This window comes from Cobetia sp. 14N.309.X.WAT.E.A4, assembly GCF_030397495.1.
In the GTDB taxonomy this organism is placed as follows: Bacteria; Pseudomonadota; Gammaproteobacteria; order Pseudomonadales; family Halomonadaceae; genus Cobetia; species Cobetia marina.
In genome coordinates, this window is sequence record NZ_JAPNXT010000017.1 from 1 (window position 1) to 57,167 (window position 57,167).

Annotated in this window: 49 protein-coding genes and 1 pseudogene (1 of these 50 running past the window's edge); 23 read left to right on the plus strand and 27 right to left on the minus strand. The window is 63.6% G+C overall.

Annotation, left to right across the window (positions count from 1 at the left end; all coding sequences use genetic code 11):
- Nucleotides 1–200: 200 nt before the first annotated feature.
- Nucleotides 201–1,274: a 23S rRNA (cytidine(2498)-2'-O)-methyltransferase RlmM gene (rlmM, locus tag OW493_RS16430; protein ID WP_103751373.1), complete on the plus strand. Its 1,074-nt coding sequence runs from the start codon at nt 201–203 to the stop codon at nt 1,272–1,274.
- A 139-nt stretch (nt 1,275–1,413) separates the two neighbouring features.
- On the opposite strand, the gene OW493_RS16435 is transcribed toward rlmM, so the two are convergent.
- Complete coding sequence (locus tag OW493_RS16435) at nt 1,414–1,698, minus strand: antibiotic biosynthesis monooxygenase (RefSeq protein ID WP_077371336.1); 285 nt, start codon at nt 1,696–1,698, stop codon at nt 1,414–1,416.
- A 59-nt stretch (nt 1,699–1,757) separates the two neighbouring features.
- Between OW493_RS16435 and tusA the strand changes: the two genes are divergently transcribed.
- The gene (tusA, locus tag OW493_RS16440) at nt 1,758–2,003 is read left to right on the plus strand and encodes a sulfurtransferase TusA (RefSeq protein WP_077371338.1); all 246 of its coding nucleotides are present in this window, start codon (nt 1,758–1,760) and stop codon (nt 2,001–2,003) included.
- Between the two features lie 11 nt (nt 2,004–2,014).
- Here tusA and OW493_RS16445 read toward each other — a convergent pair whose 3' ends face one another.
- Together OW493_RS16445 and OW493_RS16450 are read right to left on the minus strand one after the other, a co-directional pair.
- A complete protein-coding gene (locus OW493_RS16445) occupies nt 2,015–2,749 on the minus strand; it encodes a hypothetical protein (protein ID WP_077371340.1) in 735 nt (244 codons plus the stop codon).
- A 323-nt stretch (nt 2,750–3,072) separates the two neighbouring features.
- Nucleotides 3,073–4,476, minus strand: a complete 1,404-nt coding sequence (locus OW493_RS16450) for an MATE family efflux transporter (protein WP_240499759.1) — start codon at nt 4,474–4,476, stop codon at nt 3,073–3,075.
- A gap of 410 nt (nt 4,477–4,886) precedes the next feature.
- Here OW493_RS16450 and OW493_RS16455 point away from each other — a divergent pair, with 410 nt between their 5' ends.
- The 5 genes and pseudogenes from OW493_RS16455 to OW493_RS16475 all read left to right on the plus strand — a co-directional run.
- Nucleotides 4,887–5,555, plus strand: a complete 669-nt coding sequence (locus OW493_RS16455) for an elongation factor P hydroxylase (protein ID WP_308457315.1) — start codon at nt 4,887–4,889, stop codon at nt 5,553–5,555.
- Between the two features lie 240 nt (nt 5,556–5,795).
- Nucleotides 5,796–6,842 carry a Fe(3+) ABC transporter substrate-binding protein gene (locus OW493_RS16460; protein ID WP_077371346.1) on the plus strand — a complete coding sequence of 349 codons (1,047 nt, stop codon included), beginning with the start codon at nt 5,796–5,798 and terminating at the stop codon, nt 6,840–6,842.
- Nucleotides 6,843–6,981: 139 nt separating this feature from the next.
- Nucleotides 6,982–8,784 (plus strand): iron ABC transporter permease, encoded by a 1,803-nt coding sequence (locus OW493_RS16465; protein ID WP_240499590.1) that lies wholly within the window; start codon nt 6,982–6,984, stop codon nt 8,782–8,784.
- Between the two features lie 173 nt (nt 8,785–8,957).
- A complete protein-coding gene (locus tag OW493_RS16470) occupies nt 8,958–9,494 on the plus strand; it encodes an HPP family protein (protein WP_169477178.1) in 537 nt (178 codons plus the stop codon).
- A gap of 228 nt (nt 9,495–9,722) precedes the next feature.
- Nucleotides 9,723–10,880: pseudogene (locus OW493_RS16475) on the plus strand (DEAD/DEAH box helicase); the annotation flags it as partial.
- Between the two features lie 638 nt (nt 10,881–11,518).
- Here the strand turns inward: OW493_RS16475 and OW493_RS16480 are convergent.
- Both OW493_RS16480 and OW493_RS16485 read right to left on the minus strand, forming a co-directional pair.
- Nucleotides 11,519–12,085, minus strand: coding sequence for a hypothetical protein (locus OW493_RS16480; protein WP_240499589.1), 567 nt, complete (start codon nt 12,083–12,085; stop codon nt 11,519–11,521).
- 59 nt (nt 12,086–12,144) lie between these two features.
- The gene (locus OW493_RS16485; protein ID WP_289864941.1) at nt 12,145–13,104 is read right to left on the minus strand and encodes a TatD family hydrolase; all 960 of its coding nucleotides are present in this window, start codon (nt 13,102–13,104) and stop codon (nt 12,145–12,147) included.
- Between the two features lie 330 nt (nt 13,105–13,434).
- Between OW493_RS16485 and OW493_RS16490 the strand changes: the two genes are divergently transcribed.
- On the plus strand, nt 13,435–15,372 hold the full coding sequence (locus OW493_RS16490; protein ID WP_136938377.1) for an ATP-binding cassette domain-containing protein: 1,938 nt from the start codon (nt 13,435–13,437) through the stop codon (nt 15,370–15,372).
- 88 nt (nt 15,373–15,460) lie between these two features.
- On the opposite strand, the gene OW493_RS16495 is transcribed toward OW493_RS16490, so the two are convergent.
- A complete protein-coding gene (locus OW493_RS16495) occupies nt 15,461–15,913 on the minus strand; it encodes a universal stress protein (RefSeq protein ID WP_077371357.1) in 453 nt (150 codons plus the stop codon).
- A 247-nt stretch (nt 15,914–16,160) separates the two neighbouring features.
- On the opposite strand from OW493_RS16495, the gene OW493_RS16500 reads away from it, so the two are divergent.
- Nucleotides 16,161–16,709: a hypothetical protein gene (locus tag OW493_RS16500; RefSeq protein WP_084209269.1), complete on the plus strand. Its 549-nt coding sequence runs from the start codon at nt 16,161–16,163 to the stop codon at nt 16,707–16,709.
- A gap of 143 nt (nt 16,710–16,852) precedes the next feature.
- On the opposite strand, the gene slyA is transcribed toward OW493_RS16500, so the two are convergent.
- Together slyA and OW493_RS16510 are read right to left on the minus strand one after the other, a co-directional pair.
- The gene (slyA, locus tag OW493_RS16505) at nt 16,853–17,299 is read right to left on the minus strand and encodes a transcriptional regulator SlyA (RefSeq protein WP_077371363.1); all 447 of its coding nucleotides are present in this window, start codon (nt 17,297–17,299) and stop codon (nt 16,853–16,855) included.
- Nucleotides 17,300–17,477: 178 nt separating this feature from the next.
- Entirely contained in the window at nt 17,478–18,590 is a 1,113-nt protein-coding gene (locus OW493_RS16510; protein WP_077371366.1) for a DUF5924 family protein, read from the minus strand.
- 410 nt (nt 18,591–19,000) lie between these two features.
- On the opposite strand from OW493_RS16510, the gene fadB reads away from it, so the two are divergent.
- From fadB to OW493_RS16525, 3 genes are all read left to right on the plus strand, one after another.
- Nucleotides 19,001–21,151 carry a fatty acid oxidation complex subunit alpha FadB gene (gene fadB, locus OW493_RS16515; protein WP_077371369.1) on the plus strand — a complete coding sequence of 717 codons (2,151 nt, stop codon included), beginning with the start codon at nt 19,001–19,003 and terminating at the stop codon, nt 21,149–21,151.
- 94 nt (nt 21,152–21,245) lie between these two features.
- Nucleotides 21,246–22,424 carry an acetyl-CoA C-acyltransferase FadA gene (gene fadA, locus OW493_RS16520; protein ID WP_136938374.1) on the plus strand — a complete coding sequence of 393 codons (1,179 nt, stop codon included), beginning with the start codon at nt 21,246–21,248 and terminating at the stop codon, nt 22,422–22,424.
- A 193-nt stretch (nt 22,425–22,617) separates the two neighbouring features.
- Nucleotides 22,618–23,550, plus strand: a complete 933-nt coding sequence (locus OW493_RS16525) for an amidohydrolase family protein (RefSeq protein WP_077371374.1) — start codon at nt 22,618–22,620, stop codon at nt 23,548–23,550.
- A gap of 89 nt (nt 23,551–23,639) precedes the next feature.
- Here OW493_RS16525 and OW493_RS16530 read toward each other — a convergent pair whose 3' ends face one another.
- The 4 genes from OW493_RS16530 to leuS all read right to left on the minus strand — a co-directional run bounded on the left by OW493_RS16530 (nt 23,640) and on the right by leuS (nt 28,589).
- Nucleotides 23,640–23,990, minus strand: a complete 351-nt coding sequence (locus OW493_RS16530; protein WP_103751361.1) for a DUF6482 family protein — start codon at nt 23,988–23,990, stop codon at nt 23,640–23,642.
- Between the two features lie 42 nt (nt 23,991–24,032).
- On the minus strand, nt 24,033–25,091 hold the full coding sequence (gene holA, locus OW493_RS16535) for a DNA polymerase III subunit delta (protein ID WP_077371377.1): 1,059 nt from the start codon (nt 25,089–25,091) through the stop codon (nt 24,033–24,035).
- Between the two features lie 145 nt (nt 25,092–25,236).
- On the minus strand, nt 25,237–25,806 hold the full coding sequence (gene lptE / locus OW493_RS16540) for an LPS assembly lipoprotein LptE (protein ID WP_084209267.1): 570 nt from the start codon (nt 25,804–25,806) through the stop codon (nt 25,237–25,239).
- Nucleotides 25,807–25,988: 182 nt separating this feature from the next.
- Nucleotides 25,989–28,589 (minus strand): leucine--tRNA ligase, encoded by a 2,601-nt coding sequence (gene leuS / locus OW493_RS16545; RefSeq protein WP_077371384.1) that lies wholly within the window; start codon nt 28,587–28,589, stop codon nt 25,989–25,991.
- Nucleotides 28,590–28,918: 329 nt separating this feature from the next.
- Here leuS and OW493_RS16550 point away from each other — a divergent pair, with 329 nt between their 5' ends.
- Nucleotides 28,919–29,560, plus strand: a complete 642-nt coding sequence (locus OW493_RS16550; protein ID WP_308477992.1) for a zinc ribbon-containing protein — start codon at nt 28,919–28,921, stop codon at nt 29,558–29,560.
- Complete coding sequence (locus tag OW493_RS16555) at nt 29,560–30,774, plus strand: hypothetical protein (RefSeq protein ID WP_289864942.1); 1,215 nt, start codon at nt 29,560–29,562, stop codon at nt 30,772–30,774. Before OW493_RS16550 ends, OW493_RS16555 begins: the two co-directional genes overlap by 1 nt.
- A 95-nt stretch (nt 30,775–30,869) precedes the next feature.
- On the opposite strand, the gene OW493_RS16560 is transcribed toward OW493_RS16555, so the two are convergent.
- The 6 genes from OW493_RS16560 to miaB form a co-directional block, all read right to left on the minus strand.
- Complete coding sequence (locus tag OW493_RS16560) at nt 30,870–31,622, minus strand: YdcF family protein (protein WP_077371390.1); 753 nt, start codon at nt 31,620–31,622, stop codon at nt 30,870–30,872.
- Nucleotides 31,623–31,687: 65 nt separating this feature from the next.
- Complete coding sequence (lnt, locus tag OW493_RS16565) at nt 31,688–33,217, minus strand: apolipoprotein N-acyltransferase (RefSeq protein ID WP_077371393.1); 1,530 nt, start codon at nt 33,215–33,217, stop codon at nt 31,688–31,690.
- 87 nt (nt 33,218–33,304) lie between these two features.
- A complete protein-coding gene (locus OW493_RS16570) occupies nt 33,305–34,213 on the minus strand; it encodes a transporter associated domain-containing protein (RefSeq protein ID WP_077371396.1) in 909 nt (302 codons plus the stop codon).
- A gap of 128 nt (nt 34,214–34,341) precedes the next feature.
- The gene (gene ybeY, locus OW493_RS16575; RefSeq protein ID WP_176493268.1) at nt 34,342–34,956 is read right to left on the minus strand and encodes an rRNA maturation RNase YbeY; all 615 of its coding nucleotides are present in this window, start codon (nt 34,954–34,956) and stop codon (nt 34,342–34,344) included.
- A 122-nt stretch (nt 34,957–35,078) separates the two neighbouring features.
- A complete protein-coding gene (locus OW493_RS16580; RefSeq protein ID WP_077373065.1) occupies nt 35,079–36,173 on the minus strand; it encodes a PhoH family protein in 1,095 nt (364 codons plus the stop codon).
- Between the two features lie 240 nt (nt 36,174–36,413).
- On the minus strand, nt 36,414–37,763 hold the full coding sequence (gene miaB / locus OW493_RS16585; protein ID WP_077373068.1) for a tRNA (N6-isopentenyl adenosine(37)-C2)-methylthiotransferase MiaB: 1,350 nt from the start codon (nt 37,761–37,763) through the stop codon (nt 36,414–36,416).
- A gap of 810 nt (nt 37,764–38,573) precedes the next feature.
- On the opposite strand from miaB, the gene OW493_RS16590 reads away from it, so the two are divergent.
- Both OW493_RS16590 and tmpT read left to right on the plus strand, forming a co-directional pair.
- Nucleotides 38,574–39,260, plus strand: a complete 687-nt coding sequence (locus OW493_RS16590; RefSeq protein ID WP_307722825.1) for a TIGR04211 family SH3 domain-containing protein — start codon at nt 38,574–38,576, stop codon at nt 39,258–39,260.
- A gap of 70 nt (nt 39,261–39,330) precedes the next feature.
- Nucleotides 39,331–40,014, plus strand: coding sequence for a thiopurine S-methyltransferase (gene tmpT / locus OW493_RS16595; protein ID WP_240499588.1), 684 nt, complete (start codon nt 39,331–39,333; stop codon nt 40,012–40,014).
- Nucleotides 40,015–40,153: 139 nt separating this feature from the next.
- Here the strand turns inward: tmpT and OW493_RS16600 are convergent, their stop codons facing one another.
- The 3 genes from OW493_RS16600 to ggt form a co-directional block, all read right to left on the minus strand.
- Nucleotides 40,154–40,756 carry a YajG family lipoprotein gene (locus tag OW493_RS16600; RefSeq protein ID WP_077371405.1) on the minus strand — a complete coding sequence of 201 codons (603 nt, stop codon included), beginning with the start codon at nt 40,754–40,756 and terminating at the stop codon, nt 40,154–40,156.
- A gap of 157 nt (nt 40,757–40,913) precedes the next feature.
- On the minus strand, nt 40,914–42,179 hold the full coding sequence (locus tag OW493_RS16605; RefSeq protein WP_279855215.1) for an MFS transporter: 1,266 nt from the start codon (nt 42,177–42,179) through the stop codon (nt 40,914–40,916).
- A gap of 132 nt (nt 42,180–42,311) precedes the next feature.
- Nucleotides 42,312–43,982, minus strand: a complete 1,671-nt coding sequence (gene ggt / locus OW493_RS16610; RefSeq protein ID WP_289864951.1) for a gamma-glutamyltransferase — start codon at nt 43,980–43,982, stop codon at nt 42,312–42,314.
- A gap of 368 nt (nt 43,983–44,350) precedes the next feature.
- On the opposite strand from ggt, the gene rpe reads away from it, so the two are divergent.
- Nucleotides 44,351–45,058 carry a ribulose-phosphate 3-epimerase gene (gene rpe / locus OW493_RS16615; protein WP_077373074.1) on the plus strand — a complete coding sequence of 236 codons (708 nt, stop codon included), beginning with the start codon at nt 44,351–44,353 and terminating at the stop codon, nt 45,056–45,058.
- Nucleotides 45,059–45,065: 7 nt separating this feature from the next.
- Complete coding sequence (locus OW493_RS16620; RefSeq protein ID WP_136938365.1) at nt 45,066–45,407, plus strand: GIY-YIG nuclease family protein; 342 nt, start codon at nt 45,066–45,068, stop codon at nt 45,405–45,407.
- A gap of 79 nt (nt 45,408–45,486) precedes the next feature.
- Here the strand turns inward: OW493_RS16620 and OW493_RS16625 are convergent, their stop codons facing one another.
- Nucleotides 45,487–46,788 carry an NAD(P)/FAD-dependent oxidoreductase gene (locus OW493_RS16625; RefSeq protein WP_077371416.1) on the minus strand — a complete coding sequence of 434 codons (1,302 nt, stop codon included), beginning with the start codon at nt 46,786–46,788 and terminating at the stop codon, nt 45,487–45,489.
- Between the two features lie 466 nt (nt 46,789–47,254).
- Between OW493_RS16625 and OW493_RS16630 the strand changes: the two genes are divergently transcribed.
- The 5 genes from OW493_RS16630 (at nt 47,255) to trpC (ending at nt 52,404) form a co-directional block, all read left to right on the plus strand.
- The gene (locus tag OW493_RS16630; RefSeq protein ID WP_176502909.1) at nt 47,255–47,902 is read left to right on the plus strand and encodes a phosphoglycolate phosphatase; all 648 of its coding nucleotides are present in this window, start codon (nt 47,255–47,257) and stop codon (nt 47,900–47,902) included.
- 107 nt (nt 47,903–48,009) lie between these two features.
- Nucleotides 48,010–49,497 carry an anthranilate synthase component I gene (gene trpE, locus OW493_RS16635; RefSeq protein ID WP_077373081.1) on the plus strand — a complete coding sequence of 496 codons (1,488 nt, stop codon included), beginning with the start codon at nt 48,010–48,012 and terminating at the stop codon, nt 49,495–49,497.
- Nucleotides 49,498–49,819: 322 nt separating this feature from the next.
- Nucleotides 49,820–50,455 carry an aminodeoxychorismate/anthranilate synthase component II gene (locus OW493_RS16640; RefSeq protein ID WP_077371419.1) on the plus strand — a complete coding sequence of 212 codons (636 nt, stop codon included), beginning with the start codon at nt 49,820–49,822 and terminating at the stop codon, nt 50,453–50,455.
- 75 nt (nt 50,456–50,530) lie between these two features.
- Nucleotides 50,531–51,577, plus strand: coding sequence for an anthranilate phosphoribosyltransferase (gene trpD, locus OW493_RS16645; protein ID WP_289864943.1), 1,047 nt, complete (start codon nt 50,531–50,533; stop codon nt 51,575–51,577).
- Entirely contained in the window at nt 51,577–52,404 is an 828-nt protein-coding gene (trpC, locus tag OW493_RS16650) for an indole-3-glycerol phosphate synthase TrpC (RefSeq protein ID WP_191236610.1), read from the plus strand. The genes trpD and trpC overlap by 1 nt, the downstream gene beginning before the upstream one ends.
- A 175-nt stretch (nt 52,405–52,579) precedes the next feature.
- On the opposite strand, the gene OW493_RS16655 is transcribed toward trpC, so the two are convergent.
- The 5 genes from OW493_RS16655 to ugpE form a co-directional block, all read right to left on the minus strand.
- Complete coding sequence (locus tag OW493_RS16655) at nt 52,580–53,389, minus strand: HAD-IIB family hydrolase (RefSeq protein ID WP_084209799.1); 810 nt, start codon at nt 53,387–53,389, stop codon at nt 52,580–52,582.
- 55 nt (nt 53,390–53,444) lie between these two features.
- Nucleotides 53,445–54,230 carry a DeoR/GlpR family DNA-binding transcription regulator gene (locus tag OW493_RS16660; protein WP_167593051.1) on the minus strand — a complete coding sequence of 262 codons (786 nt, stop codon included), beginning with the start codon at nt 54,228–54,230 and terminating at the stop codon, nt 53,445–53,447.
- A 7-nt stretch (nt 54,231–54,237) separates the two neighbouring features.
- Complete coding sequence (locus tag OW493_RS16665; protein WP_289864944.1) at nt 54,238–55,029, minus strand: glycerophosphodiester phosphodiesterase family protein; 792 nt, start codon at nt 55,027–55,029, stop codon at nt 54,238–54,240.
- Nucleotides 55,030–55,221: 192 nt separating this feature from the next.
- Nucleotides 55,222–56,331: a sn-glycerol-3-phosphate import ATP-binding protein UgpC gene (locus OW493_RS16670; protein WP_289864945.1), complete on the minus strand. Its 1,110-nt coding sequence runs from the start codon at nt 56,329–56,331 to the stop codon at nt 55,222–55,224.
- 131 nt (nt 56,332–56,462) lie between these two features.
- Nucleotides 56,463–57,167, minus strand: the 3' portion of a protein-coding gene (ugpE, locus tag OW493_RS16675; protein WP_084209256.1) for a sn-glycerol-3-phosphate ABC transporter permease UgpE. The gene runs 141 nt beyond the window's last position; the window shows 705 of its 846 coding nt (coding positions 142–846); its start codon lies off the right edge, out of view; the stop codon is at nt 56,463–56,465.

Consider the following 57,167-nt stretch of genomic DNA (forward strand, 5'->3'; position numbering starts at 1 on the left):
CAGGCACTTATACTGAACCGCCCCTGCAGCCCAGCTGCAGGGGCGGTTCTCTTTGCGGGTCAAAAACCGGAAAGCCGGAACCCGTCAGCTGGCAGGCCCGGTGTGCCTGAGTAGCAGCTTCCTCGCTGAGTCAATCATTGTCGCCATGCTTGTCGTGGACAGGAGCGAGGCGGTAGACTCCCCAGCCTTCCGTTATGGAGATGATGATGCAACCTCAAGAACTGTTGCTGTATTGCCGCCCGGGCTTCGAGGCCGACCTGGCCGCAGAAGTCTGTGAAAAGGCCGCTTATCTGGGCGCCCCGGGTTATCCGATTGCGGCACGCGACAGTGGCTTCGTGCGTTATGTGGTGACAGGTGATGAGCCCGCCAATAGCCTGCATCGTGACATGCCGCTTCAGGCGTTGGTCTTCGCTCGCCAGACACTGGTGGCATTGGAGCCATTGGTCGGCATGTCGCGGGAAAATCGAGTCTCGCCGATTCTGCAGCAGGTGGTCGACGCTGGCTGGAGCTTCGAGGAGATCCGCCACGAGATGCCGGACACCAATGATGGCAAGGCACTGTCGGGCCTTGGCAAGGCCGTCGGCCGCCCGTTGGAGTCTGCGCTCAAGAAGCGTGGTGCACTGCGTCGCAAGGCCGGTGGGCGGGCGCTGCACGTATTCTGGACGGATGGTGACGAAGTGCAGCTGGGCATGAGCTTTCCTGGCAACCGCAGCGAATATGCCAACGGCATCCGTCATCTGCGTTCGCCGAGCCGTGCCCCCAGTCGCTCCACACTCAAGCTGGAAGAGGCCTGGCATGAGTTCGTGCCGCGCGACCAGTGGGAGCGTCGCATCGCGGTTGGCATGCAGGCAGCGGATCTTGGGGCAGCGCCGGGTGGCTGGACCTTCCAGCTGGTCGAGAAGGGCATGTTCGTGTTTGCCATCGACAATGGCCCCATGAATAAGGATCTGATGGCGACAGGACAGGTAGAGCATCTCAAGGAAGATGGTTTTACCTGGGAGCCACCGCTGCGACTGGACTGGCTGGTCTGTGACATCGTCGACAAGCCCATCCGCGTGACGGAGATGGTCGAGCGCTGGCTGAAGAAGCGTTGGTGCAATGAGGCGGTCTTCAATCTCAAGCTGCCGATGAAGCAGCGCTGGAAGGAAGTCTCCCGCTGTCTCGATTATCTGGCGGCCAGCCTTGAGCGTTCCAATGTCGGTGCCGAGATCCGGTGTCGTCACCTGTACCATGACCGCGAAGAAGTCACCGTGCATGTGCGTATCACGCACTGAGCCACCGGGTTCTCTGGTGCAACCACAAGCCCCCACGGACCGAGCGGTCCGTGGGGGCTTGTCTGTGCGGTGCTGTCAGGTCAATGGACAGAGCCTCGCTGAGGGGTGCTGCGCTCGCGAGGCTTGAATCTCTCGCAGGTCAGGTGTGTTCAAGCAACACGATGCGTTCCGGTTGAGAAAGCATCGGCCCCAGACGCGCCATCATGCGTTCGCGCGCGTGACTGCTCGACCACTCCTGCCAGGCTCTTGCGTCTCGCCATGAAGTGATCAATATTCGGTGGCCGGGACGTCCGCTTTCCACCAGATTCTCGCCCGAGATGAAGCCCTGTGCATGCATGGCTTCACGCACGACCTCGCGTGAGGCCTGCTCGTAATCCTGTTCGAGTCCCGGCATGATATGCCGCTCGATCATTACCTTGATCATGCCCGTCTCCCGTCTTCATACATTCTGCCTTGTCAGTGGCAGGACCTCAGGAGTCATTGATGACCGATACCCCCTTGCCCGTTGCCGATGCAGAGCTGGATACCAGCGGTCTGTATTGCCCCGAACCCATCATGATGCTGCACAACAAGGTGCGTGAGCTCGCGAGCGGAGACCTGCTGCGTGTCGTGGCGACCGATCCGGCGACGACACGTGATGTGCCCAAGTTCTGTGCATTTCTTGGGCACACACTGGAGCGCAGTGACGAAACGCCGGATCACTTCCTTTATGACATTCGCATCAGTTGACGTCAGTCGTCTCAGGCTTCGCGGTCGTGCACTTCCACACTGACCTGATCACTTTCGCCGGTCATCATCAGCGCGAGAGCTTCCAGGGTGGCCGGGTCCTGCTCACGAATCTGGTTGGCGACGGCGCGCTGGAAGAAATAGACCACGTCATGACGACTGCGACCGGGGTAGAGGCAGTCATCTCCAGCCAGCACCGGTGTCTGGGTGACGCGTGTCTCATCGACCAGCAGTGCCTCGATGTTGCCATCGCTGTATAGACGCCAGCCGAACACCTGCTTGAGCTGCCACGCAGACTCGCCATTGGTCATGCACAGGGCATGAGTCCCGAGCGTATCCGGTAGCTGCTGCAGCAAGGTGGTCTTCTCCGACACCTCATAGTCGTAATAGGCCGCGGCATGCTCGAGCTCATAGACCTTGTGGTCCGGAGCCAGCATGAAGACCTCGTCGGTTTCCGGGTCTCGGTAGCCGACGAAGTGGCCCTGCTGCGGATCTTCCAGCTCATGGCAGGGCATCAGCCCCTCCATCCATGGCACCAGGCCGACCACCTCACCATCCTCGCGCAGACCCCAGGCCAACACGGGAAGGCTGTAGTAGCTCTCCGGGTCGCTTTCGAGCTGATAGAGCATTTCCAACCCATCGTGTTCCGGCGCAAGCCGGAGAATACGACGTCGAGCACGCATCCTGTCACGCATGACATTCAGGTCGATGACCTTGGCGGAGCGGGGGGAAGAAACTGGTACGCCCATGACGAACCCTCCTCAGCAGCTTGTCGATCGTCCTCGGCGTGTGCGGGTGTGCAAACAGCCGCCGCTTGCAAGATGGCGCACTGCATATGAATGCACTGCCTTGAATAACCATTAGCACAGCCTGAGCCCTGACGGTAACCCCTCCTTGGACGAAATGACCGTCCATGCGCAGATGAAGGATTAAACGCAAACGCCCCGCGACCGGGGGAAAAGGCCGGTGGCGGGGCGTCTGAGGCGAGTGCTTGAGCGGGTGGGAAAAGGGATGGAACACAGGCCGCCGTCGGTATCACGAGCTCGCGGCCAGCGTTGGCAGGGGGCTTCGCTCAGCCGGGCAGGCTGCCCTCCTGAATGGCGCGGCGCGCGATGACCCACAGACGCCAGCCAAGCAGCAGAGCCGCCACGGTCAGGCCGGCCACCATGCCAATCCAGTAGCCATAGACACCCATGCTCTCGACAGCCCAGGGCCAGACGGGGAACTGCTCACTGCCCACCCCCAGCAGATGTCCGCCACCAAGACCGATGATCCAGTAGGCGAACATGGTGATCAACATGATGATGCGAGTGTCCTTGAAGCCGCGCAGAGCCCCTGCCATGGCAACCTGCAAGGAGTCGGAGACCTGATAGAGCATCGCCAGCGTGATCAGGGAAAGCGCCAGCGCCTGCACCTTGAGGTTGCTGGTGTAGAGCGCCACGGCAGGCTCCGCCAGTACCCAGATGACCAGGTCATTGATCAGAGCGACCACCAGTGAGAAGGCCACGCCATTCCACGCCACGAAGCGCGCCTCGTTCATGTCACCACGGCCGATGGTATGCCCCACTCGTACGGTGAGTGCCATGGCCAGTGACAGGGGGAGCATGAACAGCAATGAGGTGAAGTTGAGCGCGACCTGGTGGGCTGCCACCTTGATCTCACCGAAGCTTGCCACGAACAGCGCGATGACGGTGAACAGCGTGACCTCGAAGAAGATGGCGATGCCGATCGGCAGACCGACCTTGAGCAGTTCCGAGATCTTCTTGAGCTGAGGCGCGCTGGGTTGGCACCAGAGAGCGACTGCCTGGTAGGCGCTGCTGCGACGGGTGTAGAGAAACATGCTCAGACACATGATCCACATGGCAAGCCCTGTTGCGATACCGCAGCCTGCAGCGCCCATGGCCGGGATATCGCCCAGCAGTCCCGGTAGCGTGATCCCCAGCAAGTCATCCACGCCTGCAGAGCCATAGATCAGCAGGTAGTTGAGCGGAATGTTCGACAACAGGCCGATCAAGCTGATGATCAGCGCCGGACGAGTATGATTCATGCCATCGGAATACGCGCGTAGCACTTGATAGAAGGCGGCGCCCGGCATGCCCCAGGCAATGGCCATCAGATAAAGCGTGGCCTGTTCTGCCACCGCGCCGGGCACCTCCATCAGCGTGAAGATTGGCGCCGCCAGGAACCACAGTGCCAATCCTGACAGACTGCCGAGCACCAATGAGATCCACAGTGACTGGTGAACGTTGTCACGTACCTCACCGCTGCGGTTACCCCCCATCAGCTGTGCCACGACGGGTGTCAGCCCCATCAAGGTGCCAGCCATCAACAGCAGCAGAGGCACCCAGAGGCTGGACCCCACCGAGACGGCTGCCAGGTCCGTCGCGCTGGAGCGACCGGTCATCAGGACATCCACGGCGCTCATGCCTGCCTGAGCCAGCTGAGCACCGCAGATTGGCAGTGCCAGCGTGACCAGACGTGAGGTCTCGGCGCGTACCCGGCTGGCGAATGGCGCCTGAGAAGAGGCTGCAGGCGTGGAGGCGGATGAATGGGAGGGTTCGGCGGGGGGCACGGCAGGCTCCTGCTGGTAATCGAGAATCATTCTTGCTTGGCGCGCCATCCTAGCAGATAAGGCCTGCCTGCGGGGCGCAAGAGAGTGAATTATCAGCGCTTGGTACTCACCTGTCAGGTGGAATGACGTGATACGAACGAGCCACGTACAATGCTCGACATCGTCATGCAGTACCGTCCCTATCTCCGGGTACTGATATCGCTGCTGATTCACACGATCGTCGAGACTTGCCTGTGTTGCTTTCTTCAGAACTTTCCCGCGTGCCTCGCACCCTGTCATCACGTCATGAGGCGTGCAGCGCAGACGGCGATGCCATGCCTGATCATGCCCTGGCGGGGGGGCAGGCCCTGACGGATCAAGAGTCGATGGACCCTGAGCTGACGGCGTTGACTTCCCTCTTCGATGGACTGTTTGCCACGTCTTACAACACCTTGTTGCGGCGCGCCCCCCACGAACCTCTCTATCTGCCCGCCGGCATGACGACGGATGAGGTGCAGGATGGGGTCGCCAGCGGCGACTCTCCAGGCGATGAGCTCGGCTTTCATCGTCTCTATCTGGCGCGCGGCTTCTTCTCCAGCGCTCTGCACGAAGTCAGTCACTGGTGCATCGCGGGCCCTGAGCGACGCCTCAAGGAGGATTACGGTTACTGGTATGCACCGGACGGACGTGATGCACACCAGCAGAAGGCCTTTGAAAGTGTCGAGGTAGCCCCGCAGGCGCTGGAGCAATTGTTCCACCGTGCAGTCGCCAAGCCGTTTCATGTCAGCGTCGATAATCTGGAGCTTGAGGTGGATCGCGATGCCTTCGCACAGCGTGTCGACGAGCGGGCCGCTGAATACGAAAGGTGCGGCCTGCCAGCACGCGCCAATGCCTTCCGACATGCGCTGCACGCTGTCTGGCAGCGTAAGCTTTCACACACGCAAGCCATCCAGGAGGCGATGACGCTATTGCCTGCCGTCGGGGAGGATGGCCGCGTGGCCTGATGCGCCCGCCATGCCGGCGCAGGACATTGTCTGTTCCGCGCGCCTCGAGATATCCCGCCGTGGAATCGCCGGGTTTTCAGGCATGAACTGCTAGCACGGATTGCGAAAACTGCAAGTCAGCGTTGCACGAGCGTTGCGATCGGAAACCCTTTGTGATTAGAATGATTCGCATTGCTACGATCATTCTGCTTCCCCTGCACCAGCAGGCCAGAAGCGGGGACCTTCGAACAGGGGTATTCGATGACAGCTTCCACCAAGATTTCTGCATCCTCCGTCCGCAAGCTGCTGCTGGGCGCACTGGCTGGCGTTACCGCCGCCACGGCGCTGCCGGCTCAAGCCCAGGAAGAGGTCAACGTCTATTCCTATCGTCAGGCCTATCTGATCGAGCCGTTCCTCAAGGAGTTCACCGAGGAGACCGGCGTCAAGGTCAATGTGGTCTTCGCCAAGCAGGGCCTGGCCGAGCGTCTCAAGCGGGAAGGGCGCAACACTCCGGCTGACGTTCTGCTGACCGTGGATGTGGGACGTCTGCAGGAGCTGGTCGACGAGGAGCTGGTCAAGAGCGTCAATGATGAGGTCATCGAGGCCAATCTGCCCGAGCAGTACCACGGCCCCGACAATCAGTGGTTCGGCATCACCACGCGCGCACGGGTGCTCTACACCAGTGTCGAGCGTCTCGAGGCCGGTCAGGTGGCAAGCTATGACGACCTGGCGGATCCGAGCCTGAAGGGGCGCGTCTGCTCACGCGCCGGTGATCACCCCTACAACGTCGCGCTGATCGCCTCACGTATCGCGCACAACGGTGAAGAGGCCACGCGTGAGTGGCTGGAAGGCTTCAAGGCCAATCTGGCGCGCAAGCCTCAGGGTGGCGATCGTGATCAGATCAAGGCGATCCGCGACAACGTCTGTGATGTGGCCATCGGCAACAGCTATTACTACGGCAAGATGCTCGACAATGACGAGCAGCGCCCGTGGGCCGAGAAGGCACGTATCGAGTTCCCGGATCAGAACGGCGTCGGCACGCACATGAACATCTCCGGCATGGCGATGACCAAGTATGCGCCGCACGAAGAGAATGCCCTCAAGCTGATGCGCTTCCTCACCGAGAAGACCGCCCAGCACATGTATGCCGAGGTCAACTTCGAGTATCCGGCCAACCCGGAAGCCGAGAGCTCCGAGCTGCTGACCTCATGGGGCGAGTTCAAGCAGGATGACCTGCCGCTGACTGAAGTCGCCAAGCTTCGCAAGCGCGCCGCGCAGATGGTCAATGAAGTCGGCTTCAACCAGTAAGGGCACTCGCCGGAGCCAGAGGCTACCGAGCGAGCTGTCATGAACGAAGAGGGGCTGTCGCGATGCGACAGCCCCTCTTCGTTTGCGCAAAGCATGTAAAATAGACGCAATTGCAGTTGCGGGATAACGAGGACGTCAGATGACCCAGGGCAAGCGGCTGTTGGCTGAGCAAGGTGCGAGCTTTGAAGGAGAGGCGGTGGCCGCCATGAGCGGCACCGGGCGTTCGCCGGCCGCCCAGGAAATGGCGCACTACGATGCAGCGGCCATCCGGCGTCGTCAGCGGCGTCTCGGAACCCACATGGGCTGGTTCGTCAGCGCCTGGGGCGTGGCCGCACTGGTGGTCATGCCGGTGCTGGCCGTCGTCTGGCTGGCTGTCTTCGGTGACGATGGCAGTGATCAGGCCGGGGAGGGCATCTGGCCGCATCTCGTCTCCACCGTGCTTCCCGATTACGTCATGACCAGTCTGGCGCTGGTGGCGGGAGTGGCGGTCCTCAGTGGCAGCATGGGGGTCGTCTCGGCCTGGTTGACCACCATGTATCAGTTTCCGCTGCGACGCACCTTCGAGTGGTCGCTGCTGTTGCCGTTCGCGATTCCCGCCAACGTCATCGCCTATATCTATACCGACGTCTTTGAGTATGCCGGCCCCTTCCAGGGCGCGCTGCGTGCCCTGTTTGGCTGGGATTCGCCCCAGGATTACTACTTCCCGGAGATCCGCAGCCTGGGGGGCGCCATCCTGATGCTGTCCCTGGTGCTGTTTCCCTATGTCTTCATGCTGGCACGCTCGGCATTTCTCGATCAGTCGCCCTCACTGCGCGATGCCAGCAGAACGCTGGGCTGCAACGGGTGGCAAAGCTTCTGGCGCGTGGCACTGCCCAGCGCCCGACCGGCGATTGCCGTCGGCCTTGCACTGGCGATGATGGAGGCGCTCAACGACTTCGGAACTGTGGACTACTTCGCGGTACGCTCGCTGACCGCCGGCATCTTCAATGTCTGGCTCAACATGGGCAGCCTGCGCGGTGCGGCGCAGATCGCGCTGTGCCTGATGATCTTCGTGGTCACGCTGATCTGGCTCGAGCGGCATGCTCGGCGTCGTCAGCGCCAGTTCGGCAAGGGCGATCGCTACCGTCGCTATCAACGTCCGACCCTGACGGGATGGCGGGCATCAGTGGCGTCACTGGCCTGTTTCCTGCCGCTGTTCTTCGGTTTCCTGCTGCCGGTGGGCTTGCTCACGCGGCACGCCATCCTGTATTTCGAGGAATCCTGGACACCGGACTTCGCAGGCTATGCCGTGAACAGCCTGATACTGGCGGTGAGCGCTGCGGTACTGACCCTGATCATCGGGGTGCTGCTGGCCTATGCCAAGCGGCTGGATCGCACCGCCAGCGTACAGCAGGCACTCAAGCTTTCGAGTCTGGGCTACGCCATGCCGGGTGCCGTGCTGGGGTTGGGCGTTCTGGTACCGCTATCCGGCTTCGACAATGCACTGGACAGCTTCCTGCGGGCCAATTTCGGCATCTCCAGCGGATTGCTGCTGACGGGAACGATGGGCGCGATCATCATCGCCTATGTGGTGCGCTTCTTGGCGATTGCCGCGGGCTCCATCGAGTCGAGCCTCGACAAGGTCACGCCCTCGATGGACATGGCGGCACGCTCGCTGGGCGAGAACACCTTCTCGACCCTGCGTCGTGTGCATCTGCCGCTGATTCGTCCGGGGCTTCTGACCGCGGCGCTGGTGGTGTTCGTGGATGCCATGAAGGAGCTGCCGGCCACCTTGCTGCTGCGCCCCTTCAACTTCGATACGCTCGCCACTCACGTCTATCAGTACGCCTCCGATGAAATGCTCGAGCAGGCGGCGCTGCCGGCACTGGTGATCGTGCTGGTCGGTATCCTGCCGGTGATCGTGATCTCGCGCACCATCGTCGCCTCACGCAGCGAAGCGTGAACGAGCAAGAGCAAGAGCAAGAGTAAGAGAGACGAGAGCCGGCGTGCGTGACGGGAGTGACCGGTGCCGAGCGGGCATCAGCTTATTGCCATACGGTAGTTGTCCCTGCCCTTGAGATCGCCTAGGGTGCAGCGCTTGATGACGCAAGGACACTCCCGGAGACGACTCGCACGATGATCAAGCCTTATCTGACCAAGATGCGCGGAGGCCCGCTCAAGCGTGGCAAGCCGCATGTTGCCGATGCCCTGTGGTCCTGGCTGGGGGCCTTTCTCGGCATGGCGTTGATCGGCTGGATGTCATCACATTATCTGGCGGTCAGCACCTTGCTGCTGGTCGGCTCCTTCGGGGCGACCTCGGTACTGCTCTACGGTGCGCCGCATAGTCCGCTGGCGCAGCCGCGCAACGTACTGGGCGGCAACCTGTTGTCGGCGCTGGTCGGCGTGGCCTGCTATCACTGGCTGGGCGACGGCTGGCTGGCAGCCGCCATGGCAGTCTCGGTGGCACTGCTGGTGATGCAGCTGACGCATACCCTGCACCCGCCGGGCGGTGCCACGGCCTTGATCGCGGTGATCGGCGGTGAGCCCCTGCATGCGCTCGGCTACTGGTATGCCTTGCTTCCCGTCGGTCTGGGGTGCCTGGCCATGCTGGTGCTGGCGGTATTGATCAACAACCTGGCGCGTCATCGTCGCTATCCGCTGCACTGGCATTGAGTCATCAGGTGCCACCACCGGGCGCGTGCTTCTGCAGTCGCCGGCGGAAGGTGATAGACTGGGTCATCGCCTGACGCGAGCGACTGGCAGCAGTCCGCCGAGGTCCCCCAGACCAACGCCTTCTTCACTGTGCCTGATACGCCTCGCTCTCTCTCCCGGCACGTGCCCGGCCAGGCGCCATTCCTTAATGATCGACCAGCACGTGGCCGGTCAGCCGAAGAGATATTGATGACTGAGACTACTGCCAACTCCATCCCGGCTTTTGCCGCCCTGGGGCTGTCCGCTCCTGTTCTGAAAGCGATTGCCGAGATGGGCTATTCCACGCCGTCCCCGGTGCAGGCGGGTGCGATTCCTGCCGTGCTGGAAGGTCGTGACGTGATGGCTGCCGCGCGCACCGGTACCGGCAAGACTGCCGGTTTCGCCTTGCCGCTGGTCGAGCGCCTCTCAAACGGCGCCCCTGCAGGCGCCCGCAAGATCAAGGCCCTGATCGTCACGCCGACGCGTGAACTGGCCGCGCAGATCGACGAGAACGTCACTGCCTACTCCCGTCACCTGAAGCTGCGCAATGCCGTGGTGTTCGGTGGCGTGAAGATCAATCCGCAGATCAGCCGCCTGTCTTCCGGCGTCGAGATCCTGACCGCCACACCGGGTCGCCTGCTGGACCTGCACTCCCAGAAGGCCATCGATTTCTCGGATCTCGAGACGCTGGTGCTGGACGAAGCGGACCGCATGCTGGACATGGGCTTCATCCACGACATCCGCCGTCTGCTCAAGCTGCTGCCGACCAAGCGGCAGACGCTGCTGTTCTCCGCGACCTTCTCGGACGAGATTCGCGGCATGGCCAACAAGCTGCTCAATGATCCGGTCGCCGTGGAAGCCAGCCCGCGCAACACCACGGCCGAGAAGGTCGAGCAGCATATCCATACCGTGGAGAAGAGCCACAAGCCTTCGCTGCTCAAGCATCTGATCCTCAAGGAAAACTGGCATCAGGTGCTGGTCTTCACGCGTACCAAGCATGGGGCCAACCGTCTGGCGACCAAGCTCGAGAAGTCCGGCATCAGCGCCGCGGCGATTCATGGCAACAAGAGCCAGAATGCCCGTACCAAGGCATTGGCCGGTTTCAAGAACGGCGAAGTGCGCGTGCTGGTTGCCACCGATATCGCGGCACGTGGCCTGGATATCGAGCAGCTGCCGCAGGTCGTGAACTACGAACTGCCCAATGTCCCGGAAGACTACGTTCACCGGATCGGACGTACCGGTCGCGCCGGTGCCAGCGGGCGTGCCATCTCGCTGGTTTCCAGCGATGAGCGCAAGGAGCTCGGCGGTATCGAACGTCTGCTCAAGGGCAAGCTCAAGCGTGTCGAAGTGGAAGGTTTCGTGCCGGAAGTCGACGTCGAGCCGGAACGTGAGCCGCGTCAGCCGCGTGGCGGCCAGCGCTCTGGCGGCCAGCGCTCTGGCGGCCAGCGCTCTGGCGGCCAGCGCACTGGCGGCAAGCCTGCCGGTGAAGGTCGTGGCAATGGCGGTCAGCGCTCTGACGGCCAGCGTAATGGCGGCCAGCGCACTGGCGGCGCTCGTTCGGATGGTCAGCGCACTGGTGGCAAGCCTGCCGGTGAAGGCCGTGGCAATGGCGGTCAGCGCACTGGCGGCCAGCGCACTGGCGGCGCTCGTTCGGATGGTCAGCGCACTGGCGGCCAGCGTACTGGCGGCCAGCGCCAGCAAGGTGGCGGTGCCAATCACGACGACGACAATCGCGGCAATCGTGCTCCCGCTCCGCGTGAGGTGGATGGCAACCGCGTCGCGCCGCGCCCGGAAGTGAACGGCAATCGCGCGCCGGAGGCACCGTCCAGTGAAGAGCGTCCGCGTCGTCGTTCACGTGGTGGCCGCAATCGCTCCAGCGGTGGCAATGGCGGTGGTGGCCGCTCCAACGGCTGAGCCTTGCGGGACAGACTGAAGTCGTGAACCAGAACGCCCCGACAACTACCGGTTGTCGGGGCGTTCTGCGTTTCAGAGATGGCGGAAGGAAATCAGACGTCTTCTTCCCAGTCGATCTCATAGTCCGGGCCTGTGCCCTGGATGTCTTCATCGCCACGCACACCGTCACCGCGCAGGCGGGTGTGGATGGCCAGCATCACCATCACCTCGTTGTCCGGTCGGAAGGGCTGCAGCCCCTGCTCGAACAGCATGTTGTTGCGCTCGCGTGCCCAGTCGCCGGGGGATAGTTCCGGATAGAGGCCCTCGGCAGGAGCAAACTCGATGAAGGGGTCCATGTTGTAGGCATCGAACAGACGCGCCAGCGCCTGTTCGTCATCCATGACGCCGGTGGTATAGAGCGTGGTCTGGTAGTAGTCCTGCTCCAGCTCCTTGAGCACGTCGAGAGGGCTGACGCCGAAGCTTCTCAGGTCATCCAGGCTGTAGTCGCCCAGTTCCAGCATTTCCCCATCCAGCCATTCATCATCAGGCTGAATCAGGACATGCTTCATCTGCCCATCGGGCAGGGCCCAGGCGATGGCCAGGGGCAGGCTTGAGTCCTCGCCTGTCTCGACGGCGATGAAGGCGGGGAAGTCGCCTGTTTCAGGTTCGTATTCGTGCATTGTCGTGTCCAGAGCAGGGAAGCGTGCAAAGAAGGGCGTGCAAGGGAAGGCGTGCCGTGTCAGGCCGCGGGCAGGCGGAAGAAGCGGGTGGCAGTCGCCGTGGTGGCCTGCGCCAGCGCTTCCATCTCCATGCCGCGCAGGGCAGCGACCTCGGCCAGAATCCAGACCAGCAGCGAGGGTTCGTGGCGGCGTCCCTTGAGCTTGGCGGGCAGATTGCGTGGCACCAGATAGGGGCAGTCGGTTTCCAGCATCAGGCGTTCCAGCGGAATCTCGCGACACAGGCTGCGCAGGTGCTCGCCGCGGCGTTCATCGCACAGCCAGCCGGTCAGCCCGATATGCAGGTCGAGATCCAGATAGCCATATAGTGTCTCACGCTCGCCGGTGAAGCAGTGCACGACCGCGTGGCTGATGTCATCCCGCCAGTGCTTGAGCATCTCGAGCATCTGACGGCCGGCGTCACGTTCATGCAGAAACAGTGGCAATCCTGTCTCGGCGGCAAGGGTCAGCTGGGCCTCGAAGGCGCGAGCCTGCTCGGTGGGCGTGGAAAAGTTGCGATTGAAATCCAGGCCGCATTCGCCCACCGCGACCACTTCCGGCTGTGCCAGCAGTTCCCGGATACCGCGCTCGACCCCATCGTTCCACTGGCTGGCATCATGCGGATGCACACCGGCGGTGGCAGAAAGGCCACGATAGCGCGCCGCCAGCGCCTGAGCCTCACGCGAGCCGTCCAGGCTGGTGCCGGTCAGGATCTGCTGGCTGACGCCCGCCGCGCGAGCTCGCAGCAAGGTGCCCTCGATGTCCTGAGCATAGCTTTCATGGGTCAGGTTGACGCCGATGTCGATCAGCGGCGTCGGGCTTGCGAAGCGCAGCGCCGGCGCCAGCCGAGTCAGGGCCGTCTGGCGATCGCTGTCATCGAGGGACAGGTCGGCGCACAGGTCGGCAAGCGAGGTCTCGCTCAGTTGCTCCGGGTCATAGCAGGGCAGCGCTGAGGGATCAGCATGGGGAGGAAGCGCGGACATCGAACACCCTTGAGTCACGGGGGAGGGAGAAGGAACACGGCAGTGAAAGGCGTACCAGGTCGTCTGCTGGCCTGGCACTCGAGAGTCCGGCACCGGGCGATCGGCTCGTTGGCAATGCCAGGCGCACGACGTGCTTTCAAGTGGTCGGCCATTCTACCCAAGCCGCCGATGTCTTTCAGCCCTTGCGGTGTCTTCCATCGCCTGTACGCTGCGCCTCGGGTAGAATGGCGTCATTCTCCGGCGCGCGTCGCTGGCGGCGGCCTGTCCGCCTGACTCCCACTTCCTCCGCGGCCTTCCCGGCCCCGGACCCGTCACGAGTTGCTGCTGCACATGGCATTGTTACGACTGGAAAATCTACAGCTGGCCTATGGCCATCACGTTCTGCTCAATGGGGCGGATCTTGTCGTCGAGCGCGGCGAGCGTCTGGCGCTCGTCGGCCGCAATGGTACCGGCAAGTCGACCCTGCTCAAGCTGATTACCGGCGAGTTCCAGGCCGATGCCGGTGAGCTGTGGAAGGCGCCGGGCCTCAAGATCGGTGTGCTCTCCCAGGATCTGCCGGCGGCGGAAGGTCGCACGATCTTCGATATCGTTGCCGAAGGCCTGCCGCAGGCAGGTGCGCTGCTGGCGGAATACCATCACCTGATCAGTGATCCGGAACCGGACCTCAAGCGTCTCGAGCACGTGCAGGTCGCGCTGGAAAGCGTCGATGGCTGGCAGTTCCAGCAGCGTATCGATACCGTGCTGACCCGCCTGGGCCTGCCGGAAGACACCATGATGGAAGATCTCTCCGGTGGCTGGCGTCGGCGTGTCGCGCTGGCGCGTGCGCTGGTATCCGACCCGGACCTGCTGCTGCTCGATGAGCCGACCAACCATCTGGATCTCGATACCATCGCCTGGCTGGAAGAGCAGGTCGCGGCCTTCTCCGGCGCCGTGCTGTTCATCACCCACGACAGGGCCTTCCTCAAGCGCCTGGCGACCCAGATTCTGGAGCTGGACCGTGGCCGCCTCGGCCGTTATCCGGGCGATTACGCGGCCTATCAGGCCCAGAAGCAGCACGAGATGGATGTCGAGGCCAAGGAAAACGCCGAATTCGACAAGAAACTGGCCCAGGAAGAGACCTGGATCCGCCAGGGCATCAAGGCGCGCCGCACCCGTAACGAAGGTCGCGTGCGCGCGCTGGAGAAGATGCGTGATGAGCGTGGACAGCGTCGTGAGGTGCAGGGCCGTGCGCGTATCGCCGTCGATTCTGCCGAGCGCAGCGGCAAGCGCGTCGTGGAGCTGGAAAATGTCAGCTATCGCTACGACGAGGCGCAGGACAAGTGGGTCATCCGTGACCTGAGCGTCGAGATCCAGCGCGGCGACAAGGTCGGCCTGCTGGGGCGCAACGGCGCGGGCAAGACGACGCTGCTGCATATCCTGCTGGGTCAGCTCGAGGCCAGTGAAGGCAAGCGCATCGAAGGCACCAAGCTTCAGATCGCCTACTTCGATCAGCTGCGCAAGGGCCTGGACATGGAAGCCACCGTCTACGACAACGTGGCGCGCGGCAGCGACCGTGTCACGGTCGGCGGGCGTGACATGCACGTGATGAGCTACCTGCAGAACTTCCTGTTCACGCCGGACCGCGCGCGTCAGCCGGTGCGTTCGCTGTCAGGGGGCGAGTCCAATCGCCTGCTGCTGGCGCGTCTGTTCACCATGCCGGCCAACGTGCTGGTGCTCGATGAGCCGACCAACGACCTGGATGTCGAGACGCTGGAGCTGCTCGAGGAGCTGCTGCTCGACTTCGACGGTACCGTGCTGCTGGTCTCCCACGACCGTGCCTTCATGGACAACGTGGTCACCAATATCCTGGCCTTTGAGGGCGACGGGATCGTCAAGCCGTATGTCGGGGGCTACAGCGATTGGATACGTCAGGGCGGGCATCTGCCGCCGGCACCGTGGGAAGTCGAGCGTGAGCGCGAGGAAAAGCACCGTCGTGAGGCGCAGGCCGAGGATGAGCGTCGCAAGCGTGAAGCCGCCCAGGCGCAGCAGGCCCCCAAGAAGGTCAAGCTGCCCTACAAGTTCCAGCGCGAGCTGGATCTGATTCCGGCGACCATCGAGACGCTGGAAGCGGAGATCGCGACGCTGGAAGCCGAGATCGCGGCGCCCGAGTTCTACACGGGGGATGCCAAGGCCGTGAAGACGACGCTCGAGAAGCTCAGCCACAAGCAGCAGGTGCTGGAAGAGACGATGGAGCGCTGGATGGAGCTTGAGGCCATGCAGGAAGGCTGAGTCTCTTCTCTCGTCTCCCCGGGTGCGGAATGACACGAGGGCAGCCATTGGCTGCCCTCGTGTCATCTCGGCTCACTGACCGCCGGCGTCATTCTTCGCTGTCATCTGCCCCCACTCGGACGGCCAGCACATCACACTGGGCACCATGCAGGACACCAGTGGAGGTGGAGCCCAGCAGCAGGGCGAAGCCATGGCGACCATGTGAGCCGACCACGATCAGATCCACGTCATGTTCTGCGGCAAAGCGATGAATCTCGCTGTCCGGCATGCCGACCACGACATGCTGATCTTCAGGCGCGATACCGTGTGGCGTGGCGATGTCCCCCAGTCGCTCACGGGCATGGGAATCCAGCTGATCCTGAATGCTGGTCAGATCCATCGGGATGTCCCCGCCATAGGCAAAGCCCAGTGGCTCGAGGGTATGCATGATGGACACCTTGGCACCATTGCGCTTGGCGATGGGCAGTGCGCGTTCCAGTACCAGGTGGGAATCCTTGGTCAGATCGACAGCGACCAGTACATGCTTGTATTCGTTGCTCATCCTGAATTCCTCCCGTAGAGGTGGGCCATTCGAGTGGCGTCGTGCACCTGCTTCCATGCTAGGCTTGCCGCCCCCCGGAAGACAATGACTTGCATCAACGTATTGCCAGTGCGCCAGGCGCAACCCCCGTACGCGGTTGGATGGCTCGGGCTCTGGGCACGTTTCTGGTTGTCCGCACGGCGGCGTTTTCCGCAGTCGTTCGATGATGACGCGAATTTCTTACTGACACTTCCTGGCAGGACATTTCATGACGACAGCTCTGATCATCATTTTCGTGGTGCTGGCGATGTTGTCGCCGCTGACATGGTTACGCCCCAGCAAGCGTGAGACACGCACGTCACTGGTGCGCAAGGCCGTGATCGCGGACGGCATGCGGGTTGACCTGAAGGCAGCACCGCTTTCGGATGCCCCCAAGGGGATCGTCGGCTATCGTCGTCCCTGGCCCACCGAGCGCGATGTCACTCCCTTCATTCTCGTCCACGACGAGTGGGCCAGCGATGCACTGCGTGAGGCCGTGCCCGGATATCGTTGGCGTGAAGAGAGTCGCCTGGCGGAGGACCCCGACTTCGCGGCTGCTCTGGAACATCTCACGCGGGCGTTGCCGGAGGATGCCCTGATGCTGGAGTCCTCACTGTCCGGTTTGACGCTGTGGTGGGGGGAGAGCCTGGCACTGGAAGACTGCGAGGCGTGGCGCCGGGAGTTCGAGGCACTGCATGCCCTGTTGATCGCCAAGGCCCCCATTGCCCATCGCCGCCGTCCGTTGGTGGGGACAGAGCCCAGAATGCCGGGCGGGTGAGCGTGATATCTCGGGCCGCCCTCGGCCGCGAGCAGGGCCGGCGCGTGACCTGAGCTTGCCTTGAACGTCTTGCAAAAAAGCCCCCGTCGAGTCACTCGATGGGGGCTTTTTCCTTTCCCGCTGGCGTATCCGGACACGCTCGCTCAGGCGCTTTCCGGCACCTTCTCGGAAATTTCCAGGCCATTGCGTTCCATGACGCGCAGGCATTCGCAGAATTGGTCGACCTGCTCCGGTGTGAGCCCCTCGAGCATCTCGATGCGGGTCTGCTCGGCGATGGCATCGATCTTCTCGATCAGCGGCAGTGCCTTGTGTGTCAGGAAGATGCGCTTGGTGCGGCGGTCTTCCTCACAGGCGCGGCGTTCCACCAGCCCCTGTTCGCTGAGCTGATCAAGCGTGCGTACCAGAGACGGTGCCTCGATGCCGATGGAGCGTGCCAGATCACATTGTGGCTGGCCGTCTCCGAGTCGCCACAGGTGTACCAGCGTCATCCAGCGGGTTTGTGTCAGCCCAAGCGGGGACAGTCGCTGGTCCAGGATGGCGCGCCATAGGCGCGGCAGGCGGGAAAGCTTTAGCCCGATATCTTCATGCATGGGTATGTCGTCCACAGAGTGCAAAGGATGAGTGGGCTTTTATCCTGGCACCCCTCGGTGCCGCCCTTGTCCTCAGCATGCTAGGCAGCCTGGATAATTACAAGCCTGCGAACGAATTTTACGCCCAAGGTCGAGTAACCGAGGGTTCACGCTTCAGGGTCACTCACGTCGCGAAGCGTCACAGGCCCGGAATCAGGTTGGTGATCCGCCAGCCGGGGATGCCCGCCGGCCGTGCCAGGCTGCTGTCCGCGAAGGTGGCCACCTGCGGATCATCACTGACGAGGAAGCGCAGACTGCCGATGCGCTGCCCGTTCATGGTCTCGACATCGATTTCCCATTCCCCCTCGCTGCCCTTGGGGAAGGCCGTCTTGTGTGTCCATGCCCGATAACCTTCCTTGCGACCGCCGTTGATGTTCAAGGCGATGCGATCCACCACTTCTCCGTCATGTCGCCAGACGTGATAGACCTTCTCCGACAACCCGCGCGGGGCGCGAATGGCCGTGTAGGCGTAGAGGCCTCTGGCGGAGAGTTGTGCAGGGGTCAGATGCATCTCGCCCCGCGGTGTCCGCGCCGCGGTGTCGAAGTCCGGCGAGAGGCTGCTGGCGTTGATCCAGAGCGTGGCAGGCGGAATCCAGGCGCGTGCCCCCCATGCGCCCACCCCCAGCATCACGCTGATGCCGATCATCGCCAGGCCACCGACCAGCCCGCGGGCAATCCGCAGGTTGGCGACACTGGGCAGCGCGAACAGGCTCATCGCGGCACAGGCAGCCAACAGACTCTCGCCGGTGGTCAGTTCCAGCAGCAGGGGCAGGGTGACCAGTACCACGACGAATACGCACAGGGCGTGGAAGCCGAAGTACAGCCAGCGATGGCGCTCGGCCAGTCGGTAGTAGAAGGGGTCGAGTATCGACAGCAGAGTCGCGCCGCACAGCAGCAAGGTGAAGCCTGCCTGGCCACTGGCCCAGTCGGTCGTGGCCAGAAAGAACGGCAACGTGAAGCACAGGGTCTCCTGCTGGATCAGCTGCGCCACGAAGGTGGCCAGCTTGCGGGGCAGGGCATTCTGGCCGCGATGACGGCGCAGACGGCTCCACAGGCCTTCGGCGATCAGGATCAACCAGGCCAGCATCATGCCCAGCGCCAGCATGCCACCCAGCCATTGCTGACGATTGACGAGGAAGAAACTGCAGATACCCGCAGCGAAGCCGATGGGAGGCCATAGCCAGTGCCAGCGCTTGGTGCGTTCGACGATGCCGGTCAGGCGCAGATACAGGGCGGTGAGAGTGCTGCTCATGAAAGCATGATATCGGTGTGGCCTTTGAGAGCCTGCTGGAGGGCAAGGATATGCCGCTGCCAGCCTGCGTGACGGGAAAGCGCCAAGAGTAACGCGACTGCCTTTCCGGGTGTAGCGTCGATCTTTGCCCACACCCGCTGTCGAAGTCAGGCGCCAGAGACAGGAACCGGCATGGAGACAGCCCCGGACCCCCGACCTTTCGCTAATGTCCGCAGGCTTGATCTTTGCCCGTCTGTGGCCCAAGCTGGCTGTATTCAAACGCTTGTATGAAGCGCTGTGGCGAGAGATGACTCTCCTGCGGCGCCTCTGGAAGCTTCGAGTCCGGCGAGGCCGGTTGCCAGCGCATCCATGGCAGAGACCATCCTGCGCCTGACAGCCCCTTCACCCCTTTCTCTTGTGGAGATCCGTGGATGATCTATTCAGGCAAAACGCTATCCGTCGAGGCCAATCAGGACGCCATCGCCCTGTTGACGCTCGACCTTGAAGGCGAATCGGTCAACAAGCTGGCCAGCTACGTACTCAAGGAGCTGGGGGAGGCGGTGGAGGCCATCAAGGCGACGGCCGACCTGAAGGGGCTGGTCATCCGCTCCGCCAAGGAAGCGTTCGTGGTCGGTGCCGATATCACCGAGTTCCATCAGATGTTCGAGAAGGATGAAGCCTTCCTCATCGACATGAACATGACCGTCCATGGCATCTTCAATGCCATCGAGGACCTGCCGTTCCCCACCGTCACCGCCATCAATGGGCTGGCGCTGGGCGGCGGCTGCGAGATCACCCTGACCACCGACTTCCGCGTCATGGCGGACAGCGCGAAGATCGGCCTGCCGGAGACCAAGCTCGGCATCATTCCGGGCTGGGCGGGCTGCGTACGTCTGCCGCGCCTGATCGGGGCGGACAACGCCATCGAATGGATCTGTGGTGGCACCGAGAATCGCGCCGACAAGGCCCTGGCAGTCGGCGCCGTCGATGCCGTGCTGCCGGTGGCCGAGCTGGACGCGGCGGCACTCGACATTCTGGCGCGCGCCAATGCGGGTGAGCTGGACTACATGGCACGGCGTCTCGAGAAGACCTCGCCGCTCAAGCTCAATGCCATCGAGCAGATGATGGCCTTCGAGACCGCCAAGGGCTTCGTGGCAGGCAAGGCCGGCCCGCACTATCCGGCGCCGGTGGAGGCCATCAAGGTCATCCAGAAGGGCGCGGGCGAATCGCGTGAGCGTGCCCAGGCCATCGAGGCCAAGACCTTCGCCCGGATGGCGCTGACCGACGTGGCCTTCAATCTGGTCGGCCTGTTCATGAACGATCAGGTGGTCAAGAAGAAAGCCAAGGGATACGAGAAGCAGGCCAGCAAGATCCAGCAGGCTGCCGTGCTGGGCGCCGGCATCATGGGCGGTGGCATCGCCTATCAGAGCGCCAGCAAGGGCACGCCGATCCTGATGAAGGACATCAATGGCGAGGCCATCGAGCTTGGCCTGAAGGAAGCGCGCAAGCTGTTCGGCAAGGGCGTCGAGCGGGGCAAGCTGACCACCGAGAAGATGGCGCAGGGGCTGTCCAACATTCGCCCGACGCTGTCCTATGGCGATTTCGGCAACGTGGATCTGGTCGTCGAGGCGGTGGTCGAGAACCCCAAGGTCAAGGCGTCGGTGCTGGCCGAGCTCGAGGACAACGTGGCGGATACCACCATCCTGACGTCCAACACCTCGACCATTTCCATCACGCGTCTGGCCGAATCGCTCAAGCGTCCCGAGAACTTCTGCGGCATGCACTTCTTCAACCCGGTGCATCGCATGCCGCTGGTGGAAGTCATCCGTGGTGAGAAATCCAGTGACGCGGCGATCGCCGCGACCGTCGCCTACGCCCGTCAGATGGGCAAGACACCGATCGTCGTCAACGACTGCCCGGGGTTCCTGGTCAACCGCGTGCTGTTCCCCTACTTCGGTGGCTTCAGCCTGCTGGTCGAGAAGGGCGCCGACTATCAGCGCGTCGACAAGGTGATGGAGAAGTTCGGCTGGCCGATGGGCCCGGCCTACCTGCTGGATGTGGTCGGCATGGACACTGCGGTCCACGCCAATGCGGTAATGGCCGAAGGCTTCCCGGATCGCATGGCGCGTGAGGGCAAGACCGCCATTCAGGTGATGTACGACAACAAGCGACTGGGTCAGAAGAATGACCTGGGCTTCTATCGCTATGAGGAAGACCGCAAGGGCAAGCCGAAGAAGCTGCCTGATGAAGCGGCGCAGGCACTGGTCAGTGAAGTGGTCAGCGAGACGCGCGAATTCTCCGATGACGACATCATCGCGCGCATGATGGTGCCGCTGTGCATGGAAACCATCCGGTGTCTGGAAGATGACATTGTCGGTACGCCGGCCGAGGCGGACATGGCCTTGATCTACGGCATCGGTTTCCCGCCGTTCCGTGGTGGCGCACTGCGCTACGTCGATGCCATGGGCGTGGCCGAGTTCGTTGCGCTGGCCGACAGCCTGGCCGATGAGCTGGGGCCGCTGTATCGCCCGACCGAGGCACTGCGTGAGCGTGCCAAGCGCGGCGACGCCTTCTACGCCTGAGCCTTTGATTGCTGAGCACACCCAAGTGGGGCCAGCACTATCCGACCAGAATTTTCGGCTCTCGCGACAGCGAGGGCCATGAGGGAGCCAGACAATGAATCTGAATCCGAGAGATGTGGTAATCGTCGATGGCGTGCGCACTGCCATGGCCAAGGCCAAGAATGGGGCCTTCCGCCACGTGCGCGCCGAGAACCTGTCCGCCGCGGTGATGCAGGCGCTGTTCGACCGCAACCCCGGCCTGGTGCCGGCAGAGGTCGATGACGTCATCTGGGGCTGCGTCAACCAGACCCTGGAACAGGCCATGAACATCGCGCGCAATGCCGCCATCATGACCGGCATCCCGCGCAGCGTGCCGGCGCAGACGGTCAACCGCCTGTGTGGCTCCTCGATGAGCGCGCTGCATATCGCCACCGCCAACATCAAGGCCGGCATGGGCGACTTCTACATCATCGGGGGTGTCGAGCACATGGAGCACGTGCCGATGGCGCATGGGGTCGATGTCAACCCGGCGGCCAGCAAGCACGCGGCCAAGGCCGCGATGATGATGGGCCTGACCGCGGAACTGCTCGGCAAGATGCACGGCGTGAGTCGTGAGCAGCAGGATGAGTTCGGCGTGCGCTCTCACCAGCGTGCCCAGGCGGCCGCCGATGAAGGCCGTTTCGATGACGAGATCATCGGCGTCGAGGGCCATGATGCCGAGGGGCGTCGCGTGATGGTGACCCGTGATGAGGTCATCCGTGGCGATGCCAGCATGGAATCGATGGGCAACCTCAAGCCGGTGTTCGACCCCAAGGGCGGCACCGTGACGGCGGGCACCTCCTCCGCACTTTCCGTGGGTGCCTCGGGCATGGCGGTGATGAGCGCCGAGCGCGCCGAAGCGCTGGGTCTCAAGCCCATCGCCCGCGTACTGTCCACCGGTGTGGCCGGGTGCGATGCCTCCATCATGGGCTACGGCCCGGTACCGGCCTCCAAGCAGGCACTCAAGGCAGCGGGGCTGACCATCGACGATATCCAGACCGTCGAGCTCAATGAGGCCTTCGCGGCGCAATCGATTCCCGTGCTCAAGGACCTCGGCCTGCTGGAACGCGCCGACACGGCGGTCAACCTCAACGGCGGCGCCATCGCGCTGGGGCATCCGCTGGGCTGTTCCGGCTCGCGTATCTGCACCACCTTGCTCAACGTCATGAAGCAGCAGAACACGCGCCTGGGTCTGGCGACCATGTGCATCGGCATGGGGCAGGGGGTCGCGACGGTCTTCGAGCGTCTCGACTGACTGCGCTTCGCCTGAGATGGCGATCACGCACCGGCAGAGTATCTTCAAGCGGCATGTCTTCGGACATGCCGCTTTTTCGTATGCGTGCTTTTGTCTGGAAACGAGAGAGGGGGCGCAGTATCGTGACACGGGGCACTGAAACGCGAAGTCGCCCAGAGCTTGATGATCGAGGTTACGCGAGGGAGTCGCATCGATGGATTGGAACCATGTCGAGCAGGATCTGCCGTGTGCGGCACCGCCACGCCCCCTGCCGCATCCCCTGACGTTCCGGCTGCCTCCGGGCAGCATTGATTGCCATCTTCATGTGTTCGGCGATCCGGTGCGTTATCCGCTGGCGGAAGACAGGACCTACAACCCTGCCGAATTCGGGCTCAAGGACGCGCTGGAAATGCACCACGCGCTTGGCGCCCGTCATGGCGTCCTGATCCAGCCAAGTGTCTATGGCTATGACAATCGCCTGCTGTGCGACAGCCTCGAGAACTGTCGTGAGCGCGGGCTGGATTATCGCGGCATCGCCGTGGTCTCGCCCGAGATCAGTGATGCAGAGCTTGAGCGGCTCTCCAGGCTGGGCGTCTGTGGGGTGCGCCTCAATCTGATCTTCTCCGGCGGGCTGCGCTGGCGTGATGTCGTGCTGCTGGCGGACCGTCTGGCCCGCTTCGACTGGCATCTGGAATGCCTGATCGATGTCTCGACCTTCCGTGACATGGAGGCACGGCTCGGCAGTCTGCCGGTGCCGGTGGTGATCGACCACATGGGCCACCTCGCGGCTTCACGGGGGCCGGAATGTCCCGGTTTCACCGCGCTGTGTCGGATGCTCAAGCAGGGACGTACCTGGGCCAAGCTGTCGGCGCCATATCGACTCACCACCCGGGGACGCCTGCCGTATTCCGATGTCACGGCACTGGCGCGGGCACTGGTTTCCGCCAATCCCGAACGCGTGGTGTGGGGCAGTGACTGGCCGCATCCGCATATCGGGGTCGAGATGCCGGAGGAGGACACGCTGGCGGAATTGATGCAGCGCTGGCTGCCGGAGCGCGAGATGCGCGAGAAGATCTTCCGCGACAATCCACGCAAGCTCTATGGATATCCCGCCTTCGTGAAGTCGAAGGTCGAGGAGGCGCACTGAGCGCGGATCGAGCGCCCACCTGAGTCTCAGGGGCGTGCCGCAATGACAGAAGCCCCCGTCAGTGAACTGACGGGGGCTTCCTGATATGGCTACAGCGTCTTGAACGCCACACGCGTGCCATGGGCCAGCAGGCTGGCATTGTCGACCGGAGTCGTGGGGAGGCCGATCATCTCATCCTGCACTTCCGCCCAGGTCTGCACGCCATGCGTCAGCCCCAGCGGCAGCAACAGGCGACTGACCCACTGCGTGCCGGTGAAGCGCAGGGACTGGCCGTCTTCATCGACCAGACGACTGATGCCGTCGGCATGATGCAGGCGCACCAGATATAGCCCCTGATCCAGCGTCTGGATCTCCACGGTCAGCGTGTTGCCTTCGGCGAGCCATCGACGCAGGGTCTCGACACTGACGCCTTCGCCAAGCAACGGGGGTGTCATCTGCATGGGATCTCCCTCGTGTCAGAGGCACGTCGGACCGTGCCAGGATCACCCCACCTTGTAGGCGTGAGGCAGTTCGGCCAGCGGGCCGCGTCCACCGGCGAGCGTCAGGGCGAGATCCACCATCCCGTCCCAGATAGGCAGCGTCATTCCGCCCTTGATCGCCATGTCGAGTCGCTGCGAGAACAGCAGCAGCTTGTGCAGACGCTTGTGGGGCAGACGATTGAGCGCCTGCTGATAGAAGGGACGCCGCTTGTCGAAGATCATCGGTTTCTGCGCCTTGCAGGCATGCTCGAAACTCTGGCCTTGATCGAGGTGCTGACGCAGCGAGAGCAGGGTGCGCAGCTCGCGCGTCAAGGCCCACAGGATCACCGGCGGCTCGACCCCTTCTCCCCGCAGACCCAGCACGATACGCCCGCTGCGCTCGATCTCGCCCTTCAGGCAGGCATCCGCCAGCGTGAAGACATCATAGCGGGCATTGTCCTCGACCCCCTGGGCGATGGCATTGCCATCCAGGCGTGCGCCCGGCGGGTGCAGCAGCGCCAGCTTCTGCAGCTCCTGGTCCGCGGCCAGCAGATTGCCTTCGATGCGCTCGGCCAGCAGCCGGGCGGCGTCCTGATTCAGTTCCAGGCCATGCAGGCGGGCGCGATCACGAATCCAGAAGCCGAGGCGGGAATGATCCACCGGCCAGACCGCGATGAACACTCCCACCTTCTCGAGCGCCTTGAACCACGCCGTCTGCTGCACCTTGCGGTCGAGGCGTGCGGCGGTGATCAGCAGGATGTCGCCATCCTTCTCGATGCGCTCGGCATAGGCCTTGAGCACCTTGCTGCCTTCCTGGCCGGCGCTCTGGGTGCCCAGGCGAAGCTCGATCAGCTTGCGCGAGGCGAACAGTGACATGCTGGCGGCAGATTCGGTCAGACGGCCCCACTGGAAACCGTTCTCGACGTGAAGGACTTCCCGCTCCTCGACGCCGGCCGCACGCGCCGCGCGCCGGATGGCGTCGCAGCTTTCCTGATGGATCAGAGGCTCGTCGCCCGCCACGATATAGACCGGAGACAGGCGCTTGTTGAGTTGCTCTTCCAGCTTGTCGGGATAGACCTTCATGAATGTCCTTCGATCCTGCACGGGAGAGGGCGGTGACGCTGGATGGCGGCAGACGCACACGGCTCCGCGGTGGTCGGTTGCCCGATAGCGCGGAGCCGTGATGGTGGTGCGGTCTACTGGTGAGCGTCTCGCCAGTTCAGAGAGTTCAGGGGGTGATGGCGCGCAGGCGGTCCATCAGCTGACGACTCAGCTCACGATCATTCTGCTCACCGGCACGTTCACGCACGTCATCGGTGTTGAGCAGGTTGTCGTCGTTGGTGTAGTAGTCGCTGCTGGCTTCCAGCTCCTGCTGGTTGGCCAGGTAGGCACCGTCCGACTTGCGTTGCAGCGAGTAGACGACACGATAGGTCAGCTCGCGCTTGATGCTGCCTGCATCACCAAAGGTGATCTGATGGACATCTTCATTCAGCTTGCCCAGATTCAGGCGCAGTGGTGCATCATCGCTCAGGCGGATGTCGGCCTGCTTGAGCGCTTCGCGCAGCGCGTCGTGGGTATCGGTGTTCGGTGCCTGGACATCGAGTTCGGTGATGGCCATCGGCGTGGCGTCGTAATCGCGCAGCTGGAAGCCACAGCCGCTCAACGTCAGCGCGACGCCAACGCCAATGGCCGCCATCAGGCGGCGAGGAGCCGACCGGCGCGGGGCAGCTGACGCTGCGGTCTCGCCGGGGCTGCGTGATGCGTCCACTGATGCACTGTTGGAATTCGCCTGCGTCACCGTGACCTCCTGTCATGAACGAGTGTCATGAATGTCCTGCGAGAGCGCTGCATGCTCCGGGGATTCCCGTAAGCCATGCCGCGCACGAAATTTGGCTGCCAGCCACCCGCAAGAGGATGCGGATGGCAGGCAGGAGCCCGACGCGCCAAGGCGCCGGGTGCGGGGCGTGCCCCGGTATCGCCTCAGTTGGCGACGATGTTGACCAGCTTGCCCGGTACCACGATGACCTTGCGCACCGTCTTGCCATCGGTGTGCTTGGTGACGTTGGCATCTGCCAGGGCAGCAGCCTCGATGGCATCACGGTCGGCATCGGCGGCGAAGGACAGACGCGCCCGCAGCTTGCCGTTGACCTGCACGACCAGCTCGATGCTGTCCTTCTTCATCGCATCCCTGTCCGCGACCGGCCAGCTGGCGTCGATCACGGCTTCCTCGTGGCCCAGTGTCGCCCACAGCGAGTGGCTGGCATGCGGGATGATCGGTGACAGCAACAGCACGCAGGCCTCGACGGCTTCACGGCTGACGGCCAGGCCCTGCTCGGAGGCGTCCTCGAAGCGGCTGATGGCATTGACCAGCTCCATCACGGCCGCGATGGCGGTGTTGAAGGTGGTACGGCGGCCGATGTCATCGCTGCACTTGGCGATGGTCTCGTGCGTCTTGCGACGCAGCGCCTTCTGGTCATCGTTCAGGCCTGCCACGTCCAACGCGGCCGGGGTGCCGGCAGCGACGTGCTCGTGAACCAGGCGCCAGACGCGCTTGACGAAGCGATGCGCGCCCTCGACACCGGAATCGGACCACTCCAGCGACTGCTCGGGCGGTGCGGCAAACATCATGAACAGACGTACGGTGTCGGCGCCGAAGCGGTCGATCATCGACTGCGGGTCCACGCCGTTGTTCTTGGACTTGGACATCTTCTCGGTGCCGCCGATCTCCACCGGCAGGCCATCGGACTTCAGCACGGCCTTGATGGCACGGCCCTTGTCGTCGGTCTCGACGTCCACGTCCAGCGGGTTGAACCAGTCGCGGCCGCCTTTCTCGTTGATGCGGTAGTAGGTATCCGCGACCACCATGCCCTGGGTCAGCAGCTGCTTGAACGGCTCATCGCTGTCGACCAGGCCGAAGTCCCGCATCAGCTTGTGGAAGAAGCGCGAGTAGAGCAGGTGCAGGATGGCGTGCTCGATGCCGCCGATGTAGTAGTCGACCGGCAGCCAGTAGTTGGCGCGCTCGTCCAGCATGGCCTCGGCATTGTCCGCGCAGCAGAAGCGCGCGTAGTACCAGGAGGACTCCATGAAGGTGTCGAAGGTGTCGGTCTCGCGCTGCCAGCCATCGCCCAGGTCACTGAAGGACGGCATCTTCTTGATCGGCGAACCGCCGGAGGCGTCGAATTCGACTTCCAGTGGCAGCTCGACCGGCAGCTCGTCGTCGGTCAGCGGGATGGATTCGCCATTCGGACCATTCTTGACCGGAATCGGCGCGCCCCAGTAGCGCTGACGCGAGACGCCCCAGTCGCGCAGGCGGAAGTTGGTCTTGACCTCACCACGGCCCTGCTCGACCAGACGTGCGGCGATGGCATCGAAGGCGCTCTCGAAGTCGAGCCCATTGAAGTCGCCGGAGTTGATCAGCACGCCGTGCTCGGTGAAGGCGGCGTCGCTGACGTCAGGCGCGTTGCCGTCGGCATCGGCGATCACGGCTTCGATGGGCAGGCCGTACTTGGTGGCGAATTCGTGGTCGCGCTCGTCGTGGGCCGGCACGGCCATCACGGCACCGGTGCCGTATTCCATCAGCACGAAGTTGGCGACGTAGACCGGCACTTCACGGCCCGTCAGCGGATGGATGGCCTTGAAGCCGGTATCCATGCCGCGTTTTTCCATGGTTGCCATGTCGGCTTCGCTGGTGCCGCCACGCGCGCATTCGGCGTTGAACTCGGCAAGCTCGGCATTGTGCTCTGCCGCGGCCTTGGCCAGCGGGTGAGCGGCGGCGACACCGACGTAGGTCACGCCCATCAGGGTATCCGGACGCGTGGTGAAGACGGTCAGGGATTCCTGCACCTGGCTTGCCTTGGCATCGAGGCCGAAGCTCAGCTCGACACCGCGCGACTTGCCGATCCAGTTGCGCTGCATGGTCTTGACCTGTTCCGGCCACTCGACCTTGTCGAGGTCGGCCAGCAGCTCTTCGGCATAGTCGGTGATGCGCAGGAACCACTGCGGGATTTCCTTGCGCTCGATCAGCGCGCCGGAGCGCCAGCCACGGCCGTCGATGACCTGCTCATTGGCGAGCACGGTCTGGTCCGCCGGGTCCCAGTTGACGATGGAGCTCTTCTTGTAGACGACTCCCTTCTCGACCAGCTTGGCGAAGAACCATTGTTCCCAGCGGTAGTATTCCAGGTCACAGGTCGCGAACTCACGGCTCCAGTCGTAGGCGAAGCCCAGCGCCTTGAGCTGATCGCGCATGTAGGCGATGTTCTCGTGGGTCCACTTGCCCGGCGCGACGTTGTTCTTCATCGCGGCATTTTCCGCCGGCAGGCCGAAGGCATCCCAGCCCATCGGCTGCATCACGTTCTTGCCCTGCATGCGCTGGAAGCGCGAGATCACGTCACCGATGGTGTAGTTACGCACGTGCCCCATGTGCAGCTTGCCGCTGGGGTAGGGGAACATCGACAGGCAGTAGAACTTCTCGCGGTTGGCATCTTCCACCGCCTTGAAGCACTGATTTTTCTCCCAGTACTGCTGGGCAGCCTGTTCGATCTGGTCGGGAGCGTACTGTTGAGACGTATCCTGTGAGTCCATCGGGTCCGTTGCTACCTTGGCGTTGGCCTGTACCTGTCCAAGCGGGCAGGCAGGGCGTGAAGAGATGGGCGGTCCGCTTGGCAAGGCCGCCACTGTCAGCGATGGGGTCAAGTCTACCCCAGACGCCAGGCCTCAGGTAGGGGAGGCGACTGCCATGGCCCGCCGTGAGACCGGTCTTGACAGGGTGACGCGATATCCTGACCTGCGTCACGTCCTGCAGGCGGCCACGAGTGGGTGTGGCTTGTGAAGCAACGCCAACACCACCATGCTTGAGAGAGCGCCCCATGCCTCCCGCAGACCGGGAGACGCTGATGATACAAGGAGAGTCCATGAGCCAACCACGTGAACCCCGTGATCCGCACGATCCCGCCAGTGCCACCACGTCCTCGCATGACAGCGGCTTTGAAGATACCCCGATGCCCTCCCGCCAGCCGCAGGGCGAAGGGGAAGGACGTCTCGGCGATGCCTATGGGCGAATCCTGACGCGTCTGGAAGACAGCAGCGGCGAGTTGTCCTGGGAAGGGCTCAAGGCCGAGCTGGATGAAGCGGTGAAGTTCGAGGCCGAGGTCGAGGAGTTCACCCGTGACGAGCTGGCGCTGCTGCGTGCCTGGGTCGAGCGGGACATGCAGGAATTCCGTCGCCACCTGGCGGCCGGTGGCGAAGGGGTCGCCAGCTGGCTGGGGATTGATCTCGACGTGCTGTCGCGCAGCGTCAGTTCCGCGCTGATGTCCATCGCGGATCGCACCGTGGTGGACCGCGCGCACTTCGAGGAAGACCTCGAGGCCGCTCGCGCCGACTACACCAGTGGAGAAGTCATCGCGCCGGGGCTGCTGCACTGCGTGCATTGCGAGGCCATCACGACCTTGACGCGCCCCAGCGTACTGGAGCCCTGCCATGCCTGTGGGCACCGTTTCTTCGCACGCGGGGCGCCGCAACCCGCGCCATCAACCGATGCGGACCCCCGGGACTGATGGCGACACCGCACGACTGGTTCCTGCCAGCGCATCAGGAGTGGACGGCAGGGCATCGCGCCCGAGCCGTCCAGTGCATGATCGCGCATTTCAATCAACAGGCTCGCCCGCGTGCCGCGGGCCTCTTCAAGCAGGTGTCCTACTACCTGTTCCTGCTGGGGGATTATCGCGCTGCCGGTCAGATACTCGGCCAGGGTTGTGATGAATGCCCCGAGGATGAAGAAATCGCCCTCAATCGGGTGGTATGCCTGTCGCGGGCGGGTGATGCGTCAGGGGCCATCGCCGCTGGGCAGAGGCTGGTCGATGGAGGAAGCCGCAATCCGGTACTGTTCGATGCATTGGCCTCCTGCTGTGCACGCCTGGGGCGCCATGCTCAGGCACGTGGCTTCGGCAGTCGCGCATTGGAGCTCAAGGATGTCGCGTACGGAGACCAGCCGCTTGCCAAGGACTGGGCATTGCCCTCCAGAGCCCCATCGGCGGTGGCAGCCGGCAAGCGGCGAGTGCTGTCCTATGGTCTCTGGGGCCAGGGGCCGCGTTATCTGAATGGCATGTTGCATAACCTGTTGCTGGCACCGGTGCTCTACCCGGGCTGGCAGGTGCGGCTGTATCACGACGACAGTGTGCCAGAGGATTTTCTGGACATCGCCCGGCAGCTGGACGCCGAGCTGGTGGAACGTCCGAAGACCGACTCACTCAGACAGCGGCTGTGCTGGCGATTTGCGGTCGCGGATGATCCCGGCGTTGGCTATTTCCTGGTGCGGGACTGCGACAGTGTCATCAGTCTTCGCGAGGTACGAGCCGTGCAGATGTGGCTGACATCCGGGCGTTTCTTCCATGTGATGCGCGATTGGTGGACGCATACCGATCTCGTGCTGGCGGGACTCTGCGGAGGTATCGCCGGGGTGCTGCCCTCGATGGAGGGGATGCTGGCGGACTGGAGTCCCCGGCAGGTGGAAACCCCGAACATCGATCAATGGTTTCTCAAGGAGCGCGTCTGGCGCTATCTGCGTACCAGCCTCATGAGCCATGACCGCTGTTATTCGCTGAAGGTGAACTCGCGCGCCAGCCTGGCGTTTCCCGATGATGTGCTGGGTGAGTTTCCCGCGGGCAATGCCCATGTCGGATGCGATGAATGGACGCGGGACCCGGCTTTTCAGCGTCGCCAGCTGGGGCCCTGGCTCAGGCAGGCCAGCTGGATGCAGGAGGTCACCTGAGAGCGTGAGCGTGGCAGGGTGGCATTGATGACCAGAGACACGACGGGCTGCCCATGGGCAGCCCGTCGTGTCTCTGGTCGGTGGCCTCGATGCGTCTAGCGACCCACCAGCCAGCCGATCCACTCGTGCAGTGCCCAGCGTGACTGGGTCAGCGCGGAGCTGTTGGGAATCCAGGCATCGATTCCCAGCCCGGAGACGGTGGTGTATCCCACCGGGGCCGGAATGATGGTGCGGAAGCCCTGATTCTGGAAATTGCGCATCGCGCGCGGCATGTGCCAGGCACTGGTGACCAGCACGATCTTGTTGATGTCGTCTTCCTTGAGCATCTCGCGAGTGTAGCGCGCATTCTGCTGGGTATTCTCGCTGCGGTTCTCAAGCCAGCGCGCCGGGTAATCGAATTCATCGATCAGCGAGCGCTGCATCAGTTCCGCCAGGGTGCCATCGTCCGATGACGAGACCTTGCCGCCGGTCAGCAGGATCGGCAGCTCGGCGTTGCGCGCGACCCGCACGCCTTCGTCCAGCCGGCTGAGCGTCTCGCCGTTGATCCGGTCTCGTCCCTGCAGCTCCGGCGCATTGTAGTAACGGCCACCGGACAGCACGACCACCGCCTGAGCCTGAATCCATTCCGCCGGTGCACTGGGCTGAATGCGCTCAAGCCCGGCCATCAGGCGTGTGGAGACGACCGGTGACGCCAGGAGCCACATGCCAAGAATGGCCAGTGCCATCAACGCCCGCGCCAGAGTCGGCCAGCGCTTGAGGATCAGCATGGTCAGGATCAGCAGCAGCAGCGGGCCGCCGGGTGGCAGTATCAGGTCCTTGATGATGCCGAGAAACTCGGTGAAGCCCATGATGGTCTCGCTTGTTCAGAGGCGCTGCCGGGCATCTCCCGGCAGCGGATAGGGGGAGCAGCGTATCAGCTGGACGCCTTCATGCCACGGCGTGCCGCCAGACGTTCACCGATGCCCAGCATCAGGCTCGGTGCCAGCAGCAGGCCCACCAGAATCCATATCGGCAGCAGTCCGAAGCGCATCCAGGGCGTCATGCCCAGCTGCAGGCGGATGTCGCCGGTGACGGTCGCCTCCTCGAACTGCGGGGCGCGGGCAATGATCTCCCCCTGTGGCGAGATGATCGCCGTCACCCCGTTGCTGGTCGCGCGCAGCAGGAAACGTCCGTTTTCCAGTGCGCGAATCTGTGCCATCTGCAGGTGCTGGAGTGGCCCGATGGAGTGACCGAACCAGGTGTCATTGGACACGGTCAGCAGCACGGTCGAGCTCAGCGCCCGCTGGCGAACCAGCTCCGGATAGACGATCTCGTAGCAGATGGCGACCCCGATACGCAGCCCGCTCACGAACAGCGGTTCCTGCTGACTGTCGCCTGATTGCATGCTCGACATCGGCAGGTCTAAGAAGCCGATGATGCCACGCAACCAGCTCTCCAGCGGCACATATTCTCCGAAGGGCACCAGATGTTCCTTGCGGTACTGGGCCGAAGGGTCATCGATGGGGATCACGCTGTTGTAGAAGCGGTTGTCGGCGTCGCGCTCGACGATGCCGGTGATCAGCCCGGTCTTGGGAGGCAGCGTCGCCTGGATGCGTTCCAGGAAGGGTTCGGCCTGATCGCGCAGCATCGGCAGTGCGGTTTCCGGCCACACGATCAGGTCGGCATCGTCCTGCACGGCCCGGGTCATCGCGGCATAGGTATTGGCCGCGCGTCGCTGGCCCTCGGCGCTCCACTTGATCAGCTGCGGCAGGTTGCCCTGCAGCAGCGCGACGCGTGCCGGCTCTCCGCCGGGATGCGTCCAGCTGGTCGGCAGCAGCAGACCCGCCCCCCACAGCACCACCAATGGCACGAGGGTCAGCCAGCGCCGCCTGAGCGCCAGGTTCCACAGCAACGCACCGGACAGCGCGATGATCAGCGAGACGCCGTAGACCCCGAGTATCGGCACCCAATTGGCCAGCGGCGACCCCACCGCACTGTTGCCCAGCAGCAGCCACGGGAAGCCGGTGAAGGCCCAGGTGCGAAACAGCTCACTGATGACGAAGACGGCAGCGAACGACAGCACGTCCAGCTGGCGTGAGCAGAAGCGTTGCCACAGCCCCATCCACAGCATCGGGAATAGCGCCATGGTAGCGACGAACAGCATCGTCAGCAGCACGGCCAGCGGCATGCCGGTATAGCCGTAGTCATGGATCGAGACATAGACCCAGCTGGCGCCACTGCCGAACAGACCGACGCCATACCACCAGGCGCGCAGGAAGCCACCGCTCGGCATGCGCAGGGCGCCGTAGAGCAGCCCCGCACCCACCGGGCCCAGCCACCATTGCTCGAAGGGGGCGAAACTCAGGGTGATCAAGACACCGGCGATCAGAGCCAGCAGGTGGCCCAGCGCATTGCTCAACGACGACGTGCCCCTGAAGGCCGCCGGGTGAGGTGATTCGGACATGCCGCTCTCCTTGTAAAATGCCAGACACACCGTCGGGCATGTCTGGCATTGTCCTCTATCGATTCAGCCTGGCATCAGCGCCATGGGTCACTCACCGCTGATGTGCGCGCGATGCTCAGCGGAGGGCGGGGCATCACCGGTGGCATCTTCCAGGCGGCAGACCTGCACCTGGCGAATGCGACGGTTGTCGGCATTGAGCACGGTGAAGCGCCAGCCGGCGAAGTCGGTCGACTCCTGGCGACGTGGCATGTGACCGAAGCGCTGGATCATCAGACCGCCGATGGTATCGAACTCTTCATCCGGGAAGTCGGTGGCGAAGTGCTCGTTGAAGTCCTCGATGGTGGTCAGGGCGCTGACGGCGAACTGGCCGTCGCCCAGCTCACGGATATCCTCATCCTCATCGGTGTCGTGCTCATCCTCGATGTCGCCGACGATCTGCTCGAGAATGTCCTCGATGGTAATCAGGCCCGCGGTGCCGCCGTATTCATCGATGACCACCGCCATGTGATTGCGGGTCTCGCGGAATTCCTTGAGCAGGCTGTTGAGGCGCTTGGACTCCGGGATGAACATGGCCGGACGGATGGCTTCGCGTAGATCGAAGCGCTTGCGCTCGCTGTCGTTCTGCAGGATCAGCGGCAGCAGGTCCTTGGCCAGCAGGATGCCGAGCACCTCGTCGAGGTTCTCGTCGATGACGGGATAGCGGGAATGCGCCGATTCGAGGATCAGCGGCAGGTACTCCTCAGGACGCTGATCGACCTGGATGGCCTGCATCTGGGAGCGGGGGATCATCACCTCGCGGACTTGCTGGTCACTGATTTCCAGCGCGCCCTCGATGATGGCAATCGCATCCTGATCGAGATTGAGGCGTGGGCCTACCTCGGTCAGGAACTGAAGCAGCTCACTGCGGGAGCTGGGTTCGTCGGTGTCGCTTGAGAAGGCGCCGAACAGCTTATCGAGCCAGGATTTCGAATGGCTTCCCGATCGGTCTTCGCTCATGCGTTAGTTTCTCTTTTCCTCGGTGGCGATACCCCATCGTCGTGGGGGTATCGGGGCTGCCGGGTGACGCCTGGACGAACCAGGCATTACCCGACGGCGGGTGCTGCCGATGCGAAAGGGCATCGGCATCATTGATTCTCTTCCCGGTAGGGGTCGGCAATGCCCAGCCCTGCCAGCACGTCACGCTCGAGGGCTTCCATATGCTCGGCGTCATCGTCCTCGATATGGTCATAACCTAGCAAGTGCAAGGTGCCATGCACGAGCATATGGGCAAAATGGTCCTCGAGGGACTTGCCCTGAGCGGCCGCTTCCCGCGCCACGACGTGTACGCTGATGACGAGGTCGCCGAGAAAGCGCGAGGCGTCGTCCGCCTCATCCGCGGCCTCATCCTCAGCCGTCATCAGTTCCGGGGTCTGCGGCGCCTCAGCATCCCCCACGCCACCTGACTCCAGCATGACATCGTCGTCAGCGGCGTCGCCCTGAGGCTGGCCGTCGAGGCCGGCGTCTTCACCGTCATCGAATCCCGGAGCTTCCTCGGCGAAACGCTCCGCCAGTTCGGCCGGCAGGGCGAAGTCGTCGAGATCCAGTGGCTCATGCGGGAAGGACAGCACATTGGTGGAGGAATCCTTGCCGCGATAGTCGCGGTTGAGCCCGCGGCTTTCTTCCTCTTCCACCAGGCGCACGGTCAGCTCGTAGGGGGTGTCATCCGCCTCGCCGTCACTCTGCAGGGCGTCATCGGCCATGGCCCCTGCCAGCGCCGCGGCCACCCAGGCCTCGAGCTGATGGCTCGCCGGCAACGGCTGGCCATCGATCTCGCTCTCGGTGACAGCGAGTTGCAGGTCCACGACCACGGCAGGTGCCTGGCTCACTGAGCACCCCCATTGCCGGAGGGCCTGTCACTGGACGAGCTGTTCTCGAAGGGCGGCGTGCTGCCCTGGGCATTGAGTGCCGCCATGCGCGCTTCGCGCTCGGCCTGGCGCTTCTCGCGACGCTCGCCTTCCTGCTTCTCTTCCTCGGCCTCGAAGCTGTCGTAGGCCTCGACGATGCGCTGCACCAGCGGGTGACGCACCACGTCCTTGGCGAGGAAGCGGGTAATGCTGATCCCCGGGGTGTCCTTGAGCACTTCCAGCACGTGCGCAAGGCCCGACTGGGTACCACGCGGCAGGTCGACCTGCGAGACATCCCCGGTGATGACGGCGGTGGAGCCGAAACCGATGCGCGTCAGGAACATCTTCATCTGTTCGCGCGTGGTGTTCTGGGACTCATCGAGAATGATGTAGGCATTGTTGAGCGTCCGGCCACGCATGTAGGCCAGCGGGGCGATCTCGATGATCTGGCGCTCGATCATCTTGTTGACGTGCTCGAAGCCGAGCATCTCGTAGAGGGCGTCATAGAGCGGGCGCAGGTAGGGGTCGATCTTCTGGGCCAGATCACCGGGCAGGAAGCCGAGCTTCTCGCCGGCCTCGACCGCAGGACGCACCAGCAGGATGCGGCGCACTTCCTGATTGTTGAGCGCTTCCACCGCAGCGGCGACGGCCAGATAGGTCTTGCCGGTACCGGCCGGGCCGATGCCGAAGTTGATGTCGTGGTTGCGCATCTCGGTGACGTAACCCTGCTGGTTGAAGCCGCGCGGGCGGACCAGCACCTTGGGAGTACGAATCACCACGTCGCCGTAGCTGACGTCCTGGTCTTCCGCGGCTTCCACCAGTGCCTCGACACCGGATTCCTGCAGGAAGAGATGGACGGTCTCGGCATCGACTTCCCCGGCACCGGTCTCGCGATAGAGGTGCTCCAGCACGTTGGCTGCGGCCTTGACGGCAGCCGAGGGGCCGGCGATCTGGAAGTCGTTGCCGCGGTTGCGCAGGGTGACACCGAGTCGGGATTCGATCAGCTTGAGGTGCTCGTCGCGCTGACCGGTCAGGCTGGCCAGACGCTGTGGGTCTGCCGGCTCGAGCGTCATGTTGAGAATGCGATTGGCTTGCTGGGGCTGGTGGCTCAAGGCGTCGAATGTCCTGATGCAGGTGAATGCGTGAGTCGCGGTGGGCAAGGAATTCACCTGAGTGAAACCCGGCTGCCACGTCGTTGAGAAGAGCTTAATGCGCGATGGCCGTACAGGGCAATTGTCCTGTACGGCCAACGTGGCTATCCGCTTGATAGTGGGGGCTGATGGCGCCTCGTCAATCCCTGGGGCGACGAGTGATCAATAGCGATAGGGAGAGGCGAGCTCGCCACGCAGCGAATTGGGATAGGCCTCGGTGATCTCGACATCCACCAGGTAGCCGATCAGCTCGGTCGGGTTGGCGGCGCGGAAGTTGACCACGCGATTGTTCTCGGTGCGCCCGGACAGCAGGCCCGGATCACGCGGCGAGAACCCGGAGACCAGAATGCGCTGGGTGGTGCCGACCATCTTGCGCCCGATCTGCATCGCCTGCTGATTGATGCGCTCCTGCAGGATCATCAGGCGCTCCTTCTTCACCTCCTCGGGCGTATCATCCTCGAGGCTGGCCGCCGGGGTGCCGGGGCGCGCCGAGTAGATGAAGCTGAAGGAATGATCGAAGCCGATCTGGCCGATCAGGTCCATGGTGTCCATGAAGTCCTGATCCGTCTCGCCCGGGAAGCCGACGATGAAGTCGGAAGAGAAGCTGATGTCCGGACGCAGTGCACGGATGCGCTCGAGCTTGTCGATGTAGAGATCACGCTCGTGGCCACGCTTCATCGCCGCCAGAATGCGGTTGGAGCCTGACTGCACCGGCAGGTGCAGGTGGCTGACCAGCTCGGGGATCTCGCCGAAGGCCTCGATCAGCGAGTCCTTGAACTCCAGCGGATGCGAGGTGGTGAAGCGGATGCGGTCGATCCCCTCGACCTGCGCCACGCAGCTGATCAGCTCGGCCAGGTCGATCTCCTCGCCCAGCAGGTTGAGGCCGGCGTAGGCATTGACGTTCTGGCCCAGCAGATTGATCTCGCGCACACCCTGGTCGGCCAGATGGATGACTTCATCCATCACCTTCTCGAAGGGGCGGGAGACTTCCTCACCACGGGTGTAGGGCACCACGCAGAAGGTGCAGTACTTGGAGCAGCCTTCCATCACCGAGACGAAGGCGCTGGCGCCGTCGCTCTTGGGCGCGGGCAGGTTGTCGAACTTCTCGATCTCCGGGAAGGTCACGTCGACCACGGAGATCTGCTTGAGGCTCTCGCGACGCGTATTGAGCATCTTCGGCACGCGGTGCAGGGTCTGCGGGCCGAAGACCATGTCCACATGTGGCGCGCGCTTGCGCAGGTTGTCGCCTTCCTGACTGGCCACGCAGCCGCCGACACCGATCACCAGGTCCGGATTCTTCTCCTTGAGCTTCTTCCAGCGTCCCAGCTGATGGAACACCTTCTCCTGCGCCTTCTCGCGGATGGAGCAGGTGTTGAGCAGGATGACGTCTGCCTCGGATTCGTCGCTGGTGACTTCCATCTGGTGCGATTCGCCGAGCAGATCCGCCATGCGCGCGGAGTCATACTCGTTCATCTGGCAGCCGTGGGTCTTGATGAAGAGTTTCTTCGCCATTGCCTTGTGTGAACGCTCTGAGCTGCGCGCCGAACCTTCGTTCACTCCCGGCTCTCGACACCTTGGGTGGCGGAGGGCTTGAGAAGCGGTCAGGAGAAGGGGCGCGACTTGTGATGAATGAGCCCCGAGGCCTGAGCCTGGCGGGAATCGAGGGCTCGGCAGCCTTGAGACGTGATGCTCACTGCGTGCCTGAGCCGAAATCAGGACGGCATAGTATAGGAGTCTGACGGGCATGCGGCCAGCCCTCAGACCGTGGCGGCCCCTGCAAGCTCTGGGGTTTCTCATGGAAATGTCGGGGGCGGGACGGGAGTGGCGAGAGGCTTGCACGCATGGCTTCAGGCTGAGGGTGGCTGTGGTATCCTCACGGGCAGATTGGCGACGTCCGCGTGTGATATCCGTCTCAAGCCCGTGTTGCAGGGCAAACAGGCAGCTGTCAATAGCTTGATTTATTGAGGTTTTCATGCCGACAGTGGCGGCACTGGTGCTGGTCAAAAAATAAACGATTTGTTGGCGGGGCAGGCATTTCGCCGTGCGCGGACCTTCCATCGTCACGTTGTCCCAAGACTTATCCACAGAAAGTGTGGATGTCTGATGACAGCGAAATATCTACTACGTCCCAGCGGTATAGTGATGTCAGGCAGGAAGCCTCGCGTCACGCAACCTGTCAGACAGCGCATGGGCAGATCAAGGCATGTCACGGCATGCCGACAAGCGGTCGACGGTGTTCGGCAGATGCGTTCGGAAGCCTCGATTCCGATGCCTGCTCGTCAGCGGCGACCACCGCCCTCAGACACCCATGAAGAACGCGACATGATGCGATCACTCACTCTCAGCACCTTTTCCCTTCGTTCACTCGGCAGCGTGAGCCTGCGCTCATTGCGCCGTGCCTTGCTTGGGCTTGGCGTCACCGGCAGCCTGATGCTGGGACTGTCTGCACCGCTGGCCAATGCCGCGAGCGAGCGTTGGGTCTCTGACAATCTCACCACCTTCGTGCGCAGCGGCCCCACCGATGGTTACCGTATCGTGGGCACGGTGGAGGCCGGGCAGCCGGTCGAGCTGCTCGACGTCCAGAATGACTACAGCAAGATCCGCACCGCCAGCGGTGACGTGGTCTGGCTGCCTTCCGCCGACCTTCAGGACACGCGCAGCGTCAATGCGCGTGTGCCGGCCCTCAGCAGCAAGGTCAAGGAGCTTACGGCCAGGCTCGATGGCATCAATGACGAGTGGGAAACCCGGGTCTCGGACATGAAGGCTGGCCTCGAGACGCGTCAGGCGCGCATCGAGGAGCTGGAAGCCTCCAGCAACAGCCAGTCCGCGGAGCTTGAGCAGGCCCGCAGCAAGATGCGCAAGATGCAGGCGCTGCTGGACACCCAGAAGCAGGACCTGCTGATGCGTTACTTCATGTATGGCGGTGGTGTGGCCGGTGCCGGACTGCTGGTCGGCCTGATCGTGCCGCACCTGCCGCGCCGCAAGAAGAAGCGTCACGGTTTCCTGTAATTCGTGAAGGTCTCCACTCGCCCGAGTGTCGCCGCACTCGGGCATCTCCAGATTCCAGGAGGGCTCTCCCATGTCAGCAGATGACCCCGTGTCAGCGTTGATGTCAGGCAATGCCCCGGCCAGTGACCCCTGGCTTGCGCGTTGGGCCGAAGGCCGGATCGGGTTTCATCTGCCGGCGCCCCATCCGGCGCTGGAGCGCTGGTGGCCGCGTCTCGACGTCGCGCCCCAGGCCAAGGTGCTGGTGCCGCTGTGTGGCAAGAGTCTGGACATGCGCTGGCTGGCGGCTCAGGGGCATCCGGTGCTGGGGATCGAGCTTGCGCGTCAGGCCTGTGAGGCCTTCGTGGCCGAGGGAGTCGGGGATGTCTCGCGCTATCGACTGGATCACTTCGAATGCTTCCGTCAGGGGCCGGTCGAGCTGTGGTGCGGAGACTTCTTCCACTTCCACATCGATCATGTCGATCATCTCGATGCCTTCTATGACCGTGCGGCGCTGATTGCACTGCCCGAGGCGACTCGTCAGCGTTATGCCTTCCATCTGGCTCAGCTGTTGCCGCCCGGCGCTCGCGGCCTGTTGATCAGTCTCGAGCGTGACACAGAGCGTGAACAAGGGCCGCCGTTTCATGTCTCGGAGGCGGAGATCCGGCGGCTGTTGGGCGCCAATTTCACGCTGGAGGTGCTGGAGCGCCGTGCGCCGGATGATCGTGGTCTGCGCGAGACGGTCTGGGCGCTGGTGCGCAAGGGGCCCAGAGAGTGAGTGACTGATCCACCTCGCCGCGATACCTGGCGGGTCTGCCTCATCTCGTGAAACGCCACCGCCGCCCATTGGGCGGCGGTGGCGTTTTCGTTGGACGAGCAGGTGGTGCGGGGCTGCTTGACGCGTCTCCCGAGTGGACTTACTGGTCCAGCTGGCGGATCAGGGTGGTGTCCTGGAAGGCGCGTGTCAGGGCATCCCCGATCACCAGAGAGACCAGTTCGGTATTCTTCTCCTGGCTGGGCTTGAGGGCGTAGCCCTGATCACGCGTGGCGGTATAGCTGCCGGTGTAGCGCTGCTTGCCGGAGACCGCGACCGCCTGGATCACTCCGTTGAGTGCCGCGGTGTCGGTGAGCAGACCGCCGCGCTTCACGCCATAGGCCAGCTCGGTCAGCGAGAGGGTCAGTTCGGTGGCGCCGGCATTGGCCTGCTCGGCGGTCACCGGCACGAAGCCCATGCGGCGCAGGGCGCTGATGGCCTGTGCCTCCAGCTTGGGCGTCAGATCGCCGGTCGGGACCACCAGATAGCTGGAGGCGTTGGTGGCACCATCACGGGTGCCGATGCGCTCAGAGGGTCGCTCGTCGCGCACTTCCACCACCACCTGCTGGCCATGGCCGACCACCCCCATCTCGCCAACCTGCGGGTTGACGTACAGGCGTTGCGGGCTGGTGCCGCAGGCGCTGAGTAGCGCGGTCGTGGCCATCAAGGCCACGCTCATGCAGGTAATACGCAGGTGTCGCATCATCGTTCGGGCTCCCGGGCCGGTGGCCGGTCAACAGTGGAAGGATCACGAGAGCCGGCTGAATGGCAGGCTCCCGGATTGATGGGCGCGAGTATAGGGTCAGATCGCGCCGGGTGAGTAGTGGAAATTCTGGCTCATGGCTGTTCCCGTTCGGCGACGCTCACTGGCCGGGCGGCACCCGGCGCGTCAATGCCAGCAGCCCCAGCAAGGGGCCGGGCAGAATGCTCAGCAGCAACAGGCTGCCCTGTGCGGCGATCAGCGGGGTCAGCAGGGCGATCGAGACCAGTGACAGGCTGAAACCGATGGCATTCATCAAGGCCAGCGCACTGGCCTGCAGCTCGACGGGCGTGCCGCCGGCCGCCAGCGCGGAGAATTGCGGGGAATCGATCACGGCCATCAGACTCCAGAGCGCCAGCAGGCCCAGCAGCAGGCCATAGCCGGCCTCGAGTTGCATGGCACCGACGAACAGCAGGGTGAGGATCACCGAGCCCGCCAATCCCAGGCGCGCGACCCACAGACTCCCGCGGGTGCGCGACAGCCAGCCTCCGACCACGCAACCGGGCCCGCCCACCGCGATCACCATGAAGCTGTGCAGTGCCAGTTGCGTGGCCGAGAGTGAGAGGCCGTTGAGTCTGGCCATGGTCGTCAGCAATAGCGGCACCAATGCCCACAGCGTATAGAGCTCCCACATGTGGCCGAAGTAGCCCAGCGCGCCGCGCACGAAACCGGGATGACGCCAGGCGGCCAGCCCTCGTGTCGCGCGGGCAAGCAAGGACGTCTGCGTCGAGGCAGGCGCTGGTGCGGGCGGGGCGACAGCGGGCAGCAAGGCCACCAGTCCAGCCCCGGCCACGGCCAGCAGCGAGGCCATGCCGATCGCCGCCCCCCAGGGAAGCGAGAAACTGCCACTGAGTTGCAGGGCAGCCAGGCCATGTGGCAGCGAGGTGCCCAGCACCAGCATGCCGACCAGCCAGGCCAGTGCAGCTCCGGCGCGGTCCGGGGCCGTCTGTACCATCAGCTTGAGTCCGATGGGATAGATGCCGGCCAGCGCCAGGCCGGTCAGCACGCGCAGCGCCGAGGCACTCAACAGCCCCGGCGCGAGGATGAGCGCCAGGTTGGTCAGCGCCCCCAGCAGGCACGAAGCCATGAACAGGTGGCGTGCCGCGAAGCGGTCTGCCAGTCCCGCCAGCCCCAGGGTCAGGGTGCCGACGATGAAGCCGCCCTGTACCGAGGAGGTCAGTTGCCCCAGGGCGCCAGCGCTCTCGCCGGCAAAGTTCCAGCTCGCCAGCATTGGCGTCAGCACGGCATTGGGCGTGAACCACAGGCTGGTGCCGAACAGCTGAGCCAGCGCGATGAGGGCGACGGGGTAACGGCTGGCCAGTTGCCGCCAACGGGCATCGGCCGAGGAAAGAGACTTTGAGGAGGACAAGAGAGCACCTGGTTGAGCGCGAGCGACATGAAAACGGGCGACACCGTGGAGTGTCGCCCGTATCGCAGGTCCTGACCAGTCAGGCAGATGACGCATCGCTCAGAGCGTCAGGCGCAGCGCGAGTGGCCTCGCTCAAAGCCCCATGGCCGAGGAGGTGGAGCGGCGCGGGTCGGCACCGCCATAGAAGGTGCCGTCCTGGATCATCACGGACTGGATGGCCCCCATGGCGTCCTTGGTGACGACCTTGTGGCCCATCGCCTCGAGCAGGCGGATGGTGTCCTGACTGATGCCCGCCTCGATGCGGATCTCATCCGGCAGCCACTGGTGGTGGATGCGCGGAGCGCTGACCGCCGACTGGATGTTCATGCCGTGATCGATCACGTTCATCAGCACCTGAAGCGTGGTGGTGATGATGCGCGAGCCGCCGGGGCTGCCGGTGACGAGGAAGTTCTTGCCATCCTTCATCACGATGGTCGGGCTCATGGAGGACAGCATGCGCTTGCCCGGCTCGATCTTGTTGGCGACGCCACCGATCAGGCCATAGGCATTGGGCACGCCTGGCTTGGCGGAGAAGTCATCCATCTCGTTGTTGAGCAGGAAACCTGCGCCATTCACCACGATGCCGGAGCCGTAGCTGAAGTTGATGGTGTAGGTATTGGAGACGGCCAGGCCATTGCCATCGGCGATCGAGAAGTGGGTGGTCTGGTTGGATTCATAGGGCTGCGGCTTGCCGGGCTTGATCTCGCTGGACGGCGTGGCCTGGTTCATGTCGAACTGGCCGCGCAGCTCCTTGGCGTAGTCCTTGGAGGTGATGCCGGCCAGCGGCACATCGACGAAGTCGGTGTCGCCCAGATACTCGGAGCGATCGGCGTAGGCACGGCGCATCGCCTCGGCCATCACGTGGATGGTGGCGGCGGAATTGAAGCCCATCGCCTGGATGTCGTCACCCTCGAGCATGTTGAGAATCTGGACGATGTGCGCCCCGCCGGAGGAGGGCGGGCTCATCGAGAAGATGTCGTAGCCACGATAGGTGCCATGGACCGGCTCACGGATTTCCGGCTCGTAGGCCTTCAGGTCATCCATCGTCATGATGCCGTCATGGCGATCCATCTCGGCGACGATCAGCCTGGCGGTCTCACCTTCATAGAACTCGCGCGGGCCATTGGCGGCGATACGCTTGAGCGTCGCGGCCAGCTCCGGCTGCTTGAACAGCTCGCCAGCTTGATAGTTGCTGCCGTCTGCCTTGTAGAACACCTTGGCGGTGCTGTCCCACTTGGCGAGGCGGTCCTTGGCATCGCTCAGCCCCTTGGCGAAGCGGGTCGGGATGACGAAACCGTCTTCCGCCAGCTTGATGGCCGGAGCCAGTGCCTGCTCGAGCGTCAGGGTGCCGTAGTCCTCCAATGCCTTGGCAAGACCGGCCACGGTGCCGGGGACGCCCGCAGCGCGATGCGTGAAGCGAGACCACTCGGCCACGGCTTCGCCATTCTCGTCCTGGAACATCGTCTCGCTGGCCGCAGCCGGAGCTTTCTCACGGTAATCGATGGCGACCACCTTGCCGGTCTTCTCATCGGACACCAGCATGAAACCGCCGCCACCGATGTTGCCGGAGCGGGGTTGGGTCACGGCCAGCGCGAAGCCGGCCACCACGGCGGCATCGACGGCATTGCCGCCTTCCGCCAGGACATCACGTGCGACCTGTGAGGCCAGGTAATGGCTGGTGGCGACCATGCCATGCTTGCCTTCCACCGGATGGAAACGCTCGCCTTCCAGAATCGCGCTGCTGTCCGCGAAGGCGGCCGGCATCGCGGCGGGCAGCAGACCTGCCAGAGGCAGTAGTGCCGCCGCGGCGAAGGTCTTCAGACGCTTGCGTGCTGCACAAGGGGTGTCGAACATGAGTGGTAGTCCCTTTATCGTTATTGGAGTCGCTGCATGGCGTCGGTGACGCGCGCGCCACGTGCTGTCGTGAGTCGCATCGGGAGTGGCTACCCAGACGAACCGTTTTACTATCAGATGCTAATGCACCAATTTCAACCTCGATGACGACGGCGTCCGTCGCGCAGAGGGGAACGGAAGCGCTGGTGCCGGGACAGCCTGACGCTTCACACAGTGCCTGTCTTTTGTGAGAGGGTGACGTAAAATGCCTCTTCCACTTGCTGATGGCGCCTGATGACATGTCTGATCTACTGCCGAATGATTTCAAGATTGCCCCGTCGATCCTGTCTGCCGACTTCGCCCGCCTGGGGCAGGAAGTCGAGGATGTGCTGGCGTCCGGTGCGGATATCGTGCACTTCGACGTGATGGACAATCATTACGTGCCCAACCTCACCATCGGTCCGATGGTGTGCAAGGCGCTGCGTGACTATGGCATCACGGCAGAGATCGATGCGCACCTGATGGTCACCCCGGTGGATCGCATGATCGGCGACTTCGCCGAGGCAGGCGCCAGCTTCATCACCTTCCATCCGGAAGCCTCCGATCACGTCGATCGCTCGCTGCAACTGATCCGTGACGCGGGCTGCAAGTCCGGCCTGGTGTTCAACCCGGCCACGCCGCTGTCCTATCTCGATTACGTGATGGACAAGGTCGACATGATCCTTCTGATGAGCGTCAATCCGGGCTTCGGCGGGCAGTCCTTCATCCCCGGAACGCTGGACAAGCTGCGTGAAGCGCGCCGGCGCATCGATGCCTCCGGCTACAACATCCGTCTCGAGATCGATGGTGGCGTGAAGGTCGACAACATCGCCGAGATCGCGCGTGCCGGGGCTGACACCTTCGTCGCGGGTTCCGCCATCTTCAATGCGCGCAGCGACAGCGATGCCAACCGCTATGACAGCGTACTGGCGAAACTGCGTGCCGAGCTTGCCAGCGTGCGTGGCTGATCCGGCCATGCCGGAAGCGACTGTGCCGGGAGAACCGTGTATCGCGGACGCGGCGGCGCAGACAGGCGAGACGCCATCCGAGTGGTGGCTGTATGTCCTCGAGACGGCCCAGGGACGCCTCTATACCGGCATCAGTACTGATGTGACGCGTCGCCTGAGCGAGCATGCCGGCGGCAAGCGGGGCGCGCGTGCCCTGCGTGGCAAGGGGCCCTTGACGTTGTGTTATCAACAAGCGGTCGGGGATCGCTCGCGGGCACTCAAGCTCGAGTACCGCGTCAAGCAGCTGAGTGTCTCCGCCAAGCGGCGCCTGATTGCCGGCGAACTGACGCTGGAGAGCCTGCTCGGGTAAGTGCCTGAACGCACAAGTGCCAGAACGAAAAACGCCCCCGACGGAGACCGTCGGGGGCGTTTTCGTTCTGAACAGGTGATCAGTGCAGCTTCATCTTCGGACGCAGGTAGCGATTCAGGCCATCCACGATCACGGTCATGCCGGTCTTGATCACGCCGTGGATCGCCATCTGGTGCATGCGATACAGCGAGGCGTAGAAGAACTTGGCCAGGCGGCCTTCGATGAACAACGAGCGTGCGGAGGCGCCGCGCATCAGCGAGCCGACGGCATCGAAGTGCGCCAGCGAGATCAGCGAGCCGTGATCCTTGAACACGAATTCCTTCAGCGGCTTGTTGTCCATTGCCGCACGCAGATTCTTGACCATCAGACTGGCCTGCTGGTGAGCGGCCTGGGCGCGTGGCGGCACGCGCTTGTCATCCGGCTGCGGGCAGCTGGCGCAATCGCCGAGCGCGAAGATGGCGTCATCGTCGATGCTCTGCATGGTCTGGTGGACCTTGACCTGGTGGTTGCGCTCGGTGGACAGGCCCAGCTCCGACAGGAAGGACGGCGCTCGGATACCGGCGGCCCATACGCTCAGATCCGCCTCGATCAGAGTGCCATCGGCCGTGGTGATGCCGCGTTCGTCGGCACAGGTCACGCGGGTGTCAGTGTGGATGTCCACACCGAGCCGGGTCAGCTCCTTGGCGACCGGCTTGCCGATGCGCTCCGGCAGGGCCGGCAGGATGCGGGGAGCGGCCTCGATCAGATGCACCTTGACCTGACGATCCTCCAGCGAGGAGAAGCCATAGCTGTGCAGCATCTTTGAGGCATCGAACAGCTCGGCGGACAGTTCGACCCCGGTCGCGCCGGCGCCGATGATGGCGACGTTGAGCTGCTGGCGCTCACACTTGTCGCCATTGGCGCTGAAGCGCAGGAAGGTGTCGAGCATGTCGCGACGGAACTTCTCGGCCTGCTGCGGGCTGTCCAGGAAGTGACAGTGCTCAGCGACGCCCTGGGTACCGAAGTCGTTGGACACGCTGCCCAGCGACAGCACCAGATAGTCATAGCTCAGGGTGCGCGAGGGCAGCAGTACGGTGCCGTTGGCATCGTGGATGGCCGCCAGTGTCAGCTGCTTCTCTTCGCGCTCCAGGCTTTCGAGAGTCCCGCGTTGGAACTTGTAGCCGTGGGCCTTGGAATGGCCCTGGTAGGACACCTCATCAAGACCGGAATCCAGCACGCCGGTGGCCACTTCGTGCAGCAGAGGCTTCCAGATATGCGTGGAATTGCGATCGATGAGGATGATTTCGGCTTTCTTCTTGCGACCCAGCTTGTGGCCAAGCTTGGTGACAAGTTCCAGACCGCCGGCGCCACCGCCGACAACCACGATGCGGGGAATAGCCATGGAGAGCTCCTGAGAGTGACAAGATCGAAAAGGACAAGCAGAAACTGGCTGTCGCCGGAGCGTCGGGTTGCGCGTTTTTTCGTTGTCACTGGCGCCACACCCGGAGGGACGGTCGACTGAATGGCGCTATGGTAACGTGACCGCTGGCGTGCTAATAGTGGCAGGGTGAAGGAATGTAATTTTTTTACGGATTTTTCCAACAAAACAGATGAAACCATGCGTTGCGTGGATGAATGGCGGACGATTCTCGTCCCGTGACAGCCGGATTCAGCGAGTGATCTCAGGAGGCCAGGTGAGCGAAAAGACGGTAACGCAGACTTCCGACGAGGCGTCTGTCCAGACCGCGTCTCATTCCACTTCCACGCCCTGCGATACCGCGCGTGGCGGGGACGCTCTCGGGCCCCGACCCGAGCAGGTACAGAGCCTCGATCACGGGCTGGCGCATCCGGCATTGCGGGGCATCAAGATGGTGGCCTTCGATCTGGATGGCACCCTGATCGACTCGGTGCCGGATCTTGCCAACGCGATCGACAGGATGCTGGTCGATGAAGGCTTGTCGGCACTCGGGGAAGAGCGCGTGCGCGACTTCGTCGGCAATGGCGCGCGGGTGCTGGTGGAGCGAGCGCTTGAGGCGCATGGTCTGGCGACGGATGATCTGACGCGGGTCGAGCGCGCGCATCAGTGCTTCCTGGCGCATTACGCCGCGGACCCCAGCTCGCGTACACGGCTATATCCCGGTGCGCGTGACTGTCTGGAGGGGTTGCATCAGGCCGGTGTGGTCGTGGTGCTGATCACCAACAAGCCGGAAACCTTCATCGAACCGCTGCTCTCGCATTTCTCGCTGGCGGAACACTTCGCGCTGGCGTTGGGGGGCGACAGCCTGCCGACGCGCAAGCCAGACCCCGCGCCGTTGCTGTTCGCGGCCGAGCGCCTGGGGGTCGCGCCGCGGGAGGCGTTGATGGTCGGGGATTCACGTCACGATATCGCGGCAGGTCGCGCCGCCGGTTTCCGGACGCTGGCGGTGCCCTACGGCTACAACCACGGTGAGCCGATCGCGCGCAGTCATCCGGATCACATCGTCGAGTCCCTGGCCGAGCTGGTCGTCGCAGGCTGAGCCTGCCAGACAGCGCTGCCGCCACCGGCACGCGATGATAGACTGACGCCAGACAAGCCGGTCGCGTACCGGCAACGCCCCCTCCGTGGAAGGAACTGCAGGTCATGATGACCCCACAACACTTCGCTGAACTGGCCGAGGCAGGCTACAACCGCATTCCCGTTACTCGTGACGTGCTGGCGGACCTCGACACACCGCTGTCCACCTATCTCAAGCTGGCTGACATGCCGTGGACCTTCCTGCTGGAGTCCGTGCAGGGCGGCGAGAAGTGGGGGCGCTATTCGATCATCGGCTTGCCGTGCCGTGAGCGCATCGAGGTGCGTGGTCAGGTCGTGGCGCATCTGGTCAATGGCGAGCAGACCGGCATGACCGAGGTGGAAGATCCGCTCGAGTGGATCGAGCAGTTCCAGACGCGCTTCCGGGTGCCGGTCATCGAGGGCGCACCGCGCTTCAATGGCGGGCTGGTCGGCTACTTCGGCTATGACACCGTGCGCTACATCGAACCGCGCCTGCGGGGCGTCGAGAAGCCGGACCCGCTGGGCGTGCCGGATATCCTGTTGATGGTGGCCGACGAGCTGGTGATCTTCGACAATCTCTCTGGCCGCCTGACGTTGCTGACCCATGCCGACCCCGAGACACCCAATGCCTTCGAGGCAGCCTGCGAGCGTCTCGAGCGCCTCGAGATCCAGCTGCGCAGCGCCACGCTGAATACCGTCAGCCCCGGTACCGGCGGTGATCCGGTCCAGGAGACCGATTTCACTTCCGGCTTCACCGAGGAAGGCTTCAAGGGCGCGGTCGAGAAGATCAAGGAATACGTGCTGGCCGGTGATGTCATGCAGTGCGTGCCGTCCCAGCGCATGTCGATTCCCTACCGTGCCGCGCCGTTGGATCTCTATCGTGCGCTGCGCAGTCTGAATCCCTCGCCGTACATGTTCTTCTTCAATCTGGATGACCATCACGTCATCGGTTCGTCGCCCGAGATTCTCTCGCGTCTCGAGGATGGCGAAGTCGCGGTGCGTCCCATTGCCGGGACGCGCGTACGCGGTGCCACCGAAGAGGAGGATCTGGCGCTCGAGAAGGATCTGCTCTCGGACCCCAAGGAAATCGCCGAGCATCTGATGCTGATCGACCTGGGCCGCAACGATGCCGGGCGCATCAGTCAGACCGGCAGCGTCAAGGTGACGGACCAGATGGTGGTGGAACGCTACTCCCACGTCATGCACATCGTCTCCAACGTCACCGGCAAGCTAAAGGAAGGGCTGGGGCCGATGGACGTGCTGCGTGCCACCTTCCCGGCGGGCACGCTGTCCGGCGCGCCGAAGATTCGCGCCATGGAGATCATCGACGAGCTGGAGCCGGTCAAGCGTGGCATCTACTCGGGTGCGGTGGGCTATCTCTCCTGGCACGGCAACATGGATACCGCGATCGCGATCCGTACCGCCGTGCTCAAGGATCAGGTGCTTCACGTCCAGGCCGGTGCCGGGGTGGTCGCGGATTCCGTCCCGCAGTCCGAGTGGGACGAGACCCTCAACAAGGGGCGCGCACTGTTCCGTGCCGTGGCGATGGCGGAGCGTGGCCTGGACAACCTGGACTGATTGCCGCGCCATGCACGACAGGGAGTGGCCCGGCGGCCTTGCGGGGCCGCTCCCTGCAATGTCGCATGTGATTGACACTCCCAACGGCTCAACGCACTATTGACCCATGACGCTACGTAACCCGCACGACCTCAACCAGCAGTGGTGGCGCTCCTGACAACGGGGCGGCTTTCGCATGTCTGAAGTTCGAGGACGTACGACCAGAAGAATGCCGCCGACCAGGGCGGCATTTTTGTTGCTGGACGGCGGGAACGACACCAAAGGAGGGCGGGCAGGCCGGTGAATCACGGCACGGATCCGCTCCCGAGAATGGACACTGACCATGCAGGCATTCACTTCGCAGGACGCCAGCGCGCCACGCGTGCTGATGATCGACAACTTTGACAGCTTCACCTACAACATCGTCCAGTATCTGAGCGAGCTTGGGGCCGAAGTGCTGACCGTGCGCAATGACGCCATCACGCTCGAGCAGATCGAGGCGCTCGGTGCCACGCATCTGGTGCTGGGGCCGGGGCCGTGCACGCCCAATGAGGCCGGGATTACCCTGGACGTCATCCGTCACTTTGCCGGCAAGCTGCCGATCCTGGGGGTCTGTCTCGGCCATCAGGCCATCGGTCAGGTCTACGGTGGCAAGGTGGTGCGTGCCCCTCAGGTAATGCATGGCAAGACCTCCGCCGTCCATCACGACAACAGTGGCGTCTTCGCCGCGTTGGCCGAGCCGCTGGAAGTCACGCGTTATCACTCGCTGGTCGTCGAGCGCGACAGTCTGCCTGAGTGTCTTGTCGTCACCAGCTGGACGGGAGACGACGATGTCACCCCGCAGCTGATCATGGGACTGCGCCATCGCGAGCTTGATGTCGAGGGTGTGCAGTTCCACCCCGAGTCGATCCTCACATTGCAGGGTCATGAGCTTCTGGCTAACTTCCTGCGTCGCGGCGAGGTCGAGAAAGCCGCTTGAGCGGATGCAGATCGCAAGAGTCATATTTCATTTTCATGCGTCAGCCGCCGAGGCTGGCGTCTGCGGAGACACAACATGCAGATGCGTGAGGCGATTGGCGCCGTGATGCGCCGCCAGCACCTGAGCTACGACGACACTCATGCGGTCATGACGGCCATCATGACCGGCGAGGCAACCCAGGCGCAGATAGGGGCGCTGTTGATGGCCCTGTCGATGAAAGGCGAGACGGTCGATGAGCTGGCCGCTGCCGCGCAGGTGATGCGTGAATTGATGACGCGAGTCACGGTGCGCGCCACCGATGCGGTGGACATCGTGGGTACCGGCGGAGATGGGGCCAATCTGTTCAATGTGTCCACTGCCGCAAGTTTCGTCGTGGCCGCCGCCGGTGGGCATGTGGCCAAGCATGGCAACCGCAGTGTCTCCTCGTCGTCCGGCAGTGCGGATCTGCTCGAATCGGCTGGCATCCATCTGGCGCTGAATGCCGAACAGGTCGCGCGCTGCATCGATGATATCGGGGTCGGCTTCATGTTCGCGCCCAATCATCATGCTGCCATGAAGCACGTGATCGGTCCGCGTCGCGAGATGGGGGTGCGCACCATGTTCAACATCCTGGGTCCGCTGACCAATCCGGCTGGCGCTACCCGTCAGGTGCTCGGCGTGTATGACCCCGCGCTGGTGCCGCTGATGGCCGAGGTGCTCAAGCGTCTCGGGGCCGAGCATGTGCTGGTGGTGCACAGCGATGACGGTCTGGACGAGATCTCGCTGGCGGCGCCGACCCTGGTCAATGAGCTCAAGGATGGCGAGATCCGCGAATACCGCATCGCGCCGGAAGACTTCGGTATCGCGCGCCAGTCGCTGGATTCGCTGGCAGTCGCGACGTCTGCCGAGAGCTTGAAGCTGGTGCAGCAGGCGCTGCGCGGAGACGAGGGGCCGGCCAGCGATATCGTGGCGCTCAATGCCGGTGCGGCCCTGTACGTGGCCGGTATCGCGGACAGTCTCAAGGAAGGCGTCAATATTGCCGAGGACGTGCAGGCCAGCAAGCTGCCCTTCGAGAAGATGAAGGAGCTTGCCGATTTCACCCGTGTCTACGCCCAGGTCAATGATGAAGGAGCGACCCGCTGATGAGTACCGAGCAACAGACGACTGACAAGGCGCTGCCGACCATCCTGGCCAGAATTCTGGCGCGCAAGGAAGAAGAGATCGCCGAGCGCAGTGCGGCGGTGGGCGAGGCGGACCTTCAGACGCTGATCGAGAAGCAGAGTGCGCCGCGTGGTTTCATCAAGGCGCTGACATCTCGTATCGATCGCGGTGAGCCGGCCATCATCGCCGAGGTGAAGAAGGCCTCTCCCTCCAAGGGCGTGATTCGTGAAGACTTCGCGCCGGCCGAGATCGCCGTGGCATATGAGCAGGCCGGCGCTGCCTGCCTGTCGGTGCTGACCGATGCCGACTTCTTCCAGGGGCATGAGGACTTCATGATCGAGGCGCGCGACGCCGTCTCGATCCCGGTGATCCGCAAGGACTTCATCATTCATCCCTATCAGGTGCTCGAGGCGCGTGCCATCGGTGCCGACTGCATTCTGCTGATCGTCGCGGCACTGGACGATGCACGCCTGAGTGCTCTGCATGATCAGGCGCGAGAGCTGGGCATGGATGTGCTGGTCGAGGTGCATGATGGCGAGGAGCTCAAGCGTGCGCTGGCGCTGGGGATCGAGCTGGTCGGAATCAACAACCGTGATCTGCGTAGCTTCGAGACTTCACTGGAGACGACGCTGGACCTGTTGACCGACATGCCATCGGGGGTGCGCGTCGTGACCGAATCAGGTATCCACACCCGTGAGGATGTGGCGAAGATGCGTGACCGTGGTGTCCACGGCTTCCTGGTGGGCGAGGCCTTCATGCGCTTCGAAGACCCGGGTGAAGGCTTGCGTGGGCTGTTCTTTCCACAGTAGACAGTCTGTACTTTGGTAATATTGTTATCTTTAAGATAACAAAAGCCCGTCTAGGAATGCCGAGACGGGCTTTTTCATGTCGCCAGGTCAAGCTTGGTGAGCTCAGTTCGACGGGCTCAGCTCGAAGGACTCGGTCTGGCAGGCTCAGTACGACCAGTGCAGCCGCTCGGCAGTTTCAGTGTCCGCTGTCGATGGCTGCATGTGACCCGAGCAGGGCATCGGCGATTTCCTCGACCCCGGCGCCATGACCGTGGCGGGTCAGCCAGGCGGGCTCCCAGCCCAGCGCTGCACGATGCTTGAGGATATTGGCGACGCCCACGGTATGCCGGAAGGTAGCGAACATCGGCGCGTCATTGGGGGCATCGCCGACGTACATCACCTCCTGTTCCAGTTGCATGCGGTCCAGTCCGAAGGTCTCGGTCAGGACTCGCACGGCCATGCGTGCCTTGTCGAAGTCACCCTGCCAGGCATTGATATGGATGGAGCTGGCACGCGCCTGAATGCCGGCGGCCGTGAAGCCGGCGATGATGGCGTGGATCTGTGCCTGCGACAGCGGGCTGACGGCCTGACAGTGGTCCACCGCGACATCCGCGTAGCGGAAGGGCTGGTCCTGGGCCAGTGCGGCCTGGGGGTGGTTGAGCAGCAGCTGGCGCGCCACCGTCATCACATGGCGTTGACGCGCGCGCAGACGTGCTTCGTCCTCCCACCAGGTCGTGAGTATCCGCTGCCCCTGGCGCTGAAAGGCGAAGGCGCCGTTCTCCCCGATCACGGCGGCCACTGGCCAGGCCCTGGCGATATGATCGCACCAGCCGGCACAGCCGCCCGTGACCGGAATGACCTTGATGCCGGCTGCCTCCAGGCGCTCGAGTGCCGCCAATGTCGAGGCATCGAGTCGCCCTTCCCGGGTGAGGGTGTCATCGATGTCGGTCAGCAGGTAGCGAATGCCGGACAGGGTGGTGGCTGGGCAGTGAGCGAAGGCTTGCATGGTGATTCCGATCATCCTCGTGAGCGGTGGGCCACAGGGGCGGGGGCTGAGTGATTCATTGGCGGTACATCACCTGCAGTGAGTGAGCCTCCGCCTCGGTCAACGCCATCTGGTGCTCGCTGGCGTGTGGGGGGCTGTCGGTGATCAGCAGATCGATATCGGTGAGCGGGCCGATCCGGCACATGGCGGCACGCCCCCACTTGCTGGCATCGGTGACCAGGATGCGGCGTCTGGCATGCCTGAGCAGGGCGCGACTGACGGCGGCCTCTTCAGGGTCGAAATCCAGCAGCCCCTCGGCATCCAGCCCGCCACATCCCAGCACGGCGATGTCCACCTGATGCCGGGTGAAGAAGGCCACGGTGGCGCTGCCGACCACATCGAGATCCCGAGGGCGAAGCTGGCCCTCGGCAAGCTGCACGCTGACATCCGGGTGGCTGGAAAGCGCTTGTGCCACCTGCAGGTTGTTGGTGATCACGCGCAGGCCGCGCCGGGCGATCAGTGCCTCGGCGACAGCCACCACGCTGGTGCCGATTCCCAGTGCCAGCGAGGCGCCATCGGGTATCTCGGCGACGACCTGGGCCGCCATGGCCTGCTTGGCCGGTCTCGCCAGCATGCTGCGCTGGGTGTGGCCCAGATTGTGTCCACCCAGCGGACGTTCGATGCCGCCATGACGCCGTCGCGCCAGTCCGAGATCACACAGCACGCCGAGATCGCGGCGTATGGTCTGCGGTGTGACCTCGAAGTCCACGGCCAGCGGCTCGACGCTCAACTGGCCGTCTCGCGCCAGGCGCTCGAGAATGCGCAGCTGGCGCGGGCTCAATGTCTCCAGTGACTGGCTCATGGCGATCTCATGACAAGGTGCGTTCGGTACAGGGAGACTGCGCAAGGTCCTGCTCGGAGAAGATACCGGGGTCATCGCTGATGACGGCACTGACCCCCCAGGCCCAGCGAGGGGAGAAGGCCGCGGCATCGTTGGGCGTGTAGCAGAGCAGCTTGCGCTGGGTGGCCGTGACGCGACTCGCCGCGACACGTGTCAGTGCACGCCAGTCCGCATGTACGGTGACTGCCTTCACGTCCTCGGCCAATGCCTCCCAGTCGTCAGGAATGGCGTCGTAGAGCAGCCCGATCATCACCTTGCCGTCACGTTCCCGGCTCATGCGCAGGGCTTGCGGGTCGAATGACGAGAGAATCAGCCGCCCGACGGGCAGCGCCCCGACCGCCATGGGCACGACTTTCTCGACCAGTGCTCGAGTGTCGTGCCCCGGACTCAGCTTGAGCTCGAGATTGAGCCCCATGCTCAGCGAGGCGATCAATGCCAGGGCTTCCTCGAGTGTCGCCATGCGTTCCCCGGCAAAGCGGGCACTGAACCAGCTGCCTACATCCAGCGCCCGGGCCGCTGCCAGATCCAGGTTTCTCAGCCGCCCACGCCCATCGGAGCAACGATTGACGCTGGCATCGTGCCAGATGACAGGAGTGCCATCCTTGAGCAGCTGGACATCCAGCTCCACCCATTGGTGGCCGGCCTCGTGGGCGGCGCGAATGGCGCTGAGCGTGTTTTCCGGCGCATAGGCGGACAACCCGCGGTGAGCGATGGTCATTGGCAATGCAAGTGATGTGCCGTGGGAGAAAGATGATGACATCGATGAACCTCGTTGGTGGATGGTGTCAGGCTCGACGCGTCAGGACGAGCACCCGGCGTGTCCTTGTTACCATCCGATGATGACGCTACGGGGGCAATCACTTTTGTGTGCATGTGCCTTTCGCGACAGGTTCCGCTCCAGGTCCTGCTGCAGGTTTCGCTGTGGCGACTCGTGCGCAGGCCAGGTGCTCCATCACTCGTGAGTTGCCAGGCGCTTGCCATCCGCACCGAACAGATGCGCGCGTGCAGGCGGAATGGCCAGGCGCAGGCATTGCTCCTCGGCGACGGCATGCTCGCCGTCCAGTCTCACCACCAGCGGCTCCGCCTGGCCGTCCAGTCGGCAGTACGCCAGGGTGTCCGCGCCCAGTGGCTCGACCAGCTCGATGCGGGCCACAAGCTCCGCGGCACCCGGTGGCAGCGGGCTGTCCGGCTGCAGAACCTCGAGATGTTCCGGGCGGATGCCCAGCGTCAGTGCGGCGTCCATGGGAGTCGCCTCGTGTTCCCTGGCCGCCGGTCGCAATGCCAGGCGCGCGCCGCAGGGCAGCGAGAGGCCTGCCTCCGTACGGGTGGCGCTCAGGAAGTTCATGGCAGGCGAGCCGATGAAGCCGGCGACGAACTGGCTGGCGGGTCGGTCATAGAGCGCCATCGGCGTGCCGAACTGTTCGACGTGGCCGCCATTCATCACCACCAGGCGGTCTGCCAGGGTCATGGCCTCGGTCTGGTCATGGGTGACATAGACGGAGGTGACCTTGAGGCGCTTCTGCAGGCGGCGGATCTCGAGGCGCATCTGCACGCGCAGCTTGGCATCGAGATTCGAGAGCGGCTCATCGAACAGGAATACCTGCGGCTTGCGCACGATGGCGCGCCCCATGGCGACACGCTGACGCTGACCGCCGGAGAGCTGCTTGGGACGACGATCGAGCAGTTCGGTCAGGCCCAGCAGTTCGGCGGCCTCGCTGACGCGGCGCTGGATCTCGTCCTTGGGCGTGCGACGGTTCCTGAGGCCGTAGGCCATGTTGTCGAACACGCTCATGTGCGGGTAGAGCGCATAGTTCTGGAACACCATCGCGATATCGCGCTCGGCGGGCTCCAGGTCATTGACGCGCTTGCCGTTGATCTCCAGGTCGCCTTCGGAGATATCCTCGAGCCCCGCCAGGGTGCGCAGCAGGGTGGACTTGCCGCACCCGGAAGGGCCGACGATGACGATCAGCTCGCCCTCACCGAACTCCAGGTCGATGCCGTGCAGGGCCTGGTAGCCATTGGGGTACTGCTTCTTGAGCTGCTTGAGTGTCAGTGTTGCCATGAGATGAATATCCAAAGCGGTGCCGTGACAGGCGTGAGAGCGGCCCATCACGGCGGAACGGAATCAGGTGGCCGGGCGCAAGGCGTCAGGTAAAAGGGGCGCGAATCACGAGGTGCCGGGGCGAGAGAAGGTCACTTCTCGCTGTCCACCAGCCCCTTGATGAAGTAGCGCTGCATGAACAGGATCACCAGCACCGGCGGCCCCATGGCCAGCAGCGTGGTGGCGGTGACGTCCTGCCACGGCACCAGGCCGTCGCCGGTGGTCAGCATGCGCTTGAGGCTGACGACGATGGTCAGGTAGTCGGCATCCGTGGTGATCAGCAGCGGCCACAGGTACTGATTCCAGCCGTAGATGAACATGATCACGAACAGTGCCGCGATGTTGGTCTTCGACAGCGGCAGCAGGATGTCCTTGAGGAAGCGCCACGGCCCGGCGCCATCGATGCGTGCCGCCTCGACCAGTTCCGCCGGGATGGTCAGATAGAACTGGCGCAGCAGGAAGGTCGCGGTAGCGCTGGCGATCAGCGGCAGGATCAGGCCCGCGTAGCTGTCCAGCATGTTGAGGTCGGCCACCACCTTGAAGGTCGGCAGGATGCGCACCTCCACCGGCAACATCAGGGTGATGAAGATCAGCCAGAAGCACAGCTTGCGGAAGCGGAACTCGAAGAACACGATCGCATAGGCCGCCAGTACCGAGATGATGATCTTGCCGATGGCGATGCCCAGTGCCATCAGCATCGAATTGAACAGCAAGGTCATCACGTCGGCGCCGAGACTGCTGACGGGGTCTTCCAGCAGGTGGCGGTAGTTGTCGAATCCTGCCTCGCCTATCCAGAC

Excerpts from the sequence above, each read along its gene's own strand:
- ggt (WP_289864951.1), bottom strand. The coding sequence starts at position 43,982 with ATGCCGGCCGCCTTCGCGGACAGCAGCGCGATTCTGGAAGGCGAGCGT.
- OW493_RS16665 (WP_289864944.1), bottom strand. The coding sequence starts at position 55,029 with ATGTCATCATCTTTCTCCCACGGCACATCACTTGCATTGCCAATGACC.
- OW493_RS16485 (WP_289864941.1), bottom strand. The coding sequence starts at position 13,104 with ATGTCCGCGCTTCCTCCCCATGCTGATCCCTCAGCGCTGCCCTGCTAT.
- OW493_RS16670 (WP_289864945.1), bottom strand. The coding sequence starts at position 56,331 with ATGGCAACACTGACACTCAAGCAGCTCAAGAAGCAGTACCCCAATGGC.
- OW493_RS16640 (WP_077371419.1), top strand. The coding sequence starts at position 49,820 with ATGCAGGCATTCACTTCGCAGGACGCCAGCGCGCCACGCGTGCTGATG.
- rlmM (WP_103751373.1), top strand. The coding sequence starts at position 201 with ATGATGATGCAACCTCAAGAACTGTTGCTGTATTGCCGCCCGGGCTTC.
- fadA (WP_136938374.1), top strand. The coding sequence starts at position 21,246 with ATGAATCTGAATCCGAGAGATGTGGTAATCGTCGATGGCGTGCGCACT.
- OW493_RS16655 (WP_084209799.1), bottom strand. The coding sequence starts at position 53,389 with ATGCAAGCCTTCGCTCACTGCCCAGCCACCACCCTGTCCGGCATTCGC.
- OW493_RS16500 (WP_084209269.1), top strand. The coding sequence starts at position 16,161 with ATGACGACAGCTCTGATCATCATTTTCGTGGTGCTGGCGATGTTGTCG.
- OW493_RS16435 (WP_077371336.1), bottom strand. The coding sequence starts at position 1,698 with ATGATCAAGGTAATGATCGAGCGGCATATCATGCCGGGACTCGAACAG.
- trpD (WP_289864943.1), top strand. The coding sequence starts at position 50,531 with ATGCAGATGCGTGAGGCGATTGGCGCCGTGATGCGCCGCCAGCACCTG.
- OW493_RS16455 (WP_308457315.1), top strand. The coding sequence starts at position 4,887 with ATGCCTGATCATGCCCTGGCGGGGGGGCAGGCCCTGACGGATCAAGAG.
- OW493_RS16460 (WP_077371346.1), top strand. The coding sequence starts at position 5,796 with ATGACAGCTTCCACCAAGATTTCTGCATCCTCCGTCCGCAAGCTGCTG.
- OW493_RS16580 (WP_077373065.1), bottom strand. The coding sequence starts at position 36,173 with ATGACGCTCGAGCCGGCAGACCCACAGCGTCTGGCCAGCCTGACCGGT.
- tusA (WP_077371338.1), top strand. The coding sequence starts at position 1,758 with ATGACCGATACCCCCTTGCCCGTTGCCGATGCAGAGCTGGATACCAGC.
- tmpT (WP_240499588.1), top strand. The coding sequence starts at position 39,331 with ATGTCAGCAGATGACCCCGTGTCAGCGTTGATGTCAGGCAATGCCCCG.
- miaB (WP_077373068.1), bottom strand. The coding sequence starts at position 37,763 with ATGGCGAAGAAACTCTTCATCAAGACCCACGGCTGCCAGATGAACGAG.
- OW493_RS16550 (WP_308477992.1), top strand. The coding sequence starts at position 28,919 with ATGAGCCAACCACGTGAACCCCGTGATCCGCACGATCCCGCCAGTGCC.
- OW493_RS16470 (WP_169477178.1), top strand. The coding sequence starts at position 8,958 with ATGATCAAGCCTTATCTGACCAAGATGCGCGGAGGCCCGCTCAAGCGT.
- OW493_RS16510 (WP_077371366.1), bottom strand. The coding sequence starts at position 18,590 with ATGAGCAGCACTCTCACCGCCCTGTATCTGCGCCTGACCGGCATCGTC.
- slyA (WP_077371363.1), bottom strand. The coding sequence starts at position 17,299 with ATGCATGAAGATATCGGGCTAAAGCTTTCCCGCCTGCCGCGCCTATGG.
- trpE (WP_077373081.1), top strand. The coding sequence starts at position 48,010 with ATGACCCCACAACACTTCGCTGAACTGGCCGAGGCAGGCTACAACCGC.
- lnt (WP_077371393.1), bottom strand. The coding sequence starts at position 33,217 with ATGTCCGAATCACCTCACCCGGCGGCCTTCAGGGGCACGTCGTCGTTG.
- OW493_RS16625 (WP_077371416.1), bottom strand. The coding sequence starts at position 46,788 with ATGGCTATTCCCCGCATCGTGGTTGTCGGCGGTGGCGCCGGCGGTCTG.
- OW493_RS16525 (WP_077371374.1), top strand. The coding sequence starts at position 22,618 with ATGGATTGGAACCATGTCGAGCAGGATCTGCCGTGTGCGGCACCGCCA.
- fadB (WP_077371369.1), top strand. The coding sequence starts at position 19,001 with ATGATCTATTCAGGCAAAACGCTATCCGTCGAGGCCAATCAGGACGCC.
- OW493_RS16630 (WP_176502909.1), top strand. The coding sequence starts at position 47,255 with ATGGTGGCCTTCGATCTGGATGGCACCCTGATCGACTCGGTGCCGGAT.
- leuS (WP_077371384.1), bottom strand. The coding sequence starts at position 28,589 with ATGGACTCACAGGATACGTCTCAACAGTACGCTCCCGACCAGATCGAA.
- OW493_RS16465 (WP_240499590.1), top strand. The coding sequence starts at position 6,982 with ATGACCCAGGGCAAGCGGCTGTTGGCTGAGCAAGGTGCGAGCTTTGAA.
- holA (WP_077371377.1), bottom strand. The coding sequence starts at position 25,091 with ATGAAGGTCTATCCCGACAAGCTGGAAGAGCAACTCAACAAGCGCCTG.
- OW493_RS16560 (WP_077371390.1), bottom strand. The coding sequence starts at position 31,622 with ATGGGCTTCACCGAGTTTCTCGGCATCATCAAGGACCTGATACTGCCA.
- OW493_RS16600 (WP_077371405.1), bottom strand. The coding sequence starts at position 40,756 with ATGATGCGACACCTGCGTATTACCTGCATGAGCGTGGCCTTGATGGCC.
- OW493_RS16480 (WP_240499589.1), bottom strand. The coding sequence starts at position 12,085 with ATGCACGAATACGAACCTGAAACAGGCGACTTCCCCGCCTTCATCGCC.
- OW493_RS16660 (WP_167593051.1), bottom strand. The coding sequence starts at position 54,230 with ATGAGCCAGTCACTGGAGACATTGAGCCCGCGCCAGCTGCGCATTCTC.
- OW493_RS16620 (WP_136938365.1), top strand. The coding sequence starts at position 45,066 with ATGCCGGAAGCGACTGTGCCGGGAGAACCGTGTATCGCGGACGCGGCG.
- OW493_RS16445 (WP_077371340.1), bottom strand. The coding sequence starts at position 2,749 with ATGGGCGTACCAGTTTCTTCCCCCCGCTCCGCCAAGGTCATCGACCTG.
- OW493_RS16590 (WP_307722825.1), top strand. The coding sequence starts at position 38,574 with ATGATGCGATCACTCACTCTCAGCACCTTTTCCCTTCGTTCACTCGGC.
- OW493_RS16570 (WP_077371396.1), bottom strand. The coding sequence starts at position 34,213 with ATGAGCGAAGACCGATCGGGAAGCCATTCGAAATCCTGGCTCGATAAG.
- OW493_RS16490 (WP_136938377.1), top strand. The coding sequence starts at position 13,435 with ATGGCATTGTTACGACTGGAAAATCTACAGCTGGCCTATGGCCATCAC.
- ybeY (WP_176493268.1), bottom strand. The coding sequence starts at position 34,956 with ATGGCCGATGACGCCCTGCAGAGTGACGGCGAGGCGGATGACACCCCC.
- trpC (WP_191236610.1), top strand. The coding sequence starts at position 51,577 with ATGAGTACCGAGCAACAGACGACTGACAAGGCGCTGCCGACCATCCTG.
- rpe (WP_077373074.1), top strand. The coding sequence starts at position 44,351 with ATGTCTGATCTACTGCCGAATGATTTCAAGATTGCCCCGTCGATCCTG.
- OW493_RS16555 (WP_289864942.1), top strand. The coding sequence starts at position 29,560 with ATGGCGACACCGCACGACTGGTTCCTGCCAGCGCATCAGGAGTGGACG.
- OW493_RS16495 (WP_077371357.1), bottom strand. The coding sequence starts at position 15,913 with ATGAGCAACGAATACAAGCATGTACTGGTCGCTGTCGATCTGACCAAG.
- OW493_RS16530 (WP_103751361.1), bottom strand. The coding sequence starts at position 23,990 with ATGCAGATGACACCCCCGTTGCTTGGCGAAGGCGTCAGTGTCGAGACC.